At 68.4% G+C, this 56,200-nt stretch carries 49 protein-coding genes, 1 other RNA gene and 3 pseudogenes (1 of these 53 running past the window's edge); 29 read left to right on the top strand and 24 right to left on the bottom strand.

Annotated features, from left to right (window positions below):
- Window positions 1-32 precede the first annotated feature (32 nt).
- The 4 genes from CYFUS_RS39165 to CYFUS_RS39150 all read right to left on the bottom strand — a co-directional run bounded on the left by CYFUS_RS39165 (window position 33) and on the right by CYFUS_RS39150 (window position 3,975).
- Entirely contained in the window at window positions 33-1,733 is a 1,701-nt protein-coding gene (locus tag CYFUS_RS39165; protein ID WP_095989835.1) for an HD domain-containing phosphohydrolase, read from the bottom strand.
- An 18-nt stretch (window positions 1,734-1,751) separates the two neighbouring features.
- Window positions 1,752-2,612, bottom strand: coding sequence for a LysM peptidoglycan-binding domain-containing protein (locus CYFUS_RS39160; protein ID WP_095989834.1), 861 nt, complete (start codon window positions 2,610-2,612; stop codon window positions 1,752-1,754).
- 14 nt (window positions 2,613-2,626) lie between these two features.
- Entirely contained in the window at window positions 2,627-3,076 is a 450-nt protein-coding gene (locus tag CYFUS_RS39155) for a FecR domain-containing protein (protein ID WP_198316983.1), read from the bottom strand.
- Window positions 3,077-3,171: 95 nt separating this feature from the next.
- Window positions 3,172-3,975, bottom strand: a complete 804-nt coding sequence (locus tag CYFUS_RS39150; RefSeq protein WP_095989832.1) for a carbon-nitrogen hydrolase family protein — start codon at window positions 3,973-3,975, stop codon at window positions 3,172-3,174.
- Window positions 3,976-4,193: 218 nt separating this feature from the next.
- Here CYFUS_RS39150 and rimP point away from each other — a divergent pair, with 218 nt between their 5' ends.
- The 16 genes from rimP (at window position 4,194) to purB (ending at window position 22,434) form a co-directional block, all read left to right on the top strand.
- Window positions 4,194-4,676, top strand: coding sequence for a ribosome maturation factor RimP (rimP, locus tag CYFUS_RS39145; protein WP_095989831.1), 483 nt, complete (start codon window positions 4,194-4,196; stop codon window positions 4,674-4,676).
- Window positions 4,677-4,737: 61 nt separating this feature from the next.
- Window positions 4,738-6,426 carry a transcription termination factor NusA gene (nusA, locus tag CYFUS_RS39140; RefSeq protein WP_095992501.1) on the top strand — a complete coding sequence of 563 codons (1,689 nt, stop codon included), beginning with the start codon at window positions 4,738-4,740 and terminating at the stop codon, window positions 6,424-6,426.
- Window positions 6,427-6,454: 28 nt separating this feature from the next.
- Window positions 6,455-6,808, top strand: coding sequence for a YlxR family protein (locus CYFUS_RS39135; RefSeq protein WP_332468318.1), 354 nt, complete (start codon window positions 6,455-6,457; stop codon window positions 6,806-6,808).
- Between the two features lie 72 nt (window positions 6,809-6,880).
- Complete coding sequence (gene infB / locus CYFUS_RS39130; protein WP_095989829.1) at window positions 6,881-10,201, top strand: translation initiation factor IF-2; 3,321 nt, start codon at window positions 6,881-6,883, stop codon at window positions 10,199-10,201.
- A 91-nt stretch (window positions 10,202-10,292) separates the two neighbouring features.
- Window positions 10,293-10,892, top strand: a complete 600-nt coding sequence (locus CYFUS_RS39125) for a DUF503 domain-containing protein (protein WP_095989828.1) — start codon at window positions 10,293-10,295, stop codon at window positions 10,890-10,892.
- Window positions 10,889-11,248 (top strand): 30S ribosome-binding factor RbfA, encoded by a 360-nt coding sequence (rbfA, locus tag CYFUS_RS39120; protein ID WP_095989827.1) that lies wholly within the window; start codon window positions 10,889-10,891, stop codon window positions 11,246-11,248. The genes CYFUS_RS39125 and rbfA overlap by 4 nt, the downstream gene beginning before the upstream one ends.
- Before the next feature lie 6 nt (window positions 11,249-11,254).
- On the top strand, window positions 11,255-12,124 hold the full coding sequence (gene truB, locus CYFUS_RS39115) for a tRNA pseudouridine(55) synthase TruB (RefSeq protein ID WP_095992500.1): 870 nt from the start codon (window positions 11,255-11,257) through the stop codon (window positions 12,122-12,124).
- Complete coding sequence (locus CYFUS_RS39110; protein ID WP_232537071.1) at window positions 12,111-12,446, top strand: MoaD/ThiS family protein; 336 nt, start codon at window positions 12,111-12,113, stop codon at window positions 12,444-12,446. The genes truB and CYFUS_RS39110 overlap by 14 nt, the downstream gene beginning before the upstream one ends.
- A 134-nt stretch (window positions 12,447-12,580) precedes the next feature.
- Window positions 12,581-12,853: a 30S ribosomal protein S15 gene (gene rpsO, locus CYFUS_RS39105; RefSeq protein ID WP_095989825.1), complete on the top strand. Its 273-nt coding sequence runs from the start codon at window positions 12,581-12,583 to the stop codon at window positions 12,851-12,853.
- A gap of 367 nt (window positions 12,854-13,220) precedes the next feature.
- A complete protein-coding gene (pnp, locus tag CYFUS_RS39100; RefSeq protein ID WP_095989824.1) occupies window positions 13,221-15,404 on the top strand; it encodes a polyribonucleotide nucleotidyltransferase in 2,184 nt (727 codons plus the stop codon).
- Between the two features lie 170 nt (window positions 15,405-15,574).
- Window positions 15,575-16,309: a hypothetical protein gene (locus CYFUS_RS39095; protein ID WP_095989823.1), complete on the top strand. Its 735-nt coding sequence runs from the start codon at window positions 15,575-15,577 to the stop codon at window positions 16,307-16,309.
- Window positions 16,310-16,324: 15 nt separating this feature from the next.
- A complete protein-coding gene (locus CYFUS_RS39090; RefSeq protein ID WP_095989822.1) occupies window positions 16,325-17,368 on the top strand; it encodes a M23 family metallopeptidase in 1,044 nt (347 codons plus the stop codon).
- A gap of 43 nt (window positions 17,369-17,411) precedes the next feature.
- Entirely contained in the window at window positions 17,412-17,867 is a 456-nt protein-coding gene (gene dut / locus CYFUS_RS39085) for a dUTP diphosphatase (RefSeq protein WP_095989821.1), read from the top strand.
- A gap of 111 nt (window positions 17,868-17,978) precedes the next feature.
- A complete protein-coding gene (locus tag CYFUS_RS39080) occupies window positions 17,979-20,177 on the top strand; it encodes a bifunctional serine/threonine-protein kinase/formylglycine-generating enzyme family protein (protein ID WP_095989820.1) in 2,199 nt (732 codons plus the stop codon).
- Entirely contained in the window at window positions 20,177-21,124 is a 948-nt protein-coding gene (locus CYFUS_RS39075; RefSeq protein ID WP_095989819.1) for an ABC transporter substrate-binding protein, read from the top strand. Before CYFUS_RS39080 ends, CYFUS_RS39075 begins: the two co-directional genes overlap by 1 nt.
- Window positions 21,121-22,434, top strand: a complete 1,314-nt coding sequence (gene purB, locus CYFUS_RS39070; protein ID WP_095989818.1) for an adenylosuccinate lyase — start codon at window positions 21,121-21,123, stop codon at window positions 22,432-22,434. Before CYFUS_RS39075 ends, purB begins: the two co-directional genes overlap by 4 nt.
- A 22-nt stretch (window positions 22,435-22,456) precedes the next feature.
- Here the strand turns inward: purB and CYFUS_RS39065 are convergent, their stop codons facing one another.
- Both CYFUS_RS39065 and CYFUS_RS39060 read right to left on the bottom strand, forming a co-directional pair.
- Window positions 22,457-23,416, bottom strand: a complete 960-nt coding sequence (locus CYFUS_RS39065) for a phosphoribosylaminoimidazolesuccinocarboxamide synthase (protein ID WP_095989817.1) — start codon at window positions 23,414-23,416, stop codon at window positions 22,457-22,459.
- A gap of 51 nt (window positions 23,417-23,467) precedes the next feature.
- A complete protein-coding gene (locus tag CYFUS_RS39060; RefSeq protein WP_232537070.1) occupies window positions 23,468-23,983 on the bottom strand; it encodes a hypothetical protein in 516 nt (171 codons plus the stop codon).
- Window positions 23,984-24,107: 124 nt separating this feature from the next.
- On the opposite strand from CYFUS_RS39060, the gene CYFUS_RS39055 reads away from it, so the two are divergent.
- A complete protein-coding gene (locus tag CYFUS_RS39055) occupies window positions 24,108-24,893 on the top strand; it encodes an RNA methyltransferase (protein WP_095989816.1) in 786 nt (261 codons plus the stop codon).
- Here the strand turns inward: CYFUS_RS39055 and CYFUS_RS39050 are convergent.
- The 3 genes from CYFUS_RS39050 to CYFUS_RS39040 all read right to left on the bottom strand — a co-directional run bounded on the left by CYFUS_RS39050 (window position 24,890) and on the right by CYFUS_RS39040 (window position 26,876).
- Entirely contained in the window at window positions 24,890-25,156 is a 267-nt protein-coding gene (locus CYFUS_RS39050; protein ID WP_095989815.1) for a vegetative protein, read from the bottom strand. The two genes, CYFUS_RS39055 and CYFUS_RS39050, sit on opposite strands and share 4 nt — an antisense overlap.
- Window positions 25,157-25,274: 118 nt before the next feature.
- A complete protein-coding gene (locus CYFUS_RS39045) occupies window positions 25,275-26,456 on the bottom strand; it encodes a S1C family serine protease (RefSeq protein ID WP_420042663.1) in 1,182 nt (393 codons plus the stop codon).
- An 87-nt stretch (window positions 26,457-26,543) separates the two neighbouring features.
- Window positions 26,544-26,876: a hypothetical protein gene (locus tag CYFUS_RS39040; protein ID WP_095989814.1), complete on the bottom strand. Its 333-nt coding sequence runs from the start codon at window positions 26,874-26,876 to the stop codon at window positions 26,544-26,546.
- A gap of 161 nt (window positions 26,877-27,037) precedes the next feature.
- Between CYFUS_RS39040 and CYFUS_RS39035 the strand changes: the two genes are divergently transcribed.
- Complete coding sequence (locus tag CYFUS_RS39035; RefSeq protein WP_232537068.1) at window positions 27,038-28,063, top strand: CFI-box-CTERM domain-containing protein; 1,026 nt, start codon at window positions 27,038-27,040, stop codon at window positions 28,061-28,063.
- On the top strand, window positions 28,060-28,650 hold the full coding sequence (locus tag CYFUS_RS39030; protein ID WP_095989812.1) for a TlpA family protein disulfide reductase: 591 nt from the start codon (window positions 28,060-28,062) through the stop codon (window positions 28,648-28,650). Before CYFUS_RS39035 ends, CYFUS_RS39030 begins: the two co-directional genes overlap by 4 nt.
- A 24-nt stretch (window positions 28,651-28,674) precedes the next feature.
- Here the strand turns inward: CYFUS_RS39030 and CYFUS_RS39025 are convergent, their stop codons facing one another.
- From CYFUS_RS39025 to CYFUS_RS39015, 3 genes are read right to left on the bottom strand one after another with little or no spacing between them, the layout of a single operon-like run.
- Entirely contained in the window at window positions 28,675-29,094 is a 420-nt protein-coding gene (locus CYFUS_RS39025) for a hypothetical protein (RefSeq protein WP_095989811.1), read from the bottom strand.
- A gap of 11 nt (window positions 29,095-29,105) precedes the next feature.
- Window positions 29,106-29,546 (bottom strand): hypothetical protein, encoded by a 441-nt coding sequence (locus tag CYFUS_RS39020; protein ID WP_157758915.1) that lies wholly within the window; start codon window positions 29,544-29,546, stop codon window positions 29,106-29,108.
- Between the two features lie 23 nt (window positions 29,547-29,569).
- Window positions 29,570-30,004, bottom strand: a complete 435-nt coding sequence (locus CYFUS_RS39015; protein ID WP_157758914.1) for a hypothetical protein — start codon at window positions 30,002-30,004, stop codon at window positions 29,570-29,572.
- A 691-nt stretch (window positions 30,005-30,695) separates the two neighbouring features.
- Between CYFUS_RS39015 and CYFUS_RS39010 the strand changes: the two genes are divergently transcribed.
- A complete protein-coding gene (locus CYFUS_RS39010) occupies window positions 30,696-31,157 on the top strand; it encodes a hypothetical protein (RefSeq protein ID WP_095989808.1) in 462 nt (153 codons plus the stop codon).
- 12 nt (window positions 31,158-31,169) lie between these two features.
- On the opposite strand, the gene CYFUS_RS39005 is transcribed toward CYFUS_RS39010, so the two are convergent.
- From CYFUS_RS39005 to CYFUS_RS38995, 3 genes are all read right to left on the bottom strand, one after another.
- Window positions 31,170-33,017, bottom strand: coding sequence for an OmpA family protein (locus CYFUS_RS39005; protein WP_095989807.1), 1,848 nt, complete (start codon window positions 33,015-33,017; stop codon window positions 31,170-31,172).
- 152 nt (window positions 33,018-33,169) lie between these two features.
- On the bottom strand, window positions 33,170-34,786 hold the full coding sequence (locus CYFUS_RS39000) for a M16 family metallopeptidase (RefSeq protein ID WP_095989806.1): 1,617 nt from the start codon (window positions 34,784-34,786) through the stop codon (window positions 33,170-33,172).
- Window positions 34,786-36,147, bottom strand: a complete 1,362-nt coding sequence (locus CYFUS_RS38995) for a M16 family metallopeptidase (protein WP_095989805.1) — start codon at window positions 36,145-36,147, stop codon at window positions 34,786-34,788. Before CYFUS_RS38995 ends, CYFUS_RS39000 begins: the two co-directional genes overlap by 1 nt.
- Before the next feature lie 207 nt (window positions 36,148-36,354).
- On the opposite strand from CYFUS_RS38995, the gene ssrA reads away from it, so the two are divergent.
- Window positions 36,355-36,719: a transfer-messenger RNA gene (gene ssrA / locus CYFUS_RS38990) on the top strand.
- A gap of 164 nt (window positions 36,720-36,883) precedes the next feature.
- Here the strand turns inward: ssrA and CYFUS_RS38985 are convergent.
- A protein-coding gene (locus CYFUS_RS38985) for an IS3 family transposase (protein WP_095989804.1) occupies window positions 36,884-38,055 on the bottom strand; the annotation gives its coding sequence in 2 pieces (ribosomal slippage) (window positions 36,884-37,791 and window positions 37,791-38,055; 1,173 coding nt in all).
- 129 nt (window positions 38,056-38,184) lie between these two features.
- Here CYFUS_RS38985 and CYFUS_RS38980 point away from each other — a divergent pair.
- Both CYFUS_RS38980 and CYFUS_RS38975 read left to right on the top strand, forming a co-directional pair.
- Window positions 38,185-38,853, top strand: coding sequence for a GNAT family N-acetyltransferase (locus tag CYFUS_RS38980; protein ID WP_063725069.1), 669 nt, complete (start codon window positions 38,185-38,187; stop codon window positions 38,851-38,853).
- 27 nt (window positions 38,854-38,880) lie between these two features.
- Window positions 38,881-39,297, top strand: a pseudogene (locus tag CYFUS_RS38975) (glycosyltransferase); the annotation flags it as partial.
- A 510-nt stretch (window positions 39,298-39,807) separates the two neighbouring features.
- On the opposite strand, the gene CYFUS_RS52020 reads toward CYFUS_RS38975, so the two are convergent.
- Window positions 39,808-39,963 carry a hypothetical protein gene (locus CYFUS_RS52020; protein ID WP_170115549.1) on the bottom strand — a complete coding sequence of 52 codons (156 nt, stop codon included), beginning with the start codon at window positions 39,961-39,963 and terminating at the stop codon, window positions 39,808-39,810.
- An 886-nt stretch (window positions 39,964-40,849) separates the two neighbouring features.
- On the opposite strand from CYFUS_RS52020, the gene CYFUS_RS38960 reads away from it, so the two are divergent.
- From CYFUS_RS38960 to CYFUS_RS38945, 4 genes are read left to right on the top strand one after another with little or no spacing between them, the layout of a single operon-like run.
- The gene (locus CYFUS_RS38960; RefSeq protein ID WP_232537067.1) at window positions 40,850-41,809 is read left to right on the top strand and encodes an acyl-CoA dehydrogenase; all 960 of its coding nucleotides are present in this window, start codon (window positions 40,850-40,852) and stop codon (window positions 41,807-41,809) included.
- On the top strand, window positions 41,797-42,558 hold the full coding sequence (locus CYFUS_RS38955; protein ID WP_198316295.1) for a PIG-L deacetylase family protein: 762 nt from the start codon (window positions 41,797-41,799) through the stop codon (window positions 42,556-42,558). Before CYFUS_RS38960 ends, CYFUS_RS38955 begins: the two co-directional genes overlap by 13 nt.
- Complete coding sequence (locus CYFUS_RS38950; protein WP_095989802.1) at window positions 42,555-43,154, top strand: class I SAM-dependent methyltransferase; 600 nt, start codon at window positions 42,555-42,557, stop codon at window positions 43,152-43,154. The genes CYFUS_RS38955 and CYFUS_RS38950 overlap by 4 nt, the downstream gene beginning before the upstream one ends.
- Window positions 43,151-43,804, top strand: coding sequence for a glycosyltransferase (locus tag CYFUS_RS38945; protein WP_095989801.1), 654 nt, complete (start codon window positions 43,151-43,153; stop codon window positions 43,802-43,804). Before CYFUS_RS38950 ends, CYFUS_RS38945 begins: the two co-directional genes overlap by 4 nt.
- A 386-nt stretch (window positions 43,805-44,190) precedes the next feature.
- Here the strand turns inward: CYFUS_RS38945 and CYFUS_RS38940 are convergent.
- Window positions 44,191-45,249 (bottom strand): annotated as a pseudogene (locus CYFUS_RS38940) (transposase); the annotation flags it as partial.
- Between the two features lie 129 nt (window positions 45,250-45,378).
- On the opposite strand from CYFUS_RS38940, the pseudogene CYFUS_RS54715 reads away from it, so the two are divergent.
- A pseudogene (locus CYFUS_RS54715) lies at window positions 45,379-45,706 on the top strand (IS701 family transposase); the annotation flags it as partial.
- Window positions 45,707-45,871: 165 nt separating this feature from the next.
- On the opposite strand, the gene CYFUS_RS38930 reads toward CYFUS_RS54715, so the two are convergent.
- From CYFUS_RS38930 to CYFUS_RS38915, 4 genes are all read right to left on the bottom strand, one after another.
- Window positions 45,872-48,196, bottom strand: a complete 2,325-nt coding sequence (locus tag CYFUS_RS38930; RefSeq protein WP_232537066.1) for a kelch repeat-containing protein — start codon at window positions 48,194-48,196, stop codon at window positions 45,872-45,874.
- 776 nt (window positions 48,197-48,972) lie between these two features.
- Entirely contained in the window at window positions 48,973-49,584 is a 612-nt protein-coding gene (locus CYFUS_RS38925) for a hypothetical protein (RefSeq protein ID WP_095989800.1), read from the bottom strand.
- A gap of 7 nt (window positions 49,585-49,591) precedes the next feature.
- The gene (locus CYFUS_RS38920) at window positions 49,592-50,998 is read right to left on the bottom strand and encodes a hypothetical protein (RefSeq protein ID WP_095992496.1); all 1,407 of its coding nucleotides are present in this window, start codon (window positions 50,996-50,998) and stop codon (window positions 49,592-49,594) included.
- Between the two features lie 559 nt (window positions 50,999-51,557).
- Window positions 51,558-52,688 carry a DUF4209 domain-containing protein gene (locus CYFUS_RS38915; protein ID WP_157758911.1) on the bottom strand — a complete coding sequence of 377 codons (1,131 nt, stop codon included), beginning with the start codon at window positions 52,686-52,688 and terminating at the stop codon, window positions 51,558-51,560.
- A 321-nt stretch (window positions 52,689-53,009) separates the two neighbouring features.
- Between CYFUS_RS38915 and tnpC the strand changes: the two genes are divergently transcribed.
- Window positions 53,010-54,509, top strand: coding sequence for an IS66 family transposase (tnpC, locus tag CYFUS_RS38910; RefSeq protein WP_095991971.1), 1,500 nt, complete (start codon window positions 53,010-53,012; stop codon window positions 54,507-54,509).
- On the opposite strand, the gene CYFUS_RS38905 is transcribed toward tnpC, so the two are convergent.
- Complete coding sequence (locus tag CYFUS_RS38905) at window positions 54,495-55,136, bottom strand: hypothetical protein (RefSeq protein ID WP_095989798.1); 642 nt, start codon at window positions 55,134-55,136, stop codon at window positions 54,495-54,497. The genes tnpC and CYFUS_RS38905 overlap by 15 nt on opposite strands.
- Before the next feature lie 692 nt (window positions 55,137-55,828).
- Window positions 55,829-56,200 carry the 3' portion of a LytR/AlgR family response regulator transcription factor gene (locus tag CYFUS_RS38895; protein ID WP_095989797.1) on the bottom strand. 399 nt of this gene lie beyond the right edge of the window, so 372 of the gene's 771 nt are visible here — the last part of the coding sequence; its start codon lies beyond the right edge, outside the window — the gene reads right to left on this strand; the stop codon is at window positions 55,829-55,831.

Here is a 56,200-nt window from a genome sequence, read left to right as displayed (position 1 = left end):
CGTGGGGGGATGGGCGGCGGAAGGTGACGGCTTCACGACGCCAGCTTCACGGGCAGGCGGTGTCCCTCGACGCGCACGCCGCGCTTCTTGAGCACCCGGCGCAGCGCCTCCACCACGGCGGGGTCCAACTGCCGGCCGCTCAGGTTGTCGAGGATCTCCATGGCCTTCTCCAGCGGCATGGCCTTCTGGTAGGGGCGGGTGGAGGTGCAGGCGTCGAAGGTGTCCGCGCACCCGACGATGCGCGCGAGCAGGGGGATGTCCTCGCCCTTGAGCCCGTCCGGGTAGCCGGTGCCGTCCCAGCGCTCGTGGTGGCTGCGCACGCACGCGCGCATGGGGCCCAGGAAGCTGATGGGCTTGATGATGGTGTCGCCGATGTCCGGGTGGCCACGCATGACGGCCATCTCCTCGTCGGTGAGCCGCGACTGCTTGCAGAGGATGGACTCCACGATGCCGATCTTCCCGATGTCGTGGAGGATGCCGCCGAACTGCAACTGCTTGAGCTCGCGCTCGGACAGGCCCAGCTCCCGGCCGATCTCCACCGCCACGTCGCCCACGCGCTGGCTGTGGCCGCGGGTGTACGAGTCCTTGGAGTCGATGGAGTTGGCCAGCGCGACGATGGTTTCCAGGTAGCCCTGCTCGAGGCTCTCGTAGAGGCCGCGGTTCTCGTGGTCGTACGCGAGCAGCTGCTTGCTCATGTAGTTGAACGTCCGGGCCAGGTCGCCCAGCTCGTTCTTCTGGGGCACGTTGACCTCGAGGCCGAACTTGCCCTGGGCCAGCCGCAGCGCGCCCTCGGTGAAGCCCTTGAGGGGGCGGGTGACGCCGCGCGAGAAGAAGGCGGCGAGCCCCAGGGCCACCAGCGTGGCGGCGAGCACGGTGAGCAACAGCCGCCGCTCCATCGTCTCCACCTGCTTGTAGGCGAGCGCCACCGGTTGCTCGGAGATGATGGCCCAGGTCGGCTCGGCCAGCGTGGCGTAGGCGGCCACCACGGCGTCCGCGCCCTCGCCGAAGTTGCCCACGTGGAGGATGTCCGTGTCCTGCGTGCGTGACACGTCCTGGAGGAGGTAGGCCACCACGGGCCGCTTGGAGGCGTCCTGGTGGGCCACGAGTCCGCCACCGCCGGCGATCACCAGGCCCCGGGCATCGGTGAGGTAGACGAAGCCGGTGCTGCCCACGCGCTCCTGGGCGAGCATGGTCTGCAGCTCCCCGAGCGACACGTCCGCGGCGATGTAGCCCTGGATGGGCTCGCCCACGGAGATGGCGAACGTCACCACGGCCTCGCCGTCGGTGCGCCCCACCACGTCCGCGTAGCGCAGGCCGTTGAGCCCCTCGAGCAGCTCCATGGCGCGCGCCTCGTGCTCGGCGAGCGCCGTGGGGGGCACGTCATTGACGGCGAAGGCCTGCAGGCCCGGCAGCCGTCGGCCATCCAGTCCCAGGACGGTGATGGCCTGGATCTCCCGGCGCTGGTTGAGCACCGAGCGCAGGTAGGTCTGCTGCTGCTCCAGGGGGAGGGAGAAGAACTGGGGCACGCGCGCCATGCCCATCACCGCGCGCGTGGGCTCGGCCAGGAAGGTCTCCGCCTTGAGCTTGAGCTGCTTGACGCGCTCCTGGGCCATCTCCTGGGCATCGCGCACCAGCAGCTCGCGCGTGTCGGACACGGACAGCAGGCCCACCATCACCGTGGGCACCAGGCTGGCCACCAGCATCAACAGCAGGAGCGTCTTGAAGAGCCGCATGGGGGATGGACCTCCCTGCTACTTCCACTTCGAGGACTGCACCTTGACGCGCAGGCGCTTGGCGGGGACCTCCGCCACCTCCACCTCGAAGTCCCGCTCGGCCGAGGCCTCGGAACGCGAGTCGCGCGAGAGGGCACGCACGCTCCAGCGGTAGGTGCCCGCGGCGAGCGGCACCTGCAACTCGTTGCTCGGAGCGGGCATCACCCGGCGCTCGCCCTGGGCGGGCACCAGCTCCACCTCGTAGCTCTCGGCGCCCTGCACCGCCTTCCAGGAGATGAGCACGGGCTGCAGACCGCTCTTGACGGGCTTGACGCTCAGCCGCTGCTTGTCCTGGGGCTGGGTGGGGCGGGGCACGCCCAGCACCAGCCGCGGCGCCTGGCCCTTCTCCACCTGGACACTGGCCCCATCCTCGATGACCTGGGTGGTGCCGCCGCCCTCCACGGACACCCGGCCGGACACGGCCTTCACCACGGTGTCGCCCCGATCGTTCACCACCACGCTCAGCCGGGTGGGCTGGGCGGGACGCTCGGCGAGCCGCTTCCAGGCGTCGTCGGCCGTCTGCGCGGCCTCTTCGTAGCGCGCGCTGTGGAAGTGGGACTCGGCCTCCTTGAGCTTGGCCAGGGCCTCCTCGTGCTGGGGCGAATTGGGATCGGACTGCTCCACCGAGTTGCGCGCCGACTTCAGCGCCATCTGCGCCCGCTCCCGATCGGGCCCTGGCAGCTTCAGCTTCGTGCCGGGCACGAGCGTGTCGCCCTTCAACTTGTTGATCGCCTTGAGCTCACTGGCTCCGTCGCGGCCCAGGGTCCGCTCGGCGACCTGGTCCAGCGACTCGCCGGCGCGAACCTCGACCTCGCCGGGCGCGAGGGACAGCAACGCCATCAGAAGGTAGAGCCTCATTGGAACACGATGTCCCTTCCGGCCCGGACCGTGGCCGCGGGGGTGGTGACGGAGAGCGCCTGGCGCGAGGAGTCCTCCAGCTCGGCGTCGACCCGTCCGCGCAAGACCGTCAGGTCCGTGCGCTCCTGTCCGGGGCGGGGCCGCGTCTCCGCGATGCCGATCAACGCGTCCTCGCCCAGGTTCACCACGCTGCCCTGCACGAAGACGACCTGCGCTCCAGCTCCCGCCACGGTCCGTACCTTGTCATTCTCGAAGAGCGCCATGCCTTCCTGGGCGGGGAGCCATTCGTCTCCGGCCGCGCGTTTGACCTTCACGTCCCCATGCATCCCCTTGAGCTGGGCGCGGCGCACCGGGGGCGGTACGGCCGGCACGTGCACCGGCGCGACGGGCTTCTCGTCGGCGGGGCAGGCCACGCCGAGGGCCGAGAGGGCGAGGACGAACATCATCGAATACCAGCGGTTGTTCACGGGGGGTCCAGCCCTCAGTGTACCGGGGAATGCAACCGGGACCCAGGGGGGCATGCTCCAACCGCCTGGTCGCTTCATTCCAGTCGACGGTGTTGCAGGCAAGGCAGATTTCGCCGGATGCGCGCGAGCAGTTCGGTATCCATCGCTGCCACGGCGAGCCCTTCTCCCTCGGAGGCCCGGGCTGTCACCAGTCCCCAGGGATCCACCACCATGGCATGGCCCCAGGTGACGCGCTGGGGCGAGTGCCGCCCGCCCTGGGCCGGGGCGAAGAGGTAGCACTGGTTCTCGATGGCGCGCGCGCGCAGCAGCACCTCCCAGTGGTCCTTGCCCGTCATCAGCGTGAAGGCCGCCGGCACGGCGAGCAACGTGGCGCCTCCCGTCGCCAGGCGCCGGTAGAGCTCGGGAAAGCGCAGGTCGTAGCAGATGGACAGCCCCAGCCGTCCCACCTCGGTGTCCGCCACCACCACCTCGTTGCCGGGGGCCACCGCCGCGGACTCGCGGTAGGGCTTGCCATCGCCCACGTCCACGTCGAACAGGTGCATCTTCCGGTACACCGCCAGCCGCGAGCCATCCGGGCCGAAGACGACCGTGGTGTTGTAGAACCGACCTCCCGGCGCCCCCTGCTCGAGGATGGAGCCGGCCAGGAGGGTCACCTTGCGCTCGCGTGCCAGCTCGGCCATGCGCGAGAGCGAGGGGCCGTCGAGCGTCTCGGCGGCGGAGGCCCTCTCCTCCTCCGGGCCCATCCAGCTGAAGTTCTCGGGCAGACCGACGAGTCGGGCTCCCAGGTCGGCGGCCCGCTGGACGAGCCGGGCGGCCGAATCGAGGTTGTGGGTCTTGTCCGCGGTGGACACCATCTGGGCGGCGGCGATGAGGTGCATGGCGCCGTTATAACCGCCTCCTTGTCGCGGAAACCCCGGGAATCCTTGTGCCCGGGGGGAGTGTTTTGCTGACGGAGCATGGGGTGCGTCTTCCTTTACACCCCGAGGTGGCGTGTGCTAGGGACGCCGCCGACATTTTTCGACGCAGTTCCTCGAAAAGTGGGCCGTCCGTGCCCGCTTTTCGTGTTTTTGGGAGTCCGGAGTTTTCGAAGCGGCCTATGGCGGAGAACATCAAGCAGACGGTGGAGGCGAGGGCACAATCGGTGCTCGAGCCCATCGTTGCGGGCGAGGGGCTGGAGCTCCTCGAGGTGGAGTTCGTCCGCGAGCACGAGGGCTGGGTCCTGCGCCTGTTCATCGACAAGCCCGGTGGGCGGGTGGGCCTGGATGAGTGTTCGCAGGTGTCGCGGGCGGTGGACACGGTGTTGGACGTGGAGGACCTGATTCCCCACGAGTACAACCTGGAGGTGTCCAGCCCGGGCGTGAACCGTCCCCTGAAGAAGCCGCAGCATTACGAGCGGGTGAAGGGCCAGCGGGTGAAGGTGAAGACCTTCGGGCCCATCGGGGAGCCGCCACGCAAGAACTTCACCGGCACGCTCACCGAGGTGGCGGCCGACGCCATCAGCGTGGACGTGGAAGGAGCGGGCAGCTTCCGCATCCCCTTCAAGGACATCGCCAAGGCCAATCTGGAGTTCGAGTTCTAGCAGTCCACATACAGGGGGCGCCCTCGCGCGGGCGCGCCCGTGGAACCTTTTGGAGAAGAAGATGCCCACGCCAGCCAATCCCACCATCAACCTCAACCTCGTCCTGGACCAGGTGGCCAAGGACAAGGGCATCGAGCGGAGCGTGCTGATCTCCACGCTCGAGGACGCGATGACGACCGCGGCCAAGAAGCACTTCGGCCAGGAGCGCAACCTCGAGGCCAAGTACGACGCCGAGAAGGGCGTGGTGGAGCTCTTCCAGGCCATCACCGTGGTGGAGATCATCACCGATCCCATCCAGGCGGTGAACCAGATTCCCCTCGACGAGGCCCACAAGAAGGGCATGGAAGTGGAGCCGGGCGACGAGCTCGTGTTCCAGATCTTCTACCGGGACGAGGACGCCGAGGAGGCCAAGGCCCAGGACAACCAGTACGGGGACATCCTGCGGCTCAAGACGTTCCGGCGCGGCTTCGGGCGCATCGCGGCCCAGACGGCCAAGCAGGTCATCCTGCAGCGCACCCGCGACGCCGAGCGCGAGAACGTCTTCAACGAGTACAAGGACCGCAAGAACGAGATCGTCACCGGCATCGCCCGGCGCTTCGAGCGCGGCAACATCATCGTGGACCTGGGCCGCGCCGAGGCGGTGCTGCCGGTGCGCGAGCAGGTGCCGCGCGAGACGTACCGCGCGGGTGACCGCGTCCAGGCGTACGTGCTCGACGTGCTGCGCGAGTCCAAGGGCCCGCAGATCGTCCTCAGCCGCGCCTCGGTCAACCTGCTCACCAAGCTCTTCGAGATGGAGGTGCCGGAGATCGCCGAGGGCATCGTGGTCATCGAGGCGGCGGCGCGCGAGCCGGGCGGGCGGGCGAAGATCGCCGTGTCCAGCCGCGACGCGGACGTGGATCCGGTGGGCGCGTGCGTGGGCATGAAGGGCAGCCGCGTGCAGGCGGTGGTGCAGGAGCTGCGCGGGGAGAAGATCGACATCGTCCCCTTCGACGAGGACCCCGCGCGCTTCGTGTGCTCGGCGCTCGCCCCCGCCGAGGTCAGCCGCGTCATCATCGACGAGGCCAACCACGCCATGGAGCTCATCGTGCCGGACGACCAGCTGTCGCTGGCCATCGGCCGCCGGGGCCAGAACGTGCGCCTGGCCGCGCAGCTCACCGGCTGGAAGCTGGACATCAACAGCGAGAGCCGCGTGCGCGAGATGCGCGAGTTCGCCAACCGCTCCCTGGGCGCGCTGCCCGGCGTCAACGAGATGCTGGTGGAGACGCTCTACGCCCACGGCTTCCGTCAGGCCAAGGACATCGCCGAGGCCAATGCGGAGGTGCTGTCGCAGATTCCGGGCGTGGATCCCTCGCGCGTGCCGGCCATGCAGGAGGAGGCGCGCAAGCAGATGGGGCTGGACGCCGCGGAGCTCTCCCGCATGGAGCGCGAGCGCGAGCAGGCCCGCCAGGCCGAGGCGCGCCGTCATCCGGACGAGCTCAGTCAGACCGAGCGCATGGCGCGTGTCAGGGGCATGGGCGAGAAGGCCATCGAGCAGCTGGTGCTGGCCGGGTACAAGTCGGTGGAGGACATCGCCAACGAGAAGGACCTGGCCCGGCTGGGGGACGTGCCGGGGGTGGGCATCAAGAAGGCCCGCCAGCTCAAGAGCGCGGCGGAGAACTATCTGGTGGAGGAAGCCCGGCTCCGGGCGGAACTCAACGCGGAACGGGGCTCGTCCGCCTCCTCGCCTTCCGCCGAGCCGGCGGGCGCTTAGTTCGCGGTAATGTCGTAAGCTCGCTTGGATGGCTGAGGGGATGCGCCTGAAAGCCCGCTCCAGTACTAATAGTAGAGAAGAGTTGCCGGTGGGGGCCGGACCGGTGCGAAGCTGCATCGGGTGCGGCGCGAGGCGTGGCCAGGAGGAACTCATCCGATTGGGGGTGGGGCCTGAAGGGGGCGTGGTGGTGGATGGGCGGAGGAAGCTCCCTGGACGGGGGGCCTATCTTTGTGGGGTGGGGTGCCTGGCGGCGGCGGTGAAGCGGAAGGCCTTCGGTAGGGCCTTCCGGGGAAAGGCGGGTCCGGTCGACCCGTCGCTCCTGGGACAGGCGCTGGAGTCGGTCTCGGGCCGGGGTGGAGCGACCGGAGGGAGTGGGCGTTAGCACCCACTCACACACGTTTTTGGATTAGGGTGCTGCGCCTGGTAGCCGGCGGAGCAAAAGGCCAAGCAAGGTATGTCGAAGAAGCGAGTTCACGAGATTGCCAAGGAGCTCAAGGACCACGGGGTCGAGCTCGACAACAAAGAGGTCGTGACCGAGCTCGTCGCGCTCGGCTACGACGTCAAGAGCCACTCGTCCTCGCTCGAGGACGATCAGGCCACCTCCGCCGTGCAGCGGATCCTCGACAAGCGCAAGCCGAAGCAGGCCGCCGCGCCCGTGGCGGCCAAGGGCTTCGTGGTGCGCCGCAAGGCCCCGTCGAACGCGCCCTCCGCCGAGCAGCCCGACGAGGCACCCGCCTCCGCGGCTCCGACCGCTTCCGTCGACCTGCCGCGTGAGGTCACCGAGCCGGCCGCCACCGAGGCCGCCGCCGCCGTGGTGGTCGCGCCTCCCGAGCCCCCTCGCGCCGAGGCCCCGCCCATCGCCGCCCCCGTGGCGGAGAGCCCGGCCGCGCCCGCTCCGGCCGTGACCGCGCCGGTGTCGGCCGCCCCGGAGGCTCCCGCCCCGGTGGCCGCGCCGCCGCCTCCTCCGCCTGCTCCTGTCGCCGAGGCCCCCCGGGCCGAGGCCGCCGCCCCGGCTCCCGCCGAGGCGCCCCGCGTCGAGACGCCGGCCCCCGTGGCGGCCGCGACGCCTTCCACCCCTGCTGCCCCGCAGCCTCCCGTCGCCGCCGCCGAGGCGCCCCGGGCGGTGGAGCCCCCTCGGGCTCCGACCCCAGCCCCCGCCGCCTCGCGGCCGGCATCCTCTTTCAAGGAGTCACCCCACTTGCCTACCCGTCCGCCGCCTTCGGCGGTTCCGCCCGCTGTCCGGACGCCTTCGCATCCCTCTTCTGGACCCCAGCGGTCCTCTTCCTCGGGAGGACCCGGCATGTCGGGCTCTGGCCGTCCGGGTGGACCCGGTGGTCAGGGTGGCCGTCCGGGTGGACCCGGTGGTCAGGGTGGTCGTCCGGGTGGACCCGGTGGTCAGGGTGGCCGTCCGGGTGGACCCGGTGGTCAGGGTGGCCGTCCGGGTGGCCCTGGCCAGTACCAGCGCGGTGGGCCGAGCCAGTACCAGCGCAGTGGCCCGTCCTCGGCGCCGGTGCGTCCTTCGTCTCCGGGCACTCCGGTGGGCGCCCAGGGGGCTCCTCCCGCTGGCGGGGCGACGCCTGCGTCGCCGACCCACATGGTGGGCGGTGTTCCCCACCAGCAGGTCGCGCAGGATCCGCGTTCGCTGCGTCCCACGGCCACCCAGGCCGTCGTCATCTCGCGCCCGCTCATCCAGGTGCGCCGCGTCACGCCCACCACGAGCGCGGGCCGGCAGTACCCCATGGCGCCCGGCAAGAGCGCCATCGGTGAGAAGCGCGAGTACAAGGTCGTTCCGGACCACCTGGGCCGGGGCCGCGAGCTCGTCGACGTCTCCAAGAACAAGGAGAAGGAGAAGGCAGGCGGGCGTGGCAAGAAGGGCGCTCCGGGCACCGAGGGCGGCATCTCCAAGCAGGAGATGACGGACCTGGTGTGGGGCCGCGTCACCATCCCCGTCCGGGGCAAGAAGAAGAAGCCCACGAAGAAGGGCGCCAAGACGCAGATCACCCAGATGGCCGAGGAGAAGAAGGTCATCAAGATCCAGGAGGGCATCAGCGTGTCCGACCTGGGCCAGCGCATGGGTGTGCGCACCAACGAGCTCATCAAGAAGCTCATGGGCCTGGGCAAGATGGCCACGGCCAACCAGGTCATCGACGCGGAGACCACCGAGCTGCTCGCCACCGACTACGGCTGGCGCGTGGAGAAGGCGGGCTTCGAGGTCGAGGACTTCCTGCCCGAGGTCCAGGTGCGCCCCGAGGACGAGCGTCCGCGTCCGCCGGTCGTCACCGTCATGGGCCACGTCGACCACGGCAAGACGAGCCTGCTCGACGCCATCCGCGCCGCCAACGTGGCCGCGGGCGAGGCCGGTGGCATCACCCAGCACATCGGCGCCTACTCGGTGAAGACGTCGCGCGGCGACATCACCTTCCTCGACACGCCGGGCCACGAGGCCTTCACGGCCATGCGCGCCCGCGGCGCCAACGTGACGGACATCGTGGTGCTGGTGGTGGCCGCCGATGACGGCGTGATGCCCCAGACGATCGAGTCCATCAAGCAGGCCAAGGCCGCCGAGGTGCCCATCGTCGTCGCCATCAACAAGATGGACGTGCCGGGCGCCAACCCGGACCGCGTGAAGAAGGACCTGGCCAACCACGAGCTCACTCCGGAAGAGTGGGGCGGCGAGACCATCATGGTCCCCGTGTCGGCCAAGCAGAAGATGGGCATCGACCTGCTGCTGGAGAACATCGCGCTGCAGGCCGAGGTGCTCGAGCTCACGAGCAACCCGTCGCGTCCGGCGGTGGGCGCCATCATCGAGGCCAAGCTGGAGAAGGGCCGCGGTCCCGTGGCCACCGTGCTGGTGCAGGAGGGCACGCTCAAGGTGGGCGACGCCGTCGTCACCGGCACCCACTTCGGCCGCGTGCGCGCCATGAACAACAGCCGTGGCGAGGCCGTGAAGGAAGTGCTCCCGGGCTACTCGGCGGAGGTCATCGGTCTGTCCGGTGTCCCCACCGCCGGCGAGACGCTCAACGCCGTGGCGGACGAGAAGGCCGCCAAGGAGATCGCCACCCACCGCGCCATGAAGGGCCGGGAGGCGGAGCTGGGCAAGGCCAACACCCGCGAGACGCTCGAGCAGCTCTTCGCCAAGACGAAGGCGGGTGGCGGTCCCAAGGAACTGCGGCTCGTCATCAAGGCGGACGTGCAGGGCTCGGCCGAGGCCGTCAAGGAAGCGGTGCAGAAGCTGTCCACGCACAAGGTCCGGGTGGAGATCATCCACGCGGGCGTGGGCGCCATGACCGAGGGCGACGTGATGCGCGCGGCCGCCTCCAAGGGCATGGTGGTGGGCTTCAACGTGAAGCCCGAGTCCGGCACCGAGGCCGCCGCCAAGGCCCAGGAAGTGACGCTGGAGACCTACGGCATCATCTACGAGCTCATCGACGGTGTCCGGAAGTCCATGGAGGACCTCCTCGAGCCCATCCGCACCGAGCGCAAGCTGGGCCGTGCGGAGGTGCGCAACACCTTCAACGTGCCGAAGCTGGGCACCATCGCCGGTGCGGCGGTGCTCGATGGCGTCATGAAGCGTGGCGCCTTCATCCGCCTGCTGCGCGACAGCAAGCAGATGTACTCGGGGAAGATGGCCTCGCTGCGACGCTTCAAGGACGACGTGAAGGAAGTCGCCCAGGGCTTCGAGTGCGGTATCGGCATCGAGAACTACAGCGATCTCAAGCCCGGCGACATCATCGAGGCCTACGAGATCGAGGAGACGCGGCCGAGCCTGAGCTAGTCCCGCTCGGGGTCGTCGTGCTCCACCACCGGGATTGCTCCCGGTGGCCCGCCCCTCGTGGCGCGGTCACCGGGACGAGGGGCGTTGAGTCATGTTCGTGGGTGTCGCGCGGTTGACCCTCCAGATTCCGGAAAGTGGCTCCCTCAAGGCCAAACGACAGGTCCTCCGCCGGGTAACGGATCGCTTGAAGGCCCGCTTCAACGTGGCCGTGGCCGAGGTGGATGATCAGGATTTGTGGCAGAAGGCCACGCTCGGGCTGACGGTGGTGGGCAACGACCGTCGCCACGTCGACGAGCAGATGGAGAAGGTCATCCACTTCGTCGAGGAAATGTACGTCGCTCCCCTCATCTCCCGTCAGACGGAGATCATGGGCTTTGGCGACACGCTCTACACCCCCACGCGCTCCGCGTCCGCCGCACGGGACGAGGAGGCCGAGGAGGCGGGCGGGTTCGACGGGGATGGAGACGAGGCGGGGCCAGAGGCGGACCTGGAGGAACTCATCGCCGGCATGGGCCGGGGAGACCGCTCCATGGCCGAAGCCGAGGGCATGGTGGACTGGGAGCGTCGGCCCGGTAAACGGGAGGGCGGACAGCCGAGCGTCACCCCGGAACGGCGGGGCTCGCTGTCCGAGGACGAGGTCCGGGCGCGTGCCCGGAGCCTGCGCAATCCGAGGGAGTGGGAGAAGAAATGAGTACGAGCAATCGGCCGGAGCGCGTGGGACAGGAGATCCAGGCCGCCATGGGGAGGATGCTCACCCGGGGCGAGCTGAAGGATCCGCGCATTGGCTACATCACCATCACCGGCGTCAAGGTGTCGCCGGACCTGAAGACCGCGCGCATCTACTACTCGATGATGGGCAGCGAGCAGGAGCGCAAGGAGACCCACAAGGGGCTCGAGGCGGCCAAGGGCTTCATCCGCCGGCAGATCACCGAGGCGGTGAACATGCGGGTGTCGCCCGAAGTATTCTTCACCTTCGACGAGTCGTTGGAGCGGGGTGACCGCATCGAGCGGCTGCTGCGCGAGATGAAGGAGAAGGAAGGTGGGTAGTTGAGCATGGACGGCGTGCTGGTCATCGACAAGCCCAAGGGCCCCACGTCGTTCGACGTGGTTCGACAGGTACGTGGTCTGCTCCGGGTGAAGAAGGTGGGCCATACCGGCACGCTGGATCCCATGGCGACCGGGGTGCTGCCCCTGTGCCTGGGGGAAGCCACCAAGGTGGCGGGCTTCATCACCGAGGGCGACAAGGCCTATGACGCCGTGGTGCGCCTGGGCGCGGAGACGGACACGCAGGACGCCGAGGGCAAGGTGGTCGCCGAGGCGCCCGTGCCCCCGCTCACCGCCTCGTTGCTCGAGGACGTGCTCGGCCGCTTCCGGGGCACCTTCGAGCAGGTGCCGCCCATGTATTCGGCGGTGAAGGTGGGCGGCAAGCGGCTGTACGAGCTGGCCCGCGCGGGTGAGGAGGTGGAGCGCGCCAGCCGCCAGGTGACGGTGTACGAGCTGGTGCTGCGCGACTTCAACGCCACCCAGCTGCGCCTGTCCGTGCGCTGCTCCAAGGGTTTCTTCGTGCGCACGCTCGCCTATGACCTGGGCCGGGCGCTCGGCTGCGGAGCCCATCTGGAGGCGCTGCGGCGCACCGCGAGCGGGCCCTTCTCCCTCACCCACGCGCTCCCCCTGGCGGACGTGCCCGCGCTGGTGCGCGAGCCCGAGGCCCTGGTGCGGCGCCTGTTGCCCGTGTCCGAGGCGCTCGTGGACCTGCCCGCGGTGCTGGTGAGCGCGGCGGACGCGGAGCGGGTGTCCCATGGGGTGCCCGTCGAGGCCCCCTCGCATCCGGGCCGGGTGCGCGTGGTGGGACCCTCGGGCGTGCTGCTCGCGGTGGCCGAGGTGGTCCGCGGCCGGCTGCGCTACCTGCGTGTGCTCGTCTAGCGTGGCCCGGGCGCTCGACGTCAACGTGGTGATTCCCCCGCCCCTGCGCCCCCTCTTCGAGGGCCGCCGCGAGGTGAGCCTCGGCGTGCCCGGCGATGCCGGCGTGGGCGACGTGCTCGAGACCCTGCTCTCGCTCTACCCCCGGCTGCGCCAGCACCTCGCCGGGGACAGGCCCGCCACGGGCGGCTCCTACGTGCACCTGGCCCTGGACTCCCATTCCCTCGAGGAACTCGCCCTGGGGGGAACGGGACTGTCGACTGGACGGCGGCTCCACCTCTTCCTGTTGTCGCGTCCCCCTCCGAGCGGTCCCTCGGGCGCTTAAGGTTGACCGCTCATCCGGGCGACGCTTATAAGCGCCCGGTTTATTAGAAGAAGGAGACCCGGTCTGTACCCCTCCGCGGACCGTGGCGACCGCAGTACCTCACTCCGGAGCGGGCAGAGAAGCGAAGGAATCACATGTCGGCATTGCATCAGGACCGCAAGGCAGAGGTCGTCTCGAAGTACCGCACCCACGAGACCGACACGGGCTCCCCCGAGGTGCAGGTGGCGCTGCTCTCCGAGCGCATCACCATGCTCACCGAGCACTTCAAGACGCACAAGAAGGACCACCACTCCCGCCGCGGTCTGCTCAAGCTGGTCGGTCAGCGTCGCCGCCTGCTCGACTACCTGCGCAGCAAGGACGCCAACCGCTACAAGAAGCTCATCGAGGGCCTCGGCATCCGCAAGTAGGCCTTGAAAAACCCGGGGCGCTGGCATGAGCCGGCGCCCCGAGTTGTTGTAAGCGCTCAAGAAGGACGGTGGAGACGAGACGGATGTTTTGGTTTTCGTTCGGACGGGCCGACCGCTGAAGTCACCCTTCAGCCAGGTGGGCCCGCGCGAGCAGGGATCAAAACTCCGGCGTATCCCTCCGGCGCTTCCGAGGCGCCCCACCGCAGTACACAGTCGCGGTTGTCTTTCCGTGCCTGGTTCCAGGCCTGGCGACCGCATCCACCCCACCGGCCTCTACAGCGAGGTGCGTGGACCCTGGTCTTCCTTCGCGAGGACGGGGCGCGCGCGGCTCGGGGGGCCACCAGACAGTCACAAGGCAAGACGGACTATGCACCTGAAGAAGAGCGTCAAGATTGGCGAGGCCGAGCTGAGCATCGAGACGGGCCACCTGGCCAAGCAGGCCGATGGCGCCGTGGTGGTTCGCTACGGCGACACCATGCTGCTCGTCACCGCGGTGAGCGCGCGTGAGAAGAAGGACGTGGACTTCCTCCCGCTCACGGTGGAGTTCCAGGAGAAGCTGTACGCGGCCGGCCGCATCCCCGGCAGCTACTTCAAGCGCGAGGGGCGCCTCACGGAGAAGGAGACGCTGGCCAGCCGCATCGTCGACCGCTCCATGCGTCCGCTCTTCCCCGAGGGCTACGCCTACGAGACCCAGGTCATCGCGAGCGTCATCTCCTCGGACCCCGAGCACGAGGCGGACGTGCACGGCATCACCGGCGCCTCCGCGGCGCTGTGGGTGTCGGACATCCCCTTCAACGGTCCCATCGCCGGCATCCGCGTGGGCCGCGTGGGCGGCAAGCTCGTGGCCAACCCCACCGCCAAGCAGCGTGAGCAGTCGGACATGGACATCGTCCTGGCCGTCAGCCGCGAGGCCATCGTGATGGTGGAGGGTGGCGCCGAGGAGGTGAGCGAGGCGGACATGGTGGCCGCGCTCGAGTTCGGCAAGCAGTCCGCCCAGCCCGCCCTGGATCTCCAGGACGAGCTGCGCCGCGCGCTCAACAAGACCGAGCGCTCCTACGAGCGCATCCCCGCGGTGGCCGAGGAGCTCAAGGCCAAGGTGCGCGCGCTGGCCTGGGACGGCATCGTCCAGGGCTACACCATCAAGGAGAAGCACGCGCGCTACGACTCGCTCTCCAAGGCCAAGAAGGAGGCCGTGGCGAAGCTCAAGGAGCAGCTCGCCGAGGGCTTCACCCCGCAGGTGGAGAAGCACGCCAAGCAGGTGGTGGAGGACCTCAAGTACGAGCACATGCGCACGCTCACCGTGGACGGCGGCCGCATCGGTGGCCGTGGCCACGCCGAAGTGCGTCACATCGCCTGTGAGGTGGGCGTGCTCCCGCGCACCCACGGCAGCGCGCTCTTCACCCGTGGCGAGACGCAGGCGCTCGTCATCACCACGCTGGGCACCACCGAGGACGAGCAGCGCCTGGAGCTGCTCAACGGCCAGTCCTTCAAGAAGTTCATGCTGCACTACAACTTCCCGCCCTTCAGCGTGAACGAGACCAAGCCCCTGCGCGGCCCTGGCCGTCGCGAGGTGGGTCACGGCGCCCTGGCCGAGCGCGCCCTGCGCAACATGATGCCCGCGAGCGATCGCTTCCCGTACACCATCCGCCTGGTGTCGGAGATCCTCGAGTCCAACGGCTCGTCCTCCATGGCCTCCGTGTGCGGCGGCACCCTGGCGCTCATGGACGCGGGCGTGCCCATCAAGGCGCCCGTGGCCGGCATCGCCATGGGCCTCGTGAAGGAGGGCGACAAGGTCGCCATCCTCTCGGACATCCTCGGTGACGAGGACCACCTGGGCGACATGGACTTCAAGGTGTGCGGCACCGCCCAGGGCATCACCTCCATCCAGATGGACATCAAGATCACCGGCCTCACCACGGAGATCATGAGCCGCGCGCTGGAGCAGGCGCGTCAGGGCCGTCTGCACATCCTCGGCGAGATGCTCAAGACGATGGCCGAGCCGCGCAAGGAGATCAGCGCCTACGCGCCGCGCATCACCACGCTGCAGATCCGCCCCGAGTTCATCAAGAACGTCATCGGGCCGGGCGGCAAGGTCATCAAGGACATCATCGCCCGCACGGGGACCGTCATCAACATCGACGACTCGGGCCGCGTGGACATCGCCAGCTCCAACGTGGACTCGGTCAAGTCGGCCATCGCGATGATCCAGGCGCTCACGCGCGAGGCGGAGATCGGCAAGATCTACACGGGCACGGTGCGCAAGATCGCCGAGTTCGGCGCCTTCGTGGAGCTGTTCCCCGGCACCGACGGCCTCATCCACATCTCCGAGCTGTCCGACAAGCGCGTCAAGAGCGTCTCGGACATCCTCAAGGAGGGCGATGAGGTGCTCGTGAAGGTCGTCAGCATCGACAAGACGGGCAAGATCCGCCTGTCTCGCAAGGAGGCCATGGCCGAGCGCGCCGCCGCCCAGCAGGGCAGTGTTCCCGCCGCCGCTCCCGTCGAGGCTACCGCCTCCACCTCCGAGGCCACCCAGCCCGGCGCCAAGGCCTGAGCCGGTGTGATTCCTCCGCCCCGCGTCCGCCGCGGGGTGCCGTGAGGTGACAGACGCCCTCTCTCCGCTCCGGCGGGGGAGGGCGTCTTGTTTCGCGGGCATTGTTGGTGGGACAAACCTTCCGGCGGGGCTGGTGCGTTGATGCGTGGGCCCCTCGTCTGGAGCGTCCCGTGTCCCAGGTCTCGTTGACCGCGTTCTCGCGCTTCCTCGGCCTCTTCCGGTGGGCCTTCATGCCGCTGGGACTGCTGGCGCTCATCGCCGTGGGCGTCCATGCCGCGGCGGACACGCTCGATGATCGGCTGCTGACCCTGGTGGATGGGGCCGACGCCGCGTTCGATCAGCTCGTCAGCCGCCATTCCCTCACCGAGCCCCTCGTGGACCTGCTCTCGCTGGAGCGCCGCACGCTGCTCGCGCGCGTCCTCGCCCTCGTCTGGGAGCTCTCCGCGGACGTGGTGCTCGCGCTGCCCGCGCTCGGCTACCGCGAGGGGCCCTCCGAATCGAAGGGAGACTCGTGGCGCGGGGTGTTCAAGCGCTGCCTGCGCGCCCCCACCACCCTGCGGTGGATCCGCCCCCTGGCCACCGCGCTCGTCGTCGTGGCCGGCGCCTGTGTCGTGGCGCGGCTCGTCCAGGGGACGGTGTACCTCTCGTGGCGCGAGCTGCTGGGTGAGCCGGTGGCGGATGGGGTGGCCCGGGTCCTCGCGCTCGCGGCGCTCGGAGGGCTCCTGTGGCGGTTGGGCGCGCGCGCGGTGCTCCGCAATCTCCAGCACGCCGATGCGGCCTCCGCGGAACATGCACGGGGCTTCCTCCGCGCCCTCTCCCATGGGCTGCCCGGCTCCGCGGTGGTGCTTCCCCTGGCGCTCGCCGCCGCCCTCGATGCCACCTCCCTGCACTCCTTCCTGCGCTGAGGAGCGGCCCCGCCCATGTTCTCGCGCCCCACCCGCGGCCTGCTCGACTTCTCCCTGGCCGTCCTCTGTCTGTGGACCGCCTGGCACCACACGCCCGCGGGCGCCCTGGTCCGGCGCGGCACGGCCTGGGCGCTCGGCCGCTCGAGCACCGCCCGGCCCCTGCTCTCCTACTACGAGGGCACGGGGGGCGCCGTGGTGCCCGAGTTCCCTCCCGGCTCTCCATCGAGCCCCCTTCCGCCCCTCGTGGGAGCTACTCCCGTGCTCGTCTCCGGGGCTCCTCCGCTCGCCCAGGGCACCTTCCTCGCGCTCAAGGGCCTTCCGGCCGAGGCCCGTGCGCCCGTCCATGCGCTCGCGGGTGAGCTGGGGCTGGCTCCCGGCGTGTTGCTGGATGAGGCCCGAGGTCCCGAGGCCGTCCGGCGATTGCTCGAGGCCCTGGCCCCGGAGTTCCCCGAGGAGGAGGTTCGTCTCGCCGCTCTCTTCGCGGGCCCCATCCCCACCCGCTACGCGCTGGCTCGCGTGACGGCCGAGGGCGGGACGCCGAGCCTGGAACACCTCGCCCGGCACTGGCCCTCGGGTCTCGAGGCGGCCACGGGGGCCGCGGCCCAGGCGCTCGCGCTCGCCACGGCGTTCGGGCTCGCCTGGCCCGTGCCCGAGCACACCCCGGTCTCCAGTCCCTTCGGTTATCGCCTCCACCCCGTGCTGGGCACGCGCAAGCTGCACACGGGGGTGGACCTCGTCGTGCGCGAGGGCTCCGAGGTGCTCGCGGTGGCCGAGGGCAGGGTGCGCCGCGCGAGCGAGGACGCCGTGAATGGTCGCGTGCTCATCATCGACCATGGACGCGGGGTGACGACGGCCTACTGCCACAATTCGGAGCTGCTGGTGCGTCCGGGTGAGCGGGTGGCGCGTGGTGCGCTCATCGCCCGCTCGGGCAACACCGGACGCTCCACCGGGCCGCACCTGCACTATCAACTCGCCCTGTCCTCCCAGCCGGTGGATCCCCTGCGCTTCCGTACCCGCTCCCGGCCGCCACCGCTCGCGGGGACGGCGGGCGAGCCCTGACCTGGAACTCGCTTGCTCCGAGGGGCGTGTTACAGCGTCGGCGATGACCTCGCCGATCGTCGTGCGGGTTCGCCGGGTGCGGACCCACCCGGAGCCCCTGCCCCTGCCTCGCTACGAGACGGCGTTCGCCGCCGGAATGGACCTGCGCGCGGACATCGAGGGCGAGTTGACGCTCGGGCCGCTCGAGCGGGCGGCGATCCCCACCGGGCTGGCCATCGCGCTGCCTCCGGGGTTCGAGGCGCAGCTGAGGCCCCGCTCGGGACTCGCGCTGCGTCATGGCCTCACCCTGTTGAACTCGCCCGGTACGGTGGACGCGGACTACCGGGGGGAGGTGCAGGTGGTGCTGGTGAATCTTTCCTCGCACCCCTTCACCGTGAAGCGAGGCGAGCGCATCGCACAGCTCGTGGTGGCGCCCGTGTCACGCGCTTCTCTCGTGGAATGGGAAGAGCTGGACTCCACCGAGCGAGGTGAAGGCGGCTTCGGCTCCACGGGCCGCTGACAGCGGCGTTCCTTGCTCCCCCTTGTCGCGGCGCGGTAAGAGATCTCCGGGTAAAACCGGGAGGACCCCCTCTCCCCACCTGCCCTCCACCTCCCCCGGAGTTGAACCGTTTTGCTCTGTCAACGCTGCGGCAGCCCTGTCCCCGACAACAGCGCGTCCTGCACCACCTGTGGGCTGAAGCTCGCGGGGGCCTCGGCGGGAGCGGCTCCGCGTCGTCGCACGGCGACGGTGGAAGCCCCCTACAAGCCCGGTGACACCTTCGCCCGGCGCTACGCCATTCGCGAGGTGATCGGCCCGGGCCCGGTGGGCCATGTGTTCCGCGCGCAGGACCTGGAGATGGACGTCGAGGTCGCGCTCAAGATCATCAACCCCCGTCTGGTGCAGATGCAGGAGGAGCGCACCCAGTTCTCGCTGGCGCTGCGCGCGGGCAAGAAGCTCACCCATCCGCATCACATGCGCGTGTACGAGGAGGGTGAGGATCGCAACCGGCCCTTCTTCACCACGCAGCTGCTGGAGGAGGGCACGACGCTGCGGCGCAAGCTCGAGCAGCGCGTGTCCCAGGGGCAGCGCTTCTCGCTCAAGGAGGTGGAGGCGCTGCTGGTGCAGCTCGCCGAGGCGCTGGACAGCGCCCACCGCTACGGGCCGCACTCGGATCTCAAGCCGGAGAACATCTTCCTGCTGCCGGATCAGCTCAAGGTGACGGACTACGGTCTGGCCCTGGGCATCCCGCGCCTGCCCTACATCCAGGCCCAGAAGGCGTGGAAGATGGGGTGCTACCTGGCTCCCGAGTACTTCGAGGGAGGGGAGCTGGACACGCGCATGGATCTCTATGCGCTGGGCATCATCGTGGGCGAGATGCTCACGGGGCAGACACCCGAGGAGGACGAGGTGTCCGAGCTGCTCGCCTACGAGGCCGATCTGCCCTCGGGCATCGAGGCCCTCTACCGGCGCGCCACCAACGCCAACCCGCTCGCGCGCCCGAAGTCCGCGGGCGAGTTCCTCTCCGACTTCACCGCGGCGCTCTCCTCGCGTCCGCGGCCGGCGGCGGTGAGGCCCCAGGGCCCCGGCCGCTCCAAGGCCCGGCAACAGGTGCCCTTCAGCCTCACCGCCGAGCTGGCCACGGCGGCCCCGCGCCCCAACTCGCTGCCCCCGCCCGTGCCCACCTCGGAGCTGCCCGCGCTCGGGCCGCCCACCGTGCAGGTGCCGACCGTCGGCCACGGCCCCCCTTCCGATGCCGACGAGGATGACACGGCGGTGGACGAGGCGCCGAAGCCGACGCAGGAGGCTCCCGTCTCGGAGCGCACCACGCTCGAGCTTCCCCAGGTGTCGGTGACCGAGGAGATCGTCCCGCCGGACGCCACCCAGAAGCTGGATTCCGAGGCCCTCGCGGCGCTCATGGACACGGCCCAGTCGCCCGCTCCGAGCGCGGCTCCCGCTCCGGCCCCGAAGGCCCGCGCGCAGCCCGCCGCGCGCGCCGAGCCCCGGCCTCCGGCGAAGGCCGCCGCTCCGTCGAGCCGGGCCGCCACGCGCACGGATCCCGTGATTCCGGTGGCCCGCCCCTCGCTCCTGTCCCGGCTGTGGATGCCGCTGCTGGCGGTGGGTGGACTGGGTCTGGGCGCGATGGCGGGCTACGGCCTGTTGAAGTGGCGTCAGGCGTCCCAGGCTCCCGCCGCGCCGGTGGCGGGTGCGCCCTCCATGGCGGCTCCCCGGGAGCAAGCGGGGGCGGATCCGCTGCTGCCCGCGAGCGAGTGTCCGAAGGGGATGCGCCGGGTGAGCGGGGGCACCTTCAAGATGGGCAAGGAGACGGCCGAGGAGGGGACCGCCGCCGAGCCGCTGCTCATGCCCCGGCAGGTGGCGACCTTCTGCATCGACGAGTTCGAGTTCCCCAACCAGGCGGGAGCCGTTCCCCGGGTGGACGTGACGTGGGAGGAGGCGCGGGCCGAGTGCGCCGGGCTCGGCAAGCGCCTGTGCACCGAGGACGAGTGGGAGAAGGCCTGCAAGGGGCCGGGCAGTCTGCGCTACCCCTACGGTGCCACCTTCGATGCCCAGGGGTGCAACACGCAGGGCAACGCCGGGGAGCCGGCCGCCTCGGGTTCGTTCGCCCGCTGCCGCTCGGGGTATGGGGTGGCGGACATGTCGGGCAACGTGGCGGAGTGGACCTCGTCGTCCATGGGAGGCGCCGATCGGGTGCAGAAGGGCGGGGCGTTCGATCGCCAGCAGCCCTCGGTGCGCTGCTCGGCGCGGTTGAGCGCGGAACCCGATTCGGGCTCCGCGTCGGTGGGGTTTCGCTGTTGCAAGGGGGAGCCGTGATGAGCCGGTGGGCGATGCTGCTGTGGTGGGCGTGGTGGGTGCCCTGGGTGGCCGTCGCCGCGGAGCCGGCGCGTCCCCGGGCGGTGGTGGTGAAGTCCGCGGCGCTCGCGCCCTACGCCTCGGTGATGGCGGGCTTTGGCGCCGAGGTGCGCGCCGAGGTGGTGGAGGTGACGCTGGAGGACAGTGCCCAGGCGGCCTCGCGCGCCTTCCAGCGCATCGCCGCGCAGAAGCCGGCGCTGGTGCTGGCCATCGGCCCGCTGGCGGCCAACACCGCGCGTCGCTCGCTGGGCAAGGATGTGCCCGTGCTCTTCGCCATGGTGCCCTACTACGAGAAGTATGGCCTGGAGGGGCCCAACCTCACCGGCATCGCGCTCACCAGCGACTTCCAACCCGAGCTGTCCGCCCTCAAGGCCGTGTCTCCCACGGTGAAGCGGGTGGGCATCCTGCATGACGCGCGCTTCTCCTCCGGCAGCGTGGCGGTGGCGCGCACCGCCGCGGAGCCGCTCGGCCTCACCATCGTGCCCCTGGACACGGATGCCGAGTCCAAGGTGGAGAAGGTGCTCGCCGGCGCGAAGGACAAGGTGGACGCCCTGCTCATGGTGGCCGACAAGACGGTGGGCAACGCCTCCGTCGTGCAGCAGCTCATCGCCTTCGCCACCGCCCAGCGCCTGCCGCTGGTGGGCCTCACCCCGAGCCAGGTGCGCGAGGGCGCCACGCTGGCGCTCTCGCCCAGTCCCACGGCCATCGGCCAGCAGGCGGGGCGGCTGGCCAACCGCATCATCCACGAGAAGGTCGACCCCGGAGCGCTCGCCGTGGCACAACCCGAGGGCTTGGATCTGGCCATCAACCTCTCCGCCGCCGGCAAGGTGCAGGGCTCCAAGAACGTGGTCCTGGACCTGCTGCGCTTCGCCGCCAGGAGAGACTTCCCCGTGAGGGTTTTCGAGTGATTCCCCGCTATAGCCGCAAGGAGATGTCTTCCCTCTGGACCGACGTGGCCCGTCTGCGCCGCTGGCGCGACGTGGAGCTCGCCGCGCTGGAGGGCATGGTGCAGGGTGGCATCGCGCCGCGCGAGGCGCTGGAGGACTGCCTGGCCCGCGCCGGTGACTTCACCGAGGCGGATGCCGCGCGCATCGAGGAGATCGAGCGCACCACCAAGCACGACGTCATCGCGTTCCTCACCTTCATGGAGGAGCGCATCGGGCCGAGCGCGCGCTGGCTGCACCTGGGGATGACGTCCTCGGACGTGCTGGACACGGCGCTGGGCATGTCGCTGCGCGACGCGGCGGGCCTCATCCTCCAGGGGGTGGAGCGGGCCATGGCCGCGGTGGAGAAGCGCGCCTTCGAGCACGCGCGCACGGTGATGATGGGCCGCAGCCACGGCATCCACGCCGAGCCCATCACCTTCGGGCACAAGCTGGCCATCTGGTACGACGAGCTGCGCCGCGCGAGGACGCGCATCGAGCGGGCCCGGGACGTGGTCTCCGTGGGGATGATTTCCGGCGCGGTGGGCACGTTCGCGCACCTGCCTCCGTCGGTGGAGGTGTTCGCCTGCCAGAAGCTGGGCCTCACGCCCGCGCCGGCCTCCAGTCAGATCATCCAGCGCGACAGGCACGCCGAGTACTTCTCCGCGCTGGCGCTCCTGGGCTCGACCCTGGAGAAGTTCGCGGTGGAGATCCGCCACCTGCAGCGCACCGAGGTGGGCGAGGCCGAGGAGCCCTTCACCGCGGGTCAGAAGGGCTCGAGCGCGATGCCTCACAAGCGCAACCCCATCCTCTCGGAGAACCTGTCGGGGCTGGCGAGGCTGTTGCGTGGCTACGCGCTGAGCGCGCTGGAGGACGTGGCGCTCTGGCACGAGCGCGACATCTCCCACTCGTCGGTGGAGCGGGTGATCGCCCCGGATGCCACCATCGTGGCGGACTTCATGCTGCACCGCTTCTCCGGGCTGATGGAGAACCTGCGCGTCTATCCGGAGCGGATGCAGAAGAACCTGGAGCAGCTCGGCGGGGTGGTGAACTCCCAGCGCATCCTCCTGGAGCTGGCGCGCAAGGGCATGGACCGCCAGGCCGCCTACGTCATCGTCCAGCGCAACGCCATGCGCATGTTCGAGCAGGGCGTGCCCTTCCGTCAGGCGCTGCTGCAGGACAAGGATTTGCTCGCGGTGATGACGCCGGCGGAGATCGAGGACTGCTTCTCGGCCGGCTATCACCTCAAGCACGTGGACGACATCTTCCAGCGCGTGTTCGGGCGCCGCGCGTAAGAGGCGCGGCGGCCCGGGGGGCTCACTTCAGGTAGCCGCGCGCCGCGAGGTTCTTCTCGATGCGCGCGTGCACGTCGCCCGGCTCCAGCGTGAGCGGCGTGCCGGTGAGCTGCGCATAGGCCGCGAGGTACTTCTCCGCGAGCGACACGCGCACGTCGTCCGGAATGGCGGGCGGCGTGCCGTGGCCCTGGAAGCCGCGCTCGCGGATGAGCCACTGGCGGATGTTCTCCTTGTCCAGCATCCGCTGATCCTCGCCCTTGGCGAAGCGAGCCTCGTACTCGTCGGCCACCCAGTAGCGGCTCGAGTCCGGGGTGTGGATCTCGTCGATGACGTACAGGTCATCGCCCACCTTGCCGAACTCGTACTTGGTGTCCACGAGGATGAGGCCACGCGTGCGCGCCCACTTCTGGCCCTCGAGGAACAGTCCGCGTGCCGCCTCGGTGATGCGTGCCCAGTCCCGAGTGCCCACCAGGCCCCGCTCGAGGATCTCCTTCTCGGAGATGGGCTCGTCGTGCTGGCCATACTGCGCCTTGGTGGAGGGCGTGAAGATGGGCTCGGGGAAGGCCTCGTCCTTGCGCATGCCTTCCGGGAAGGCCACCCCGTAGGCGGTGTGCGTGCCCTTCTGCACGTCGCGCCACAGGCTGCCGGTGAGGTAGCCGCGCACGACGACTTCCACCGCGAAGGGCTGGCAGGCGCGCGCGACGATCACGTTCGGATCCGGCATGTCCAGCACGTGGTTGGGCACGATGTGGCGCGTGCGCTCGAACCAGAAGTGGGCCAGGCGGTTGAGCACCTCGCCCTTGAAGGGGATGGTGGTCAGCACGTGATCGAACGCGGACAGACGATCCGAGGTGACCAGGACGAGCCGGTCCCCCTGGCGGTAGGTGTCACGCACCTTGCCCTGGTAGTGCTCGCCGAGCGAAGGCAGGTGGACGCGCCCGAGCGTCTGGGTGAGCTGGGCGTGGAGTGCGGAGGTAGTCACGAGAGAAGCGCCTCGGCCCCGTGAAGTGGGGCACAGAAAGAGGCGCGGACTCTACTGGACCGTGCCCGGCAGGGAAGCGGGACCGTACGCCGCCGCCATGTACAGGAACGCGGGGTTGATGCGCAGGATGCCGTCCACGTAGGCGGCCGCGTAGGGCGCGCTCGACGCCCGATCCACCTGCACCACGCCCGTGGGATTCACCTTCCAGTGGGCGAGCAGCGTGCGCGCCACCAGCTCGGCCGCCTCGCGCTCGGACAGACCCTGGAAGCTCTCGCGGCGATCCTCCTGCCAGCGCTCGCCCGTCCGCCCATCGAAGTTCAACTGCAGGGGGGCCCCCGCGTCGGGCGCCTGCAACAGATCCGTGCGCCCCTCGATGCCCGGGGCCGCCACCAGCTCCCCGTTCAGGGTGATGGGGAAGAGCATGGAGGACTGCGCGGCCTGGCCCGCTTCCAACTGCGACAGGCGCGCCACCTCCCGGTACAGCTCCAGGCGGATGGAGGGGCTCTCGAACTCCAGCAGCTCGGGCGAGCTGGTGAGCGCCTGTCGGGCACCCAGGGAAGCGCGCACGGGGGCACTCCCGACGCCACAACCCGTCAGGACCACGAGAGAGAGGAGCAGGCCAGCGACCCAGCGACGCATCATGGGGGAATATACCGATGCGGCTCTGACACGGAAAGCTAAACTCGGAGGCATGCTCCCGGCAGAGAACTTGACGGTTGTCCTCCACCAGACGCGATCACCCGAGAACATGGGAGCCGTGGCTCGGGTGATGGCCAACTTCGGTTTCTCGCGGCTCATCCTGTCGGATCCCGCCACCTACTCCTTCCGGGGCGCCGAGCGGCTCGCCGTGAAGGGTGGGGCGGTGCTGGAGGGCATGGCCGTGGCACAGAACCTGCCCGAGGCCCTCAAGGACTGCGTGTACGCGATTGGCACCACGTCTCGCACCCAGATCGAGGGACGTGTCGCCCTCACTCCGGAGGAGGCGGCGGCGCGGCTGGCGGATCAGAGCCGGCGGGGAAGGGTGGCGCTGGTGCTGGGGGGTGAGCAGCGGGGGCTGTCCAACGAGGAGCTGGCGTTCTGCTCGGACTTCCTCGTCATTCCCACCAGCGAGGTGCAGCCCTCGATGAACCTGGCGCAGGCGGCGGCGGTGCTGCTCTACCTGTGCTCGCGCGAGGGCCGGGGCGCGCCCGAGCGGGCGGCGGAGCCGGCGCCGGAATACCAGGGGGCGCGCATGGGCACGGTGAGCGCGCTGGGCGAGCGGATGCGCGAGGTGTTGCTGCGCGCGCAGTTCCTCAACCCGCAGGCGCCGGAGCACGTGCTGCGCGAGCTGGAGCGGAGTCTGTTGCGAGCGGAACTCACCCAGCGCGAGGCGGAGCTGTGGCTCACGGCCTTCAAGCACGTGGGGAGGATGATGGGCGGGGGCAAGGGCCCTTCCGAGCAGGAAGCGCCCTCGCGAGGCCCGCGCCGGAACGCCTAGGCCGCGGCGGCGGTCTTGTAGGTCTCGGCGTAGTGCTTGGCGCACAGACCGCCCTTGTCGGTCTTCGTGCGGCACTCCGCCTTGGAGCAGGTGCGGTAGCGCGAGTGGGGCAGCTCGCCCTGGCGCCACTTCTTGAAGTGGAAGAAGCAGTAGCTCTTGGCGCGGTAGGGGCGCTTGCAACCCTCGACGGTGCAGGCCTTCTTGCCCCCGCCCTTGGCCGTGCGCGGCCAGCTCTTCAGGGTGGTCTTCTGTGCTTCAGGCATGACAGCTCCTCAATGCAACGCAGCGAAAATCGTGCGGAAAGGAGCCTCGTGTAGCTCTGGCCGCCGCGGAACGCAAGGAGGCAGGCGGGGACGCGGGCGCCCCCCTCCGCCTTCCAGCTCAGGGCGAGCCCGCCTTCTTGCCCGCCTGTCCGGAGCCCCCCGTCCCCTCGTTCTCCGCGGGTTGGACGTGCTTGGACGGCGCCGAGAGGACGGCCGTGGCGGGCACCGTCTCGCCTGGCTGCTCCTCCAGTCGCACCCGCATCTTCAGGGGCTGCACTCCCCGGCGCACGTGCAGCATCACCCGGCCGCCCACGCCCCGGGCCGCCACCTGCCAGCGCAGGTTGTGGGCCCGCTCCACGTGCAGCGTGTCCAGTCCCTCGATGACGTCGCCCACCTGCAGGCCGGCGCGCGCGGCGGGTCCTCCATCCGCCACCTCCGACACCACCACGCCCCGGGGGTGTCCCAGCCCGTAGGCCTCGACGACGTCCGGGGTGCAGTCCTGCACGGACACGCCCATCCAGCCCCGGCGCACCCGTCCGTACTTCTGCAGGTGCGGCAGCACCGCCTTGGCGATGTCCACGGGGATGGCGAAGCCGATGCCCTGGCCCGCCACGTTCACGGCGTTGGCGATCGCCACCACCTCCCCATTCAGGTCCAACACCGGCCCTCCCGAGTTGCCCGGGTTGATGGAGGCGTCCACCTGCATGTAGTCGAAGTCGCCATCGCGCCCGTTGGGCGTCACGTCCGTGCGGCCCTTGGCGCTCACCACGCCCGCCGTCACCGAGTGCGTCAGTCCGAACGGGTTGCCAATCACCATCACCCAGTCGCCCACCTCCACCCGCGAGGCCGACGACAGCTTGAGCACGGGCAGCTTGCGCGGGGCGTGGATCCTCAGCAGCGCCGAGTCCGTGCGCGTGTCCTCGCCCACGAGCTGCGCCGGGTACTCCTCCGCGTAGCCCGCCGGCGACAGCACCGAGATGCTGATGTCCTGCGCGCCCTCGACGACGTGCGCGCTGGTGAGGATGAAGCCGTCGGGGTGGATGATGAGGCCCGAGCCGATGCCCTTCTGTGTCTCTCCCTCGGCGCCGGGCGTGGGGTTGGGCTGGCGCGTGGTGATGGAGACCACCGCGGGCATGGCCGCTCGCGCCACCTCGCTGAGCGCCGAGCGTTGCTCTCGTACCGAGCGTTGCCTGGCTTCCACCCACAGCCTGCCCGCTTGTGCGCTCGGGCTCGCCCAGGCCGGCGCGCTCAACAACACGGCCAGCGTGAGCCCCGTCCACCACCGTTGACCCGCCATCATCCCCGCCTCTCCCCAGACCGCCTTCTGACAACCTAGGGTGGGCGGGAGCGGAGCGGAAGCGGGGCCCTCCCGCCCCCTTCCGGGGAACTACTTCTTCTGAGCGATGATGCGATCAATCGCCGCGCGATCCTCGTGGGTGATGCGCTCGCGCGGTCCCGCCTCGGGGGCCGGAGCCGGTGTCGGGGCCTTCACGGCCGCCGGGGTCGCCTGCCTGGTCGTCCGCTTCACCGCGTCCTCGGCATCGTCGAGCGCGTCACGCAGGCTGTTCGTCACCCGCTCCACCCGGCTCGGCTGCACCTGGCGCTTCCACTCCCGCTGCACGTACTCCACCGGCGTGCGGCCGTTGAAGTCCGCCGTGGCCAGGAAGACCCCGAGCCCCACCGCGCAAGCCGTCCACACCAGGAACTTCAGGAAACCCATGGTTCACACCCTCCTACCCAGTCGTACATCGGGGCAGGCCAGGAGGCCAGTTTCCGGCGGAGGGAGGGGAAGGGCGCTGACAGCGGACGGGGCTCCTTCTAATGTGCGCGGCCTTGCAGCCCGAAGAGTTCTTCCAGGCCGCCCGGAAGCGGGCGGAGGCCATGTCCCTTCCGCGAGCGCACGAGGCGCGTGAGCCGTTGCGCGCCCAGGCACTGGCGCTGTTCGCCCGGATTCCGGAGCCCCCCGTGTACCACCGGGCGGAGGATCCGGCGCGCAAGGCGGCCGAGGAGCTGCTGCCGGAGCTGGAGCAGGTGTTGGCGCTGGGGCTGGCGGTGCGGCGCGACGCGGGGCCGGCGGAGGCCACGGATCGGCTCGTCGAGGCGCTGCGGGCGCACGGGGAAGCGCTGTGCCATACGGTGGACGGACGGCTCTCCCAGGCGGAGGAGGCGTGGCGGCGCGCGGTGGAGCTGGAGCGCGTGGCGCACCCCACGCGTTCGCTCGGCACCCGGGAGCAGGCGGTGGGGCCGGTGTATGACCGGAGCACGGGGGCGTCGCGCTACGATCCCCGCGTGGAGCCCGTGGCGCAGGTGTGGCTGGCCTGCCCCAACATGGGCTGCAAGCGCATCAACGAGTACGGGTACGTGCCGGGGCCCGGCATCCACGCGTATGTGTGTTCCGCCTGCCAGGTGCCCTTCCGGGCCTACTTCGGCGAGCTGAGTTCGGTGGAGATCGAAACGAAGCCCAGCTCCAAGCGTTTCCTGTTCACGGTGGACGAGGTGCGGGGCGCGGGCAGCTCGCGCATCGAGTTCGAGGAGGCCAGTGGAGATGACTTCCCGTCGACGCGGGGGGACTTGCTGGTCTTCCTGTACACCGAGGCGCGCGAACTCAAGGCGGTGATGAACCAGACGAACAAGCGGCTGATGTGGATTTCACCGGCCAGTTCGTGCTTCGTGGTGACGGCGGCGTTCGGAGAGGGCGCGCCGGAGTTGGTGACGTTCCGGGCGTTCCGGGACGAGGTGTTGCGCCGCCATGCGTGGGGGCGCGGGTTCATTCGCGTCTACTACCGGCATGGGCCGGGGCTGGCGCGCTGGGTGGTGGGCCGGCCGCGGGTGAGGCGCGAGGTTCGGCGGGTGCTCACGCAGGTACATCGGGTGTTGTTGAAGACGAAGAGGGAGTCACGCACGTGACGGAGCCACAGACTGGAGACGCCGGGCAGCAGCAGCAGCCACCGCCGCCGCCGCCGCGCCATGGGTGGAGCAAGGTGTTGTTGGTGGTGACGGGGCTGTTGGGGCTGGCGGGACTGTCGTACCTGGGCGTGAGCGAGGCGCTGCGGGCACGGCTCGCGTCCGACGGCACCGTGGCCCCGGTGATGAAGCTGCAGAAGTACGACAACGGGACGATGTCGCTGGCGGAGCTCCAGGGCAAGGTGGTGATGCTGGACTTCTGGGCGACGTGGTGCGCGCCGTGTCAGGCGGAGATGCCGTCGCTGATCAAGCTCGCCAAGGAGTACGAGGACAAGGGCCTGGTGTTCGTGGCGGCGAGCCGGGACGAGATGCCGGACGCGCCGCTGTTCGTGCAGGAGTTCGTGCAGAGCCGCATGCCGGAGCTGGCGCCGTACGTGGTGTTCGCGCCGGATGAGCTGGCGGCGGTCTTCCAGGTGACGGCCCTGCCGACGCTCTACTTCCTGGACCGCAAGGGGCAGGTGGTGGACGCGCAGCGCGGCATGTTGTCGGAGGCGGCGCTGCGCCAGCGCATCGAGCGGGCCCTCAAGTAGGGACCGCCGCGGAGCGCCCGGGCCTCAGCGTGACGCGCCGGGCGCTGCCGCTCCGCGCTGGAGCTTCACCACCTCGGCGCTCAACGTGACGTGGGTGGGCAGGGGGATGAAGAAGAAGAGGACGCCCAGTGCCTTCGTCACCGGCAGGTACTGCGTCTGGTGGAAGCGCACGTTGATGGCGCCATCGCCTCCCATGCGCCGCACCTGGGGAATGAGCGCCTGATGGAAGCCCGCCTCGAGGTCGGTGCCCACCACGTCCGCGAAGCCGAAGAGCAGCACCCCCGAGCGCGTGACCTGCACGAGGCCGAGAGACTCATGGGGCTCGGAGATGTCGCCCGCCGTCACGAAGATGTCCTGGCCGTCGCGGCCGGAGGGAACGGAGGCGGTGTTGACGACGGTGCACCCGGTGAGCGCCAGCAGCGCGAGCACGGTGGGAAGTCGCATCGGAGGGAGTCTCACGGGGAGGGGAGGAACTGGATGACTTCACCGGTGACGATCACATTGCGGTCCCGGGTCTTCACTCCGCCCTGGCCGCTCAACCCGTTGGAGATGGACTCGGACAGGTCCGAGGCGCGCTCCACGTCCGTGGGCGGGTTCTGGTCCTCGAACTCGATGTAGATGACGCCATCGCCGCCCATCTTCAGTGCCGCGTCCGCGAGCGCGCCCTGGATGGTCTGATCGATGGCGGCGTTTCCCACGTCCGAGAGCCCCGCCACGGTGACGCCGTAGCCGGTGATCTGGGCGAAGCCGATCGTGCGGAAGGGCCAGGGCGAGCCCCCCGTGCTGAAATACAGGCCTCGCCCGGTGTGGGGCGGACGGTCCGACAGCCTCGAGCCGTGCGACACGGCGTTGCAGCCCGCGCACAGCAGCAAGCAGAACAAGAGGGGAAGTCTCACCGGAGTTCCTGGCGGTTGGGGGTTCAGCGCGACGGGCTGCTCGGAGGAGGTGGCGGAAGACCCTCGGGATCGAGCCGCACCACTTCGCCGCTGAAGGTGACCTGGGTGGGCAGGGGGATGAAGAAGAGCAGGGCGAAGAGCAGGCGCGTGGGCAGCGCGTACTGCGTCTGATGGAAGCGCACGTTCATGATGCCGTCGCCGCTCATGCGCCGCACTTCGGGGAGCAGGGCATCCCTCAATCCGTCCTCGAGGCTGGTTCCCGCGGGATCCGCGAAGCCGAAGAGCAGCACGCCCTTGCGAGTGGCCTGCACCAGTCCGAGGCTCTGGTAGGGAACCTGGACATCGGAGGTGGTGACGAAGACGTCGCGCGTGTCCCGGGACGAGGGCAGCGATGCCACGTTCACCGTCGTGCAACCAGTCAGCCCCACCGACAAGAGGAGCCCGAGTGTCCTGCGCATGCGATCCCGCCCCCAATCACGAAGAGGGCCGAGCATGGGATACGAGCGGGGTCCGGAGCAATGTCCTTGTTCTCCGCGTGCGCACCACGGCCGTGAGCGCGAAGCGCGCGCCGTGGTGCGTTCCCGATTTCTGCATGTCGCGTTTCAAGGGGTGCACCGGCCCTCGCGGTTGAACTCACCAGCGAGGACCGGCTCCAACCTTCCCCGTCCCCTACTCCCCGAGCCGTATCCGCGAGCGGTCACTCCCACTCGCTACCTACGTCCGTCCCCGACCCGCCCAACCCCGTACTGCCCCGACCCGCCCGACCCCGTACTGCCCCAACCCGCCCGACCCCGTACTGCCCCAACCCGCCCGACCCCGTACTGCCCCGACCCGCCCGACCCCGTACTGCCCCGACCCGCCCGACCCCGTACCGCCCCGACCCGCCCGACCCCGTACCGCCCCGACCCGCCCGACCCCGTACTGCCCCGTGCTGCCCCATCCACCGGACCCACATCGTCCGCGAGGATGGCTTTAGCATCCGCCGTGCCGAACCCCCTCAATCCGAGTCTCCGCTGTGAATTCAAGGAGATACGCGCGCGGGTTGCTTCTGCATGGAGGGCGCCGCAGTCCCGAACCGGAAAAATGTGCTGTGGGATGGATGCAAGCCCGCACTCTTGGGAGGGCGGAGTGTGTGGCACGCTACCCTCCATGAACCGCTTTGCTCTGACGCTGTGCTTGCTCCTGGGCTGTGTCGCCGCCTGCTCGCGCCAACTGGAGTCGCAGGCGCTCGGGCTCCAGTACGAGCCTCCTTCCGGCATGGCCCTGCGCTCCGAGCAACCAGGCCCTCCGGCCGTGGCCCAGTTCGAGGGCGGGCTGGAAGTGCGCTCGGTGCCGGGGCCCGCGCCCAAGCTGGACGCGGAGCCGGAAGCGGTGCTGGGGGCCGCGGGCGTCCCGGTGCCGGGCCGACGGCTCAACGCCACCCAGGGCACGCTCCCCGCGGGTCCCGTGGCCCGCTACGAGTTCCAGCAGGGCACTTCCCGCACGCTCGTCTACCTGCTGCCCCGTGAAGATCGTTTCGTGCTCGTCCTCTACACGGCCGCCGAGCGGGACTACGGCCCGGGTTCAGCGCGCGTCGAGCGCTCGCTCTCCACGCTCAAGCCCACGCGCTGAACCGGACCGACCTCAGGGCTTTTCGGCACTGGCCTTGGGGGCGGTCGCGGGCTTTGCCTTGGGGGCGGGCTCGGGCCTGGCCTTGGTCTCCGCCTTGGTGGTCGGCTTGGTGGCGGCCTCGGGCCTGGCCTTGGTCTCCGGCTTGGAGTTGCCCTCGGGTTTGGCCTTGGTGTCCCCCTCGGGCTTCTTGTCCTGGGGGACGATGCGCGGGGCCGTTTCCACCTCGGACTTGATGAGGCGGAATTCGACGCGGCGGTTCTTCGCGCGTCCGAGCGGGGTGCCGTTGGTGGCGATGGGCTGGGACTCGCCGAAGCCCTTGGCGCGCAGGCGATGGGCCTCGATGTTCTTGGAGATGAGGTAGTCCATGACGGACTGGGCGCGGCGCTGGGACAGGCTCAGGTTGAGGGTGTCCGAGCCGACGTTGTCGGTGTGACCCTCGATGAGCACGGGTCCGAGTGACGGGTTGCGATCGAGCACCGTGGCCACCTCGTCGAGCAGCTTGAGGGATTGCTTCTGGATGTTGGCCGAGCCGGTCTCGAAGAGGATGTTGCCCTTGATGCGGATGCGATCCGACTCGACGATGACGAACGGCGGGTTGTCGATGGGGCAGCCATCGTTCTCGGGGGGGCCGGACTGATCGGGGCACTTGTCCACGTTGTCGGGCACCTCGTCTCCGTCGGTATCCGGGCAGCCGTCGTAGCCCGGAGGGCCAGGCTTGTTGGGGCACTGGTCCAGGCCATCCGGCACGCCGTCGTTGTCCGAGTCCAGGCAGCTGTCCGGACCGTTGGGGCATGCGTCCTGGCCGTCGGTGATGCCGTCCCCGTCGTTGTCGGGCTCCGGGCAGCCGTCGTCGTCCTGGAAGCCATCCACGTCCTCGCCCTCGGTGGGGCACTTGTCGCGCGAGTCGGGAACGCCGTCGCCATCGGAGTCGACGAACGCCTGGTCGTAGCGCACGGAGAGCAGCACGCGCAGGTCCTCGCGGCCGTAGCCGCTGCCGAGTGTCACGCCGCGGCCCACGTCGAGCTCCAGCCCCCAGGGGCCATGGATGCGGGTGCGCGCGCCGACGAGCACTCCCCAGGGCGTCTTGAGGGAGGCGGCCTGGTGGAAGTTGAAGGGGGCGGACATCGGCGTGGCCAGGTGCATCTCGGCGAGCCCCTGCACGTTCGTGAGGGGGCCCACGTCCGGCAGGTCCACGATGGCGCCCGCGCCGAACGTCACCTCGTTGCCCACGTAGAGGTTGAGGTACTGGGCGGGCCGGGGACGCAGGCGCACGCCCACGTTGCCGAGCACCCGCACCGGACCGAAGGCGCGCTCCACCGCGAGCCTCGGTGCGACGAGCACGCCGCGCTCGCCGAGGAAGCTCTGCCCGTCCCCGGTGGGCAGCCGCACCTCGGCGGACAGGGCGAGGCCCACGGGGAACTCGTCGGGCAGCAGCAGGAAGGCGCGCGGTTGCAGCCGGATGTCGCCGAGCCCCCAGCGCCTCACGCCGGCGGCGCCCGGGAAGTCCTGCGCGGCGAGCGCGTCGCGCAGCAACTGGAAGTTGTCGCCCTGCACGAGGGTGAAGGGCAGGTCCGCGCCAATCTCCAGCCGACGGTGCAACTGCCAGGCGAAGAGCGCGTGGGCATCGAGCCGGTAGGGCAGCAGGTTGCCCAGCTTCTCCTCGCCCAGCTTCAGGGCGAGCGCCCCGTGGGTGTAGTCGAAGAGGAGGGCGGCCCGGAAGCTCTGGGCGGTTTCCGGGGTGGCGCCCTCGAGCGCGATGCCGCTGTTCTGCGCGGGCGTCGCCTTCAAGGGGACGGCGTCGAAGCCTCGCAGGAAGGGATCCTCCGCGTGTGCCGAGACACCGGCCACCAGGAGGATCATCACGGCGAGTCGGATGGCTGTGCTTCGCAAGGACCGCTCCGGGGTGGAGGCCCGGAAATTCGGGCCTTGGAACCCGTCCGGCTCTTACCACCGCCTCCCCGAGGGGTGAAGAAAACCCCCGGGAGGCGCCTGCCCCTCGTGTCCACCAGACACTATTTTTCCATGAAGGTGTCCGCGGGGACGATCTGGATGGCGTCGGGGCGGATGGGCAGGGGCCGCGCGCCAATCGCCTTGTCCTGCTCCAGCAACTCGAGGCTCTTGGGCGAGGCGTAGGTGATGGGCGAGGAGGCCTGCTCCTTCAACTGCTTCACCAGGCCCTCGGCGTTCTGGGTGACGAAGGCGAAGTCGAGGGACTCGGGACGCACGTGGCGGCGCACGGCGGCGTGTACGGACTCGGGCGTCATCTTCGCGAGCGCGGCGCGGTACTGCTCCAGGTAGTCCGGCGTGCCGAGGAAGAGCGCGTCGATGGCGTAGCCCAGGCGGCGTTGATCCGTCTGCTCCCACAGGCGCGTGTAGCCCAGGAGGAAGCTGCGGCTGCGCTCGAACTTTTCCGCGGGGATGGGCTGGGCCAGCAGTTGATCGAGGAAGTAGAGCGTGCCCCGGGTGGCGAACATCGCGTTGTCGGGCACCACGGGGCGGATCCACAGCGAGAGATCCTGCTGGGTGCGCGCGATGTTGGTGCGGTTGTACGTGGTGCCGCGCTCCTCGATGAAGTGCTCGGCGTAGGCGTAGTCGCCGTAGTTGAGGCCCCGCTTCTCGCGCAGCTCGTTGAAGAGCACGCCGCCCAGCTGGCGGTGCTCTCCGAGGTACGACAGGGCGAAGGCCACGGGGAAGAAGTCCGGATCCCCCCGGCGCAGCGGGGTGACGGCGCCCAGGGAGATGGCCGTGGAGAGGGTGGGCTTCTGCACGACGAGGGCGCGTCCGCCGGTGGTGGGCACGGCGGGCAGTTCCACGCGCGGCGCGCCGGTGGCGGGCAGCGCGGACAGCCGCGAGACGACGGTGCGCTGGAGCTGCTCATCCACCGGACCCGCCAGACCGATGACGAGCCGATCCTGGGTGAAGACGCGCGCGGCGTGGGCCTTCACGTCCTCCAGGGTGATGGCCTCGAGGCCCTTCTCGGTGCCGCCCACGAAGTGCGCGTAGGGGTGGCCCTCGTAGAGGAGCGCGTCGAGCGCCACCTTGCCCAGCGCCTCGTCGTTCTCGCTGCGCAGCCCGTTGCGCAGGTCGCTGAGGGCGAGGGAGCGCAGCCGCTCGAACTCCTGGGGATCGAAGCGGGGCTTGAGCAGCACGTCGGTGAACAGCTCGAGGAAGCGCGGCAGGAAGTCCTTGTGGACGCGGCCGGAGAAGACCGTGAACTCCTTGTCGGTGGAGGCGTCCAGCTCGGCCGCCATGGGGAAGAGGGCCTCGAGGAGCTGAGCGGAGGAGAGGCTCTGGGTGCCTCCCTCGGCCAGCAACTGCGCGGTGAGGGCGCCAAGGCCCTCCTTGCCCTTTGGGTCATCCACCGAGCCCGAGTGGAAGACGAGCCGGAAGCTGACGATGGGGCTGTCCGGGTGGGCCTGGACGACGAGCCGTGCGGGCTCCGGCTGTTGCAGGGGCCGGGCGGGGACGGACGTGGGCGCGGGAGGCTCGGCGGGAGTCTGGGCCTGGGCTGGGGGCGGCGCGGGAGGCGGAGCCGCTTCGGGAGCGGGGGCGGTGCGGGACGCGGTGGCGCAGCCGCCGAGGTACAGCGCGGCGCCGAGGGCGAGGGAGCGGGAGAGGAGCGGACGCATCACTTCTGACCTCCGGCCTGCTGGGGGGTGAGGGAGAGCACGGTGCGGTTGGCGGCGGTGAGGTAGCGGCGGGCGAAGGCGACGAGGTCGCCGGGCTTCACCTCGGAGATCTTCTGGACATGGCGGGCGAGAGCGTCCGGGGTGCCGTAGATGCCGGCGTACCAGGAGAGCTGCTGGGCCACGTCCTTGGCGGTCTCCATGTTCATGAGCAGCCCATAGCGGGTCCGACTCTTGATGGCCTCGACGCGGGTGGCGTCCACCTTGCCGGTGACGAGCTCCTTCACCGCGGCGTTGAGGGAGGCGCGGACGGCGGCGCGGTTCGCCTCCTTCTGGAGGGTGGCGGAGACGCTGAAGAGGTGGGGATCCCGGTGGGGCATGGTGCTGCCGTCCAGGTCCTGGGCGAGCTGCTTGTCCAGGACGAGCTCCTTGAAGAGCGGGCTGGTGCTGCCCACGAGATAGCTGCCGAGCACGGCCTGGACGGCGGCGTCGGAGGTGTCGAGCCGAGCCGCCGGGGTGCGCCAGGCGTAGAGCAACTGGGGCTGGGTGCTCTGGGGCCAGTCGATGTGGACGGAGCGCTCCTGCTTCTGGGGCGGCTCCTTGGGCAGTTGGATGGAGGCGCTCTTGCCTTCCCACGGGCCATAGTGCTTCTGCACGGCCGCCATCAGCGCGGCGTCATCGAAGTCCCCGACGATGATGAGCAGGATGTTGTCGGGGGTGTACCAGCGCTCGAAGAAGGCCCGGCTGTAGGCGTAGGCCTGGGGCATGGCCTTGATGTCGTCGTAGTAGCCGAGCGTGGTGTGTCCGTAGGGGTGGCGGGTGAAGGCGGTGCGCGAGAGCTCCTCCTCGATCTTCAGCCAGGGCAGGGCGGCGTTCTTGTGGTACTCGCCCAGCACGGCGAGCGCCTCGGTCTGGAAGGAGGGCTCGGAGTACTCGAGGTGGCGGAAGCGATCGGCCTCGAGCTCCACCAGCTTGAGCAGCCCGGCGGTGGGCCCGTACGAGTGGTAGACGGTGATGTCGTCCGAGGTGAAGGCGTTGTCGTCGTAGCCGTAGGCGGCGATGACCTTCTCGCGCTCACCCTCGGGGAAGTTCTTCGTGCCCTTGAACATCATGTGCTCGAAGAAGTGGGCGAAGCCCGTGCGGCCCGGCTCCACCTCGTTGCGCGAGCCCACGCGCACCACCGTCTGGTAGGCGATGAGCCCGGGCGAGTTGAAGGGCACCCGGATGACCGTGAGCCCGTTGGGCAGACGGTCGACCTTCATGGGGTAGGGGAAGAAGGGGGAAGCGGGCTGCTCGGCGGCCGAGACGGGAAGCGCCGTGCCCAGCAGGACGAGCAGAAGGGGAATGAGCCATCGATGATGCATGCAGGTCCTCATGTGGCTGAAGCACCCACGAGGTGGGTGCCCCCGAACCCTACGGCCTGGCCGCTATTCCCGGGAGGGAGCAGGCGGGAGCGGATGCCGGAGAATCAACGGGGAGGGCTGTCAGGAGGATTGACGTGGACCTGTCGGCGGTTAAGGTAGGAGAAGCCGTGACGTGGTGAAGCAGTGAGTGAGCAGTACCCAAGAACCGGGGGCGACCTGGTTTCGACGGGGGCATGGAAGTTCGAGACGCGTGCCGAGCATGTTGGTCGCTCGTAAAAACGCCCAACACAGACACAAAAGCCAACGACAACGTTGAGCTCGCGCTGGCTGCCTAACTAGCAGTCTCACAGTGCGCGGTCCCCTCGCTCTCGGCCCGTGGGGTGGGGTAGGACCGTCATAATGCGGGCTGGCCGTCGAGGGAGCCTGGGCTCTCGGCGGTGAGATCTTCCAGGACCGGCTCACAGGATTCCGTCCGTGGAAGCCTGTGGGACGTAGCAAAGCGCGGACTACGCACGTAGGGTCGAAGAGCGGAAGGCTTTCGGACGCGGGTTCGATTCCCGCCGCCTCCACTCCGTATCTCCCGGAAAGGACTCAGCTTTCCGGGAGACTGTAGCAAGGGATGTAGCAACGCCCCGGGCGCCATCAGGCGAGCCGGGGTTTTCTTTTTCCGCTGAAGCCGCGAGGGGCAGCCGGACGAGCTGGCCGTGGGCTTGATCCGCTGACGTGGACAGTAGGGCTATGCTGCCAACTTCTGCGGTAAGGCCGCAAGCTCGAAATTCACTGGACTGACGTAGCCCAGAGTCGAGTGCCGCCGCTGCCGGTTGTAGAAGACCTCAATGTACTCGAAGAGCGCCAATCGGGCCTGCTGGTGCGTGGTGAAGTCCGTGGTGTAGACGAGTTCTTGCTTCAGGGTGCTGAAGAAGCTCTCCACCACAGCGTTGTCCCAGCAATTGCCCTTGCGCGACATGCTGCACTCCATGCCACGTGCCGCCAGGGCCTGCTGGTACTCCTCTCTCGCGTACTGGCTGCCCCGGTCCGAGTGGTGCACCAGCCCTCGCGGCGGTTGTCGGCTCTTGAGCGCCATGTCCAGGGCACCGAGCACCAGGTGCCGGTCGATGGTGTCGCTCATGGACCAGCCCACCACCTTGCGCGAGAACAGGTCGAGCACCACCGCCAGGTACAGCCAGCCCTCTCGCGTGTCCACGTAGGTGATGTCTGTCACCCAGCTCGTGTTGGGTTGCGCGGGAGAGAAGTCCCGCGCGAGGACATTCGGCGCCACGGGCCGGCGGTGGCGCGAGTCCGTCGTGGTCACGTAGCGCCGCCGCCTGCGCGCCGCCAGCCCTTGCGCACGCATGAGTCGCACCACGCGCTTGCGGCTCACCCGCTGGCCGCGGGTGCGCAGCTCCGCGTGCACTCGCGGACTGCCGTACGTCCGGCGACTCTCCTGGTGCACCCGCGCGACTTCCTCGGCCAGTACCCGGTCCGACGCCTGCCGCGCGGACTCCGGGCGCCTTTGCCAGGCGTAATAGCCCGAGCGCGACACGCTCAGCTGCTCGCACATGAACTTCACGGGGAAGAGGGCCTTCTGCGCGTCCATCAGCTCGAACTTCACGTCGAGCCCTCCTTCGCGAAGAAGGCCGCCGCTTTTTTCAAGAAGTCACGCTCCATCGTCAGCTGGCGCACCTCCTTGCGCAGCCGCGTGAACTCCTCCCGCTCCGCGGTGGTGAGCGCGCCCGCGGGGCCCTTGCCCGCGTCCACCTCCGCCTGCTTCATCCAGTTGCGCAGGGCTGAGTCCGTCAGGTCCAGGTCCTTGGCCACTTGGGAGACGCTCTTGCCTCCCTCGCGCACCAGTCGGATTGCCTCGGCCTTGAACTCCGCGTTGAAGCTCCGCCTCTTTCTTCTCTCCATGGACACTACCTCCCGTGTAGCCGACCTACGAGGTATGTCCACAAAAGCGGATCAGGCCCACAAGTCAGACCGGTTTTTCCTGTGGGCTCGACATTGAGTCGAAAGGGCAATGACCCGACAATCCAGTCCATGTCCACCCAGGTCCCTCCCACCCCGCCTCGTCCCTCGCGCTCGTCTCAGCGGATTCGTCCCTACCAGGCAGAAGACTGGGACGCGGTGTACGACATCTGTGTGCGCACGGGTGCCATGGGAGAGGACGCGCGGGGCCTGCTCGCCGACGCCTCCTTGTTGCCGGACATCTACGCCGGTCCCTACCTGACCTTCGAGCCGAACCTGGCCTTCGTGGTCGAGGACGCGGGCCGCGTGGTGGGGTACACGCTGGGGACCGCCAACACCGCGGCGTTCATCGAGACGTGGCGTGAGCGATGGTTGCCGCGCGTGGCCTCGCGCTACCCGCCCCCCGTGGAGCCGACCCGCACCACCGACGAGTGGTTGGTCTCCACGCTGCACCATCCCGAGCGAATGCTCACCCCCGAGATCGCCCCCTATCCGGCGCACCTGCACCTGGACCTGCTGCCCGAGGCGCGGGGAGGGGGGAACGGCCGACGACTCCTCGAGGCCTTCTTCCTCGCGGCGGCCGCGGCGGGAGCCCACTCCGTGCACATGGGAACGAACGCCCAGGCGGCGCCCTTCTTCGCGCGGATGGGGTTCGCGCGGCTCCCGGAGGCGGACCACAACAACCTCGTCTTCTTCCACGGCCTCACGGGGCCGCTGCCCTCCGCGAGAGCCGGCACTTGAGCCGGCCGGCACTCGCGCCACTCCTATCCCGAGCTCGAGCTGGTCCTGGTGAATGACCGCTCGACGGATGCGACGGGCTCCCTGGCCGATCGCTTCGCCCAGGAGGAGCCCCGGCTCCAGGTGGTCCACATCGAGCAGCTCCCCGCAGACTGGCTGGGAAAGGTCCATGCCATGCAGCGGGGATTGGAGCGCGCGAGCGGCGAGTGGATTCTCTTCAGCGACGCGGATGTCCACCTCGCGCCCAAGGCCCTGGAGCGGATCGTCGCCTACGCGGAGCACGAGGGACTCGAGCGTATAGGCAGGAGAGAGGCCGTGTTGAGGGGGAGGGCAGGTGCAGAGGGGCCGAGGAGGGCCGCTGACGGGTGCCGGCCGAGCTGTGAGCCGGGCCGGTGCAGAGGCCAAGCAGCCTCCTTGGGCATGCCTGCCCAGGCGGCCCTCCCATGAGGAGCGCGGCAGGGGCATCAGGTCTCTTGGCTGTGGCGGCGTCAGCCTCAACACCATGCGTCTTGGAGTGGGGCTCGCGCCGGGGTCAGGCTCGCACCTGCCGTGGGCAGCCCAGGTGCTCCAAAATTGCGCGCACCCCTCTGGCTTGCTTCACGTACGCCAGCACCCGCCGCCTGCCTCCACACCTGACGCAGGTGAAGCCCGTCCACCGCGAATGTCCTGCGCAGCAGCCCCGCGAAAGTCTACTGGCGGCGTCCTCTCCTTCCTCCGCTCCTGCCTCGCCCCTGCCTCCGGCGCCTCGCTCGCCTCCTCTGCTCCTACCTGGGGGCGCGTCACGCTCCTCTCCTCCGCACCTGCTTGGGGGAAAGTCCTCCTTCACGTGCAAAGGCAGACACTTCTGGGGGGCGCCGGTGAAGGCCTTTTCACCCGGCGCGAACAAGAAAAAGGGGTCCCTCGTGAGAGGAGCCCCTGGGTGGATGCTTCATGTGTGGAGTGTCTTGATTCGCGGCGTCAGGCGCGCAGACGACCGCGGCCCACCGAGCCACTCACGAGACTCGCCACGAAGAGGACGGCCGAGACGATGAGGAGCCACTTCAGCCCCTCCACGAACAGACCCACTCCTCCGAAGATCAGCGCCAGGACCAGTAGAATGACGATCAGGTTCATGCCCTGAAGGATGGGGAGCCTGTTCTCACAGACAAGCTCCGCTGGAGTCGTTCACGCCTGCCCGGCTGCTCATGACGGAGCTGTTTCATTCCAGACATAGACACGCTTCGCCGTCTCCAAATGAAAACGGACCGGGCCCGAGCCGTTTCGTGAGGCTCCAACTGGGGCCTGCTTCATCGCCGGCTCACCCGAGGAACACGGGCGGTGTGGTGCTCTTCTCATCCGCGAAGCCGCGGTCCGCCAACAAGGTGACCTGGACTCTCGACCGCATCATTGCGCGGCCCCTTGAGCGTGGACTTCTGCATCGTGAGCCAGACGAGCGGCGTGGGGCGTCGTGTTGGATCATCAGAGAGGCGACCAGGGTCGTCTGGTCATCATCGTCGTAGTCCGTCCAATCCAATCCAAGGCGGCTGGCGGCATGGATGATGCCCAGAGTCGCGAGCGACAGGGACAACACGCGCATGGTGTGGACATCCTGGCCGAAGAGGCCCGAGAGGAAGGCATGGACTTGCTGCTCGTTGATAGCTTTGGAACTCACTTCTCCAGTAGCATCAAGGACATGATTTCTTGCGCCAAGCAGCCAGGCAACCCCCTCATCCCCTGGTTGATAAAACGAGGGGATGGCTCAGGTCCAGCTCAGGAGCGGTATGTGGCCCCGTGTGTCGGAGCAGGATGGGATGCGCCTCCCGAGGAGGGAATTGTCCCGGGGCTCCAGGCGCGCCGTTCGTCAGCGCTGACCCATGGTCCCCTCGGGAGGTCATTCCTACCTTGGTCCGACATGTACTCCAGCGGTCTTCGCGAGCAGTCGGCGCACCAGGAAGAACACTTCTCAATCGAGGCACTCCAGTTGCTTCTGGGGCGACTGGAGGGCCCTGCGGAGGAGCCCGTGGGGCTCGCTCCGGCGCGTGGGCTCCAGCAACTCCTCTCCGGGGGCTTCGGGGCGCTGCCGCTGCCCGGGCGGGGCCAGACCCTGCTGCGGTGGCGGGCCCTGGCGGCGGTGGCGGCGGTGGACCTGGGCCTCATCAAGCTGTTCGAGGGTCATACGGATGCGCTCGCCATCCTGGCGGAGCTGGGCGCCGAGCCGCCTCCGGCCGGGAGCAGTTGGGGCGTCTGGGCCTCCGAGCCTCCCCAGGCCCGGGTGCGGGTGAGCGGACGCGCGGACGGTCGGGTGGAGCTGTCCGGCCGTAAGGCGTGGTGCTCGGGGGCGCCGCAGGTCAGCCATGCGCTGGTGACGGCCTGGGACGCCGAGGAGCGGCAGTGCCTCGTGGCGGTGGCGATGAAGCAGGCGGGCGTGCGCGTGACGAAGGAGGGGTGGCACGCGGTGGGAATGGCGTCCTCGGCCAGCGTGGACGTGCTCTTCGAGGGCGCGGTGGGCACGCGCGTGGGCCCGCCGGGCGGCTACACGGCGCGGCCGGGTTTCTGGCAGGGCGGCGCGGGCATCGCCGCGTGCTGGTATGGCGCGGCGGCGGCGGTGGGCGAGACGCTGCGCGCGCACTGTGCCCGGCGCGAGGAGCCCCACGCCCGCGCGCACCTGGGCGCGGTGGACACCGCCCTCGGTGGAGCGCGGGCGCTGTTGCGTGAGGCCGCGGCGTGGATCGATGCGCATCCCCGGGAGGATGCGTCGCTCGTCGCCTGGCGGGCGCGAGCCGGGGTGGAGGCCGCGGCGGAGCTCGTGCTGCGGCACACGGGCCGGGCCGTGGGCGCGGGTCCCTACTGTCGGGACGCGCGGGTGGCCCGGCGGATGGCGGACCTGCCGGTGTTCTTGCGCCAGAGCCACGCGGAGCGGGACCTGGAGGCCCTGGCGGGACTCGTGGTGAAGGAAGGAGCGGGTGGATGGAGCCTGTGAATTCGCGGCGCATCTTCGACGAGGGCACCTCGGCTCGGGACTGGGAGGCCTGGAGTGGCCTGGACGTCCTGCCTTCCCTGGAGCCCGCCCTGCTGGTGCCCGAGGGCCGGCGTGCCGTCATCGTCGCGCCCCATCCGGATGACGAGGTGCTCGGGACCGGAGGGCTGCTCGCGCGGCTTGGCCGGCTCGGGCGGGACGTGTTGGTTCTCGCCGTCACGGATGGGACGGCGAGCCATCCGGGGTCCACCTCCTGGCCGGTGGAGCGGCTCGCGCGGACGCGGCCCCGGGAGACGCAGGAGGCGCTGCAACGGCTCGGGCTGGGCGGGGCGCGGGTGGAGCGGGTGGGGATTCCCGATGGCGCCGTCACCGAGAACGAGGAGCGGCTGGTGGAGTGGTTGGGCGCGCGGCTTCGTCCGGACGACGTGGTGCTGGCCACGTGGCGCCTGGATGGACACCCGGACCATGAGGCGGTGGGGCGGGCGGCGTCGCGGGCGTGTGCGGCGTTGGACGGCCGCTGCGTGGAGTTCCCCATCTGGATGTGGCACTGGGCCCGGCCCGGAGACACGCGGGTGCCCTGGTCCCGGGCGCGGCGCATCGAGTTGGACGAGGCCACGCTCGCGCTCAAGCGCCGGGCCATGGAGGCGTACGTGAGCCAGTTGGAGCCGGATTCCACCACGGGAAACCCGCCCATCGTGCCCCCTTACGCGCTCGAGCGGTTGATGCGGCCCTTCGAGGTGGTGTTCACATGAGCGTGCCCATGGCGCACTTCGAGCGCATGTACGCCGACAGCGAGGACCCCTGGGAGTACCGGCGGCGCTGGTACGAGCGGCGCAAGCGGGCGCTGACGTTGGCGATGTTGCCGCATGCCCGCTATGCGCGTGCGTTCGAGCCGGGGTGTTCGATTGGCGAGCTGAGCGCGGAGCTGGCGGCGCGCTGTGACGCCCTGCTGGTGGGTGACGGCAGCGAGGCGGCGGTGCGCGTGGCCCGGAGGCGCCTGGCGCCCTGGCCGCATGTTCGGGTGGAGCAGCGGCTGCTGCCGGACTCGTGGCCCGAGGGGACCTTCGAGCTCGTGGTGCTCGGCGAGTTTGGCTACTACCTGGACGCGAAGGCGCTCCTGGGGGTGCGCGAGCGCGCGGTACGCTCGCTCGCCCCGGAGGGCGTCCTGGTGGCGTGCCATTGGCGCCCGCCCATCGCGGAGGCCCCTCTCACCGGAGACGAGGTGCATGAGGTGCTCGGCCGCGCCCGGGGACTGCACCGCCTGGCGCGACACGAGGAGGAGGATTTCCTGCTTGAGATGTGGTCACCCGGCGCGGACTCCGTGGCCCGGAGGGAGCACCTGCGATGATTGGTGTCGTGATTCCGGCCCACAACGAGGAATCGCTGCTGGAGGAGTGCCTGGCCTCGGTGGTCCGCGCGTCGATACATCCCGCGCTCCTGGGTGAAGACGTGCGGAGCGTGGTGGTGTTGGACGATTGCACGGACGGCAGTGCGCGCGTGGCCCGGCGCTGGGGGGTGAACACGCTGTGCGTGGAGGCGCGCAACGTGGGGCAGGCGCGCGCCCTGGGGTGTAGGGTGCTGCGGGCGCAGGGGGCGCGGTGGCTGGCCAACACGGATGCCGACAGCCGCGTCTTTCCGGACTGGTTGGCGGTGCAACTTGCGCTGGATGTGGACGTCGTCTGTGGCGTCGTCGAGGTGGGGGATTGGTCACCGCACAGCGCGCGCGCCCGTCGCCGCTACGAGTCGGCCTACCAGGACATCGACGGCCATTCGCACATCCATGGCGCCAACCTGGGGGTGCGCACGCGGGCGTACGTGGGGGCAGGGGGTTTTCCGCCGCTGTCCGCTCACGAAGACGTGGCGCTCGTCGATTCGCTGCGACGCTCCGGAGCGCGGATCGCCTGGAGCGCCCGGGCGCGGGTGCTGACGAGCGCACGACGCGATGCGCGAGCCCGAGGTGGCTTTGGTGACTACCTGAACGGACTGGAGGTCGACTGACGTCTCCGTGGCTCGAATGGGCCGCGGGAGGGCGCCGGGCTGCTAGAAGGCGCTCATCATGAATGGCGTATAGGCGGGATAGAAGCCATGTTGAGGGTGAGGGCTGGAGCGGAGAGGCCGAGAAGGGCCGCTGCCGGGGCTAGCAAGGCCGCGCGCCGCGCCAGTACACGGGGCGGTGCAACCCCTTGGGGCACACCCCTGCCCTGGCCGCCCTCGCTTGAGGAGAGAGGCAGGGGAGTTGGGGCGTGTTGACAGCGGCTGCGCCAGGTTCAGCACCACGCCCGCTGGGGTGGTCCCCGGGCCGGGGCCCGCTTCAGAGCCTGCGTGGGAAGTCCCAGGTGCTCCAATATCGAGCGCACCCCAACGGGGGCCGTCACATCCGCCAGCTCCACTCCCATTCGGGCCATGTCCTTCTGCAGTTGGGGAGCCGCCTCCTCCTCAGGCCGGTTCGCGGGCGTCACCGCGCAGGCCAGTACCAGCTCCGTGTCCAGATGCGTGCCGAGGTGCTGCTTATATCCATTGAATCGCTTGCTCTTGCTCTTACGGCCATGGCGCATCTCGGCGTCTTCAATCGACACCCGTCTGTCCTCGGCCACCCCTTGCCGGATTTGCACCTCTCCCTCGGGCGTTGATTCCAAGTCCTGCTGCTTCACTTGAACGAGCGCCTCGATGTAATGACTCAGCGGTGTCAGTTCTGTCTCGGGTCGCCTCTCGCGCACCCACGCGCTCAGGCTGTCGAGTTGCTCGCACAGGCGGTTGAGCGCCTCGTTCTTCTGCTCCGCATCATTCCAATCGATGTCCAGCGCCGCCTTGGTGCTGCTGGCCGCCAGCAGCGGCGCGCCCGCTTCCTGGCAGACTTCCTCGAAGCTCATCTCCAACTCGGTCGCGATGCACTCCGCTATTTTCCGCCCGGCATGGCCGAGCAGGTTGATGGTGTCTTCAACCCGCCCGGCCCCTTCTAAAGGGCGACTATCCACCGCCACCCGCACGCTCTTGGGCAGCTTCTTCCAGTCAAAGGCCCGCGTTTGTCTGGCCAGCTCCACCGTGCGCTCCAGGAGGCGTCGGTCCATGTCATGGCGGATGAGTCGCTCGCGAAACTGCTGGAGCCCACCTTGTGAAAAGGCAGGGGCGTCGCCTTGCTGCGCCAGCGTGGCGAGCACCATCCGCCAGCAATTGTCTGTTGCCGAGAGACGTACCGCCTCCGCATCCGACACCTGGAGGTAGCCTTGCAGCAGCACGCCCATGCACAGCAGGGCCGGCGGCTGGGGCTCCTCCCCCTGTCCGCTGTCGCGATACATCGCCTCGAGTTCCTCCTGGAATTTCTCGTCGAAAATCTCGTGGCGATGCTCTCGCAGGAACACGAACAGCTTGCGGCTCTTGCCCACCAGCCGCAGCAGTCGCGTCTCCCGCTCGCTGCTCTTCACTTCGGGGGTCCAGCGCTCCATGGCGTTCCTCCTTTACCTCCGCGGAACGAAGAGCACGGCACTCACTTTCTTGTCGATCCGTCCACACGACTGGACCGTCCAATCGGATGGACTCCATCGGGCTTTTCAGCCTGATCGGTGCTCTAGGGGCAACAAGAACCCCTCTGGCTGCTCATCGAGTGGCGCGAGGAAGAGCCCGATCCAGCCAACTACTTCCTTGTCTCCGTGCCGGGCCGCATGACAAAGAAGTAACTCATTCGCCTCGTCATGCAGCGCTGGAGAACCGAGCGTGTCTACGAGGATTTGAAGGGAGAGCTCGGGCTCGACCACTACGAGGGCCGCCGCTTCCCTGGTTGGCACCACCACGTCTCCGTCGCCCTTTGCTGCTACGCGTTCATCATCGCCGAACGCATGCGGCATTTCCCCCCCCTCGACTCGAGGGGAGGATGAAGCCCACGCGCAGCCGCTCCAGGCCTGAGCGCCACTTCCACGACAGTTTCATCACCGCACGGCTCGCCATCGTTCGGGTGATTGCCTCCTGGCTGCCTCGCTGCCCCACCTGCCACCGGAGGTGCCCGGATTCATCTCGCGGGCCCCTGGCCTCTTCCGTTTACCCGTCGGGCCCCTGACGCAGTAGTGTTAATCAGGGGGTGTAAATGTCTGCCGTAATGACGGGGTGCGCATACATAGAGCTATCGCCACCGCCAGCCACAAGCACTTGTCCTGAGGGCAGTAGTGTTGCTGAGTGCAAATAACGTGTATGGGTGACCTCAGGACCAGTAGGCATCCAAGAGTTAGTGAGCGGATTGTAGATTCCCGCAGAATTGGATCCTCCAATAGCTAGCACCCGCCCAGACGGCAGGAGAGTAGACGTGTGATAGCCGAATCCAATTATTCCGCTGTCAGCGTTTGTCCAGATGTTGGTTTCTGGATCGTATAGTTCAGCCCCACCGGTGCCGTTGCTAACAGTGCCAACAAGCAGTACCTTGCCCGATGGTAACAAGGTTAGCGTGTGTCCTACGTGCGCACTCAGCATGGGAGCGGCGAGAGTCCAAGTGCCTTCTGCGGGGTTGTATATTTCCGCAGTACTTAGTTTCTCGCCATCGGAGTTTTCGCCTCCTGAGATCAATACTTTTCCGGATTTAAGTAGAACTGCTGAGGGATGAGTTCGTGCCGAACTCATTGGGCCGGTCGGCGTCCAGGTGCCAGTGATTGGGTCGTAGACTTCCGGAATCTTGTGGCCCCCATAGTACCAGTCTCCTCCTGCCACTAATACCTTCCCCGATTGAAGCAGTGTTGCGGTGGGGTATAGACGAGTTGAGCTCATGGTGATGGACGAATAGCTATCAGAATCAGGATCGTATAGCTCGGCTGTGCTCAAAGGGCTGCCAAGTATTGGGAACCCGCCTACGATGAGTATTTTCTTTGAAGGCAATGTTACTGCGGCAAAGCCATCGCCCGCTTTGGCTCTGGATGTCAGGGCTGTCCACGTACCGGTAACAGGGTCGTACAATTCTGACGGTGCAGTATTGTCTACTGACGATGAATCATCGGGCCTTGTGTATCCTCCGACGAAAAGTACCTTTCCGGAGGGCAGTAGTGTAGCGTAATGATTTCTCCGACGCGAAAGCATCGGAGTGGTGTGTGTCCAGGTATTAGCTGAAGGTAGGCAAGTGGGTAGGTTTGACACTGCGAACGTTCGTGAGACTGATAAACTAAAGCTGTTTGTGGCAGTAGCGACAATCGAAGGCGTTGTCCCTGGATTGATGCACGCTGGTGCTGCCCATGTAAGACGGCTGGTGCTGGTTGTGGTTTCAGCGACTCCTAATGAACCAGTAGATGCGCTCCATGTGAAATTTATGGAACTGTTCTCTGGGTCGCTTGCCACCACTTCAAAGGTAACTTGCTGGCCGGGGTTGGCTGTCAGGGTCGACTGATAGGAGCGCACGATGGTGGGAGGCAGGTGCTTGGCTACGTCCTTCGAGATGCACAGCGTTACCGTGCCGGTTGTCTGTCCTCCGCGGCCATCGGAGACGGCGACACTCACCTGGCAATTGTTGCACGTGGCGGTCGGCAGAGCAGTGGGAGTGAAGCGCGCGGTGGACGTGTCGGCGCCCTCAAAGGTGCCCGCGCAGGTGGCGCTCCAAGTGTAGCTGAGCGAGTCCCCGTCCGCATCCGAGACAGAAGTAGAAAGGGTCGTCTGCTGGCCCACGTCCAGGTAGGACTGAGAGGAAGTGAGGCTGATCACCTTCGGTGGGTTGTTGAAGCTTACGTCCACCACCGCCCCGCCCTCCCCTGCTGAGACGCGCACCATGAGAGTCACCAAGGAAGCCGCTCCGCGCGAGTCGCTCACCGTGAGCCTGAGGGACACAGGGCCCGTGGTAGCCGGTGCAGTCCAGTTGGTGCTGGGCTTCGAGGGTGCCGAGAAGCTGCCAGAAGCTGCCGTCCAGGAGTAGGTCAGGGTGTCACCTGGGTTGGGGTCGTGGGCGCTGGCCACCAGCGTCACGCTGGCCCCTGGCGCCACCACCAGCGGAGTGGCAGTCACCGAGTCGATGATGGGAGCCTCATTGGTGAAGGGCGTTGAGGGGGAGACGTTCTGAAGCGTGAGGGTGACGAGCGTCAGAACTCCAGCCCTCACGGTGACGTTCTCCACGCGCCCCTCGTAGCGCAGGGTGCCCGTCGAGTCGTATGCCTGGGCCAGGAAGGTGCGGTTGGTGCCGGAGGGAATGTCACCGATGACTCCGCCCCACGCCCCATCGATCTGCGCCAGCTCGATGGTGATGGTGGGCATGTCCGCTGCGGAGGTGGTGACGGTGACGCGGGCGATGTCGCTGACCGCGAGTGCCTGGCCTGTGGATGCAACTAGGCTCACGGAACCGGTAGCGGATACTGCAGGGGGCTCGGAAGACCGGCAGCCGGCGAACAGCGCCAGCATCAGCGGGAGGATGGACAGTCGTAACAGATACATGGACGTGCATTGCTCCTTGGTTTGGAGGGGCTCAATCCCCGATCCAGCGGCAAGTTGCGCATGCCCAGGAGTCTGTGTACACAGAATTTCGCGAGTGGCGGCGAGGCCGCCCTACCACGGAGGGGCCATGTCGAAGACTCACTAACGCCGAGATCAGTTGAGTTGAGGGAAGGCGAGGCAGTGGCGAAGCCAAGCGGCCAGCTTCGTGAGGGGCGTGGCCGCGCGCAGTTGCCGCACGACCTGGGCCAGCTCGGCAAGGGCACGTGGCTCGAGTCGGCGCAGTTGCCGCTTGAGGTCCGCCCACCACAGTTCGATGGGATTGAAGTCGGGACTTCAAGTACGCCCACCAGGTCCTGTTACAACCACTGCGGGCTCCGTAGCAGACCCTGTGGCGACAGTTGCATCAGCTCCAGCTACACATGCAGGAAGCCCTCGGGCTGCGCCTGCTAATAGGTCCAAGGCTCTGGGTCCGGCGGCAACCCGACTGGCGGCGCTCGCAGGCCCTGCCAGGGCCAGCCCCGAATGCGCACTCTGTCCGCGAACCGCGTTCCACCGCCCCCCCCCACCGCAGGACTCGGGTGCTTCTTCGTCGTGCCTCTGGCCTCCCTGAAGGAGAATGCGCCCCGGAGAGTCGGAGGCGGGAACACCAATTCTACAGGGCGGGCGTCCCTCGCGCAGTCCCGGAGTCTCAAACGCACTGCCGACGACAGCCCCGGCCCCGAGGTCTCCTCGGGCCGGGGTTATTCTTTAGCACCTGCGCGAGCTGGGGCCCCGCCCTACATGAAAATTCCCGGGGCCGTCTCCAGCGCCGCGCGCAGTTCCTCGACTGTCGTGTCACTCTTCTTGGCAACGGTATGCGCGTGCCACACCGACGCGACCGTGCCCTTGGGCGGATCGCACACCGTCCTGACCACCGAGTCGAAGGACCCAGGCCACGCCCGCCGCGCCAGCTCCGCCGCGTGCCCGCGTGCGTCCAGGAAGCTGAAGCACGGCCAGCGTGGCAGTCGAATGGTGCCCATGTCGCAGTTGAAGAACCGGCAGCCGTTGAGCTGCGCCTCCGTGAAGTCGCAGTCCTCAATTCCACCGCCCTTCCACCTCTCGTCCACATCCTCGCGGAAGCCGAAGTCATTGCCGGTAAAGCGACCCTTGAACCGGCACCCGGTCAGCTTCATCGGTGCCCAAGGCAGGCCCGTAAGCTGGCCCTTCGCCTGGATGGTGCAGTTGATGAACTGGCCCGACATAGGCACCACCGACCGCCCAGCCGCACTGATGATGACAGTGGAGTCGCGCACCGTGAGGTCGGGGCCGAGCCAGTAGATCGGGCCCTTAGCCAGCTCCAGCCGCTCACCGACAATCTCTCGCTTTTCGTAGTGGATGTTGGGAGTCACTCGGGCCTCAGAAGAAGATCATACGAAAGAAGGTGCTCGCCATCCGTCGCCCGTGCAACGCGAAGTTCGACTCCGTGCCAGACAGGATCTCGTAGTGGTAACTCTGTCCCCCCGGGCCCGTGATGTCGACACCGCGGCTGTTCCACGACAGGCTCGGGAACCGCTGCTTCATCTGGAGCTCCACCCACCGCCCGCGCGCCTGCCGCTCCAGGAGATTCGCGCGGTACTCGAGACCGCGGCTTCGCACTGCGTCGATGGCCCTACGCTCCTCGTCCCTCAGAAACGCCTGGGACCACTTCGCCGCAAACTCCTTCACCGCTGCCTGCAGCTCGTCGCCCAGCCGGTCCTTCGCCGGAATGTCCCTGTAGCTCTTGCCTCGCGGGAGGTGCCACCGCTCGCCATTGCTGAGGATGACCTGCATGTTGCCACCGCGGTGCCGGATGGCCACGGTGCCTGAGTGCCCTCCAGATGCTCTCGAGCTGCCGCTCCTCGCCAAGACGTTGATGGCGACAGCTGCCTGCGGGGACGTGAGAACAACGAGGGCGCGGCCCTGCTCCACCACCACCTCCACCGCGGCCGCCTCCTCCATGGCCACCGCTACCGAGCCCTCCATGCCCTGGGCGGCCCACTGCGCCTGCACCTGGTTGAACCTGGGCAGCGAGCGCACGTGCGTGGCCACCTCGCCCAGGGTCCGCCCGGTGAGAGTGGCCACCGAGAGAATGAGGGCCCGGGCCGCGTGCGTGCCGATGCGCTTGCCGAAGGCCTCGCCGGCGTCGCGCAGCTCCTCGAACGTGGTGGCCTCGTGCGCCGCGTGCGCCATGCTGGCCCACCCGTCCATGAGGCCCCACAGGGCGTCCACGCCCAACCAGGCCAGCAGCACCACGGAAAGCGCGGCGGCAGCCGCCTTCGTGCTCGGCTCCGGTAGCAGCCAGAGCGCCAGGTACAGGCCCGCCGCCCACACCAGGGAGGAGAGCAGCGCCTGCGGGCTGAGCTCGCGCCCGAGGGCCGCTCGCGTCTCGTCGAGCACGCCCCCGAAAGCCAGGGCGAGCGCCAGGGTGCGCCTGTCGTCCGTGCGCAGGTAGGGCCCATCCGTGAAGAGGCCCAGGCAGTCCCCGCCGCCCCGTGGCTGGCACCACCGCAGGTACTTTGCCTTGAGTGCCGCCTCGGCCTCGGGGACGAGCGTGCCCTTGTCGTTGAGCGGCACCAGCGTGAGCACCTTGTCCCGGTACACCTCGGCGAGCAACTCCTCCTCGGGCATGGCCTGGAGCAGCCCCTGGGCGGCCTCCTGAGGCGTCCCGTGCACCTGGTGGCGCTGGAGGAGATGCGCCACCGCGCGCTGGTACTCCTCCCGCGTGACGGCCACCACCCGCGTGCTGCCGCGCGCCTCCACCTCGGCCGCGTACACAACAAGCACCGGCTGCAACTCCCTCGGCGCCGCTCGCGCCTCGCTCTCCGCGGCCTCGTCACCTGTCCGGCCGCCCCCAGCCCCCCTGCTTGACGCGGGCCCCTGCGACGCGCAGGCCGCATGGAAAATCAGGACAATGAGCCAGAGGGCCCCGGCCGGCGCCCACGGTGGCGGGCCCCGCCGGACCTCGAGCTGCGTTCCTCCACTCTTCCCCACCGCAGGATTCGGTTGCTTCTTCGACATGGCGCTGGCCCCCCAGGAGCATCAGCCCCGAAGGATAGAATGCGGGACGGCCAACCAAACAGGGGGGGCGCCTGAGCGGGACGAGAAACAACTCATCCCCCTTGACAGCCCCCGCACATGGGCTCACGTCGTAGCGTGTGAGGGCAGCCGCCACCAACTGCTCTCCGCCCTCATGGAAACGCAGCACACCTCCGAAAGGGGGCGTGGTGGCCTGGAACGATGCTCCAACATTAATGCGGGCGGGAATGCTGTCTACATCACTGAGTACGATGGGGACGGTGGAGCGGCCGCTCGCCGAGCGGAAGCTGCTGGTGCTTTTCAACAGCTAATCGGTTTCTGATTGTGATGCAAGCCAAACAGTAAAGGCCAGCTGATAGAGGAGCGCGAGAGCGATCCCTGCGGACTCTGCCGTGCAATGCTGAGGACGCGCCAGCCCATGGGCAATCTCGTTCCGGAGATTCAGCCCCGTCTGAGAATTCAGCACCGAATCAAGATGCTCCCATAGGTCGCTCCCAAGATAATCTTTAACAGTCCGCCCATCCGAAAGCGTCAGGCGCATCAGCTTTCCAAACGGAACATCGTCGGTTCGAGATGTTCCGTCTCCAACGTCCGCCTTGAATTCCGTCGTGTCTACTCCGAGCCTGCGGAGATGCCGACGCAGGACATCCTCAACCCGCAGGATTAGAATGTGCGTGGCCGAAATGAAGTCCTGTGCGATGAGACGTTCGCATCCCCGCCGAATGAATAGAAGCGAGTCTTCATCTAACGCGAGCGGATGGAGTGGAATGATCAGATGCTCTTCTGTTAGCCCGACGGTTTTCGCTGCGCGCGCCGCCGTAATGCTGACGGCAGCACCAAATAGGCTAGCCTGTGACATCGCGCGATTCTCGATGTCCCGGTCTAGGTTCGTCTGCAAGGAATTGCTCTCGCCTACCACCTTCCCTGGGCTAATCAAAGTTCGTTTGACCATTGCCAGCAGAGGCGTCTGGGCGCTTGTCTCCTTCACGTTCTCAGCAATCTCCTTACGATTAGGAATCTCACGAACGGCCTGCTCAGCGAGCTCCACGGCCGTCTTCTCCGGCGTCTCTTGCGTATAGTCCATGAACTGGCTCGGCACCTTCAATGAAACCGTGAAGGGAACGAACTCCCCCGCCTCTAGAGCCCGATTGAGGGCCGCCTGCTCTGCGCCCTGCAACCGAGCAATGTCGTCAGCGGTGAAAAACCGTCGCTCACGCTCAACAAGTTGCCGTGCCTCGCGAAAGACGCCTGCGGTGATGGATCCGTTACCCGTCTTCTGGAAAAATTCGGCTCGACGCACGATTGCATCAAATGTCCGTCGAACTTTGCGTTCATGGACCTTGTCGCCCTTCTCGCCCCAGTGCTTCCGAAGTTTGGCCTCGGCCTCAGCCACGCGGATCGAGCCCCGGTCCGCAAGCGGATCAGCCTCGTAGAACACTGCGGCCTCCCCGAGGAGACTAAGCGCCCTCATCTGGAGAGTTAGGGACGCTGCGGAGGCTGGCAGTTCCGTAAGGTGCTCAAGGAAGTCGGCAAGCCAGCGGTAACGCAGGTATTCCTTCTTGTACCCGTTCACCGGGTTGATGAGCCCGGACGGGGATGAGCAACTCGAATGGGAGAGTCCGTCGACTGCTGGACGTAGTTGAGCTGACCTTGGGATGCGGTGGGATGGGTTGAGGTTTGGACAGGAGAGAGCCGACCGCGAAAGTGGGGCTGGACGCAGTGACGTGAGGCGTGGTGTATCAGTTCCATGTTGGAGGTGATGCCCAGAAACGCCCGCATCCGCATCGCGGAGCTGGAAGCACAAGTGGCCGCGCGGGATGCCCGCATCGCGGAGCTGGAAGCACAGGTGGCCGCGCGGGATGCCCGCATCGCGGAGCTGGAAGCACAGGTGAAGGCGCTCACCCGCCGAGTGGCGGAGTTGGAGGCGCAGCTGAGGCGCAATTCCACCAATTCCTCCAAGCCGCCGTCGTCGGACCCACCAGGAGTGCGACGCCCCCCCAGAGAGCCCACGGGGCGCCGTGCGGGTGGCCAGCCCGGCCACGAGTTCCACGAGCGGGAGCTGCTGCCGCCGGAGCAGGTCAACCGGGTCATCGAGGTGCCCGCCCCGGAGCGATGCCACAGCTGTAATGAGAAGTTGGAGGGAGGGCAGCGCGAAGTGCACCGGCACCAGATGGTGGAGATACCACCGCTCCAGCCGCTGGTGACCGAGGTGCGGTGCCACGCGGTGGAGTGCGCGCACTGCGGCACGCTGAACCGGGCGCTCGCACCCGAGGCCGTCGGACATGTGTTTGGCGAGCGCTTGTCGGCGATGGTGTGCCTGCTGGTGGGAAAGTACAGACTCTCCAAGCGGCTGGTGCGCGATGCGCTCTCGGACCTGCTGGGAGTGCGCTTGTCACTGGGCGCCATCGGCAACCGCGAGAAAGAGATGAGCGCAGCCTTGTCGGGGCCTGTCGCCCAGGCGGAGCAGTACGTGCGTGACCAGGACGCGGCCCACCTCGATGAGACGGGCTGGTACGAGGGAAAGGTGCAAGGGCACCACCGACGTGCCTGGCTGTGGTTGGCGGCCACCGCACTGGTAGCCGTCTTCCGAATCTCCTCGAGCCATGGCGGCGAAGTGGCCAAGGCGTTGCTGGGGGAGGATTTCGCGGGCTTTCTCATCACGGACCGGTGGAGCGCGTACAACTGGTACGAGACTGCCCTGCGACAGCTGTGCTGGAGCCACCTCACCCGGGACTTCCAGGGCTTCATCGACAGGGGAGGAGAAAGCGCCCGAATAGGGCAGGCGCTGATGGAGGAGCGCAACCGGATGTTCAAGTGGTGGCACCAGGTGCGGGATGGGACGATGTCACGTGAAGACTTCGCGCGACGGATGAGCGAGGTGGAGCAGGAGGTGGGACGTCTGCTCCGACAGGCCTCGGTGTGCGCCGAGGACGAGACGGCCGGCACCGCGGCGAAGATTCTCCAGCTCGAGGAGGCCCTGTGGACATTCGTCCAGGTGGAAGGCCTCGAGCCGACCAACAACTTCGCCGAGAGACTGCTCCGCCCTTGCGTCATGTACAGGAAGACGAGCTTGGGGACGCAGTCGCCCGAAGGCAGTCGCTTCGTGGAGCGAATCTTGACAGCCGTGACGACACTCGACCTGCAACAACGCAACGTGCTGGAGTTCCTGACCGACCTCCTCTATGCACATCGACGCGGGCTGCCATTGCCTTCCCTCCTCCCCTTCTCGACTACCGCTCAGACTTTACCTCCGGCCTGAGCCGGTGAACGCGTACTCCTTCTTCTCCTCTCGTGGAAACGTCAGCGACTCCTCCGCCAAGCCAAAGATCCATTGCGCCCATTCTGCATACGCATCGTTTCTAATGATACCTGGGCGGGCCATAAGAGGCCCAGCCGCCGAGAGCGCGCCTTCGATCCATACTCCTATAGTGTGTGCCGGAGCGCTCTTTCTGCCCTGGAGGCACCCACTCACATACTCGCGGTAAGACGTCAGAAGCTCCCGCTGGAGCTCCATCCACGTTTTGCCCCGTGGCTCTGAGCGAAGTAGAACAAAGGTTAAGTAGTGAAGCTTGAGGATGATATCTCGCGTCTCCTTGGACCGCTCGAGGCCGTAGGCCATCGTGCGCTCCGAGATTCGGTAGTGTTCGGCGTAGGCCTGATAGGTGCCACCGAAATAGGGTGACACGTCCTTTGCGGGCGAGAGCCACAAATCGAGCAGGCCCAGCTCCCAGTACATGACTTCGACGGCAGCCGAATCGCCCTCTGCCTCCGCACGCTTCAGTGCCGCCAGGGCTAGGCCCCTCTTAGGCTCGTAATGCTCCAACCGCTCTGGCAGCTGAGCAGGAGCGTCGAATTCCGAGCCTAGAATCTCTGCAGTGCGCGTCATAAGCCTCAGGATAGCCCGGCCGCTTCGGATCGCTAGACACTTGGACTCGGGCCCCGGTCCTGCCAGTGTGCAATGGCTCCGCCTGACAGATGCCCGACCCCTGCCTCTCAGGGGCGAATGCCCACTAACAGCCATGTGACCCGGAGCCTACAGCGGGGCAAGCCCAGCCTTGCGTATAGGCGGGATAGAAGCCATGTTGAGGGTGAGGGCTGGAGCGGAGAGGCCGAGAAGGGCCGCTGCCGGGGCTAGCAAGGCCGCGCGCCGCGCCAGTACACGGGGCGGTGCAACCCCTTGGGGCACACCCCTGCCCTGGCCGCCCTCGCTTGAGGAGAGAGGCAGGGGAGTTGGGGCGTGTTGACAGCGGCTGCGCCAGGTTCAGCACCACGCCCGCTGGGGTGGTCCCCGGGCCGGGGCCCGCTTCAGAGCCTGCGTGGGAAGTCCCAGGTGCTCCAATATCGAGCGCACCCCAGCGGGGGCCGTCACATACGCCAGCACCTTTCGCCTGCCTCCGCACCGCGGACAGGCGAACACGTCTAGTGCGAACGTCCTGCGCAGCAGCCCGGCCCAATCCACCCGCGCCGTCCTCTGCTTCCTCGGCTCCTCCACCGTCGCGGCCAAGCAGAGGCTCTCCTTCTGTGGGCCCGCCTCCGTCCCCGCTTGAGGGAGGCGGTCTTTGCGGGGCTCGAGGGAGCCTATCCCTCCACGCCCCAGCGCTCCAGGAAGGCCTCGCGGTAGGTGCGGCTGAGCACCACGGAGCCTCCGTCCCGGAGCATCAGCAGACCATCGCCATGGCTCCAGGGCTCCAGCCGGACCACGGCGTCGAGGTTGACGAGCTCGCTGCGGTGGACGCGCACGAAGCGCCGCGGATCCAGGCGCTCCTCGAGGTGCTTGAGCGTCTGGCGCACCAGGTGCTGGCCCTCGTCGGAGAAGACGCGCACGTACTTGTCCTCGGCGGAGAAGCGGCTCACCCGGTCCACGCGCAGGGCGACCCAGGCCTCCCCGGTCTTCACCAGCAGGCGCTCCAGGGGTTTTTCCCGGGGAGGCTCCAGGCTGGAGAGCAACGC

The organism is Cystobacter fuscus, assembly GCF_002305875.1.
Lineage (GTDB): Bacteria > Myxococcota > Myxococcia > Myxococcales > Myxococcaceae > Cystobacter > Cystobacter fuscus_A.
This window is presented reverse-complemented; position numbering and strand designations above follow the sequence as displayed.

Bases quoted from the DNA above. Each gene is read 5' to 3' on its own strand.
- dut (WP_095989821.1), top strand. From the start codon at position 17,412: ATGACCTCGCCGATCGTCGTGCGGGTTCGCCGGGTGCGGACCCACCCG.
- nusA (WP_095992501.1), top strand. From the start codon at position 4,738: ATGCCCACGCCAGCCAATCCCACCATCAACCTCAACCTCGTCCTGGAC.
- truB (WP_095992500.1), top strand. From the start codon at position 11,255: ATGGACGGCGTGCTGGTCATCGACAAGCCCAAGGGCCCCACGTCGTTC.
- CYFUS_RS39155 (WP_198316983.1), bottom strand. From the start codon at position 3,076: ATGATGTTCGTCCTCGCCCTCTCGGCCCTCGGCGTGGCCTGCCCCGCC.
- CYFUS_RS39050 (WP_095989815.1), bottom strand. From the start codon at position 25,156: ATGCCTGAAGCACAGAAGACCACCCTGAAGAGCTGGCCGCGCACGGCC.
- CYFUS_RS39015 (WP_157758914.1), bottom strand. From the start codon at position 30,004: ATGCGCAGGACACTCGGGCTCCTCTTGTCGGTGGGGCTGACTGGTTGC.
- CYFUS_RS39090 (WP_095989822.1), top strand. From the start codon at position 16,325: ATGTTCTCGCGCCCCACCCGCGGCCTGCTCGACTTCTCCCTGGCCGTC.
- CYFUS_RS39160 (WP_095989834.1), bottom strand. From the start codon at position 2,612: ATGGCGTTGCTGTCCCTCGCGCCCGGCGAGGTCGAGGTTCGCGCCGGC.
- CYFUS_RS38945 (WP_095989801.1), top strand. From the start codon at position 43,151: ATGATTGGTGTCGTGATTCCGGCCCACAACGAGGAATCGCTGCTGGAG.
- pnp (WP_095989824.1), top strand. From the start codon at position 13,221: ATGCACCTGAAGAAGAGCGTCAAGATTGGCGAGGCCGAGCTGAGCATC.
- CYFUS_RS38930 (WP_232537066.1), bottom strand. From the start codon at position 48,196: ATGTATCTGTTACGACTGTCCATCCTCCCGCTGATGCTGGCGCTGTTC.
- CYFUS_RS39025 (WP_095989811.1), bottom strand. From the start codon at position 29,094: ATGCGACTTCCCACCGTGCTCGCGCTGCTGGCGCTCACCGGGTGCACC.
- CYFUS_RS52020 (WP_170115549.1), bottom strand. From the start codon at position 39,963: ATGAACCTGATCGTCATTCTACTGGTCCTGGCGCTGATCTTCGGAGGA.
- CYFUS_RS39035 (WP_232537068.1), top strand. From the start codon at position 27,038: ATGTCCCTTCCGCGAGCGCACGAGGCGCGTGAGCCGTTGCGCGCCCAG.
- CYFUS_RS38995 (WP_095989805.1), bottom strand. From the start codon at position 36,147: ATGCATCATCGATGGCTCATTCCCCTTCTGCTCGTCCTGCTGGGCACG.
- CYFUS_RS39165 (WP_095989835.1), bottom strand. From the start codon at position 1,733: ATGCGGCTCTTCAAGACGCTCCTGCTGTTGATGCTGGTGGCCAGCCTG.
- CYFUS_RS39000 (WP_095989806.1), bottom strand. From the start codon at position 34,786: ATGCGTCCGCTCCTCTCCCGCTCCCTCGCCCTCGGCGCCGCGCTGTAC.
- CYFUS_RS39045 (WP_420042663.1), bottom strand. From the start codon at position 26,456: ATGATGGCGGGTCAACGGTGGTGGACGGGGCTCACGCTGGCCGTGTTG.
- CYFUS_RS39135 (WP_332468318.1), top strand. From the start codon at position 6,455: ATGGCTGAGGGGATGCGCCTGAAAGCCCGCTCCAGTACTAATAGTAGA.
- CYFUS_RS39125 (WP_095989828.1), top strand. From the start codon at position 10,293: ATGTTCGTGGGTGTCGCGCGGTTGACCCTCCAGATTCCGGAAAGTGGC.
- CYFUS_RS39005 (WP_095989807.1), bottom strand. From the start codon at position 33,017: ATGATCCTCCTGGTGGCCGGTGTCTCGGCACACGCGGAGGATCCCTTC.
- CYFUS_RS39010 (WP_095989808.1), top strand. From the start codon at position 30,696: ATGAACCGCTTTGCTCTGACGCTGTGCTTGCTCCTGGGCTGTGTCGCC.
- CYFUS_RS39075 (WP_095989819.1), top strand. From the start codon at position 20,177: ATGAGCCGGTGGGCGATGCTGCTGTGGTGGGCGTGGTGGGTGCCCTGG.
- CYFUS_RS38905 (WP_095989798.1), bottom strand. From the start codon at position 55,136: ATGACGCGCACTGCAGAGATTCTAGGCTCGGAATTCGACGCTCCTGCT.
- infB (WP_095989829.1), top strand. From the start codon at position 6,881: ATGTCGAAGAAGCGAGTTCACGAGATTGCCAAGGAGCTCAAGGACCAC.
- rpsO (WP_095989825.1), top strand. From the start codon at position 12,581: ATGTCGGCATTGCATCAGGACCGCAAGGCAGAGGTCGTCTCGAAGTAC.
- tnpC (WP_095991971.1), top strand. From the start codon at position 53,010: ATGCCCAGAAACGCCCGCATCCGCATCGCGGAGCTGGAAGCACAAGTG.
- CYFUS_RS39150 (WP_095989832.1), bottom strand. From the start codon at position 3,975: ATGCACCTCATCGCCGCCGCCCAGATGGTGTCCACCGCGGACAAGACC.
- rimP (WP_095989831.1), top strand. From the start codon at position 4,194: ATGGCGGAGAACATCAAGCAGACGGTGGAGGCGAGGGCACAATCGGTG.
- rbfA (WP_095989827.1), top strand. From the start codon at position 10,889: ATGAGTACGAGCAATCGGCCGGAGCGCGTGGGACAGGAGATCCAGGCC.
- CYFUS_RS38980 (WP_063725069.1), top strand. From the start codon at position 38,185: ATGTCCACCCAGGTCCCTCCCACCCCGCCTCGTCCCTCGCGCTCGTCT.
- CYFUS_RS39040 (WP_095989814.1), bottom strand. From the start codon at position 26,876: ATGGGTTTCCTGAAGTTCCTGGTGTGGACGGCTTGCGCGGTGGGGCTC.
- CYFUS_RS39055 (WP_095989816.1), top strand. From the start codon at position 24,108: ATGCTCCCGGCAGAGAACTTGACGGTTGTCCTCCACCAGACGCGATCA.
- CYFUS_RS38955 (WP_198316295.1), top strand. From the start codon at position 41,797: ATGGAGCCTGTGAATTCGCGGCGCATCTTCGACGAGGGCACCTCGGCT.
- CYFUS_RS38950 (WP_095989802.1), top strand. From the start codon at position 42,555: ATGAGCGTGCCCATGGCGCACTTCGAGCGCATGTACGCCGACAGCGAG.